The following is a 57,671-nucleotide window of genomic DNA, read 5'->3' as shown; positions in this document are numbered from 1 at the left end:
GGGAAATATTCTGGCCGCTAATTGCCGGGGCAAGTTGCGCACTTATTGCCGAAGAAACGAAATACGACCCGCTGCTGATGGCGCATTTTATCCAGCGTCACCAGGTTACTGTGGCACAGTTTGTGCCTACGGCGTTACGCATTATCGTTGATGCGGAGGTGGTGGGGAATTGCCGAACATTGAGGCATATCTTCTCTGGTGGTGAAGCGCTGCCGCAAAGTTTGGTGGACGATCTGGACCGACAGTTCGCCGGTCAAATTCATAATCTCTATGGGCCGACGGAAGCGACTATTTTTGCTTGTCACTGGCTTTGTCGCTCTGGAGAGAGTGAAAGTATGGTACCCATTGGTAAGCCGATCCCTCATGCCTGCGTCTACGTGCTGGATGAATGGCTTAACCCCGTTCCGAGCGGCGTCTGCGGCGAGCTCTATTTAGGTGGGGATATTCTGGCTAAGGGATATCTGCACGCTCAGGCACTGACCAATGAGCGCTTTGTGAATAATCCTTTTGCCGATGAGCAAGGCAATAAAATGTATCGCACTGGTGATTGGGTCAAGCAGCGTGATGATGGTGTATTGGCATTTATCGGCCGGGTTGATGACCAGATAAAATTACGTGGACATCGAATTGAATTGGCTGAGATTGAAACCCATCTTCAGGCATTGCCTCAGATATCACATGCCGCCGTAATTGTCGAAACGCATCCGGACAAAAACACGCCAATATTATCTGCGTTTTATGTTACTCGCCACCAGCAACCGGCCAATGTTCAAGAGATAAAAAACTGTCTGGCAAAGTCATTACCTTTCTTTATGTTGCCATCCAGATTTACTCCCCTGGAGAAAATGCCTGTTCATCCTAATGGTAAAGTCGACAAGTCGAATCTTCATTCCTATGAAAATAAAGGCGATAAAAACATGGGCGAAATTAAAGCCAAAATGAATACAGAAGTAGAAGCGGAAATAATCTCAGTTTGGAGGTCTGTACTGAATAACAAAGAGCTGTCGCCGAAGGACAATTTCTTCGATGCTGGAGGAAACTCATTGTTGATGTCGAAAGTCCATCGAGAAATAAAAGATAAATTTGCTGCACCTGTTTCAATTATGGATTTATTCCAATTTCCGACAGTACAAATGCTGAGCCAACGTATTGTTGATAAGCATGCTGAAATTTTAGGTAAAAAGAAGTAATTCATTTTAATTACGCTACACATGGTGAGGTAAGAAGATGAACAATCAAGCAACGACCCGTGATAAGGATATCGCCATTGTGGGGATGTCTGCACGTTTCCCTGGCGCAGAAGATACCGCAATGTTTTGGCAGAACCTGCTGGATGGAGTCGAAACGATCAGCACGTTTACCGAAGAGGAACTGCGGGCCAGCGGAATTGAAGAGGAAATGATCGCCTCGCCAAATTATATTCGCCGAAGAGGTATTTTGGGCAACGCTGAGTTTTTTGACGCTAATTTCTTTGATATCACCCCACGCGATGCGGAAATCATGGATCCGCAGCACCGTGTTTTCCTGGAATGCAGTTGGCACGCCTTTGAGGATGCTGGCTATGTGCCTGCTACCTATCCCGGAAAAGTGGGTGTATTTGGCGGCACGGGTACCGCGTGGCACCTGAACAAAGTCAATGCGCATCCTGAGGTGCAAAAATACGTTAGCGGTGCCTCGGTTGTGACTAATAACGACAAGGACTATGTAACAACGCGAGTCTCCTACAAGCTGAATTTGAAAGGCCCCAGCGTCAATGTGCAAACCGCTTGTTCTACTGCGATGGTTGCCGTGGTTATGGGGATCAACAGTTTACTGAATGGCGAAAGCGACCTGATTGTTGCCGGCGGCGTTTCACTTGATACCCCTGAACGGCGCGGATATCAGTACATGCAGGGAGGGATGGAGTCAGCTGATGGCCGCTGCTATGCCTTTGACTCCCGGGCTAATGGCACCGTATTTAGTCGTGGGGCGGGGGTGGTGATATTGAAGCGTTTGAATGACGCGCTGCGCGATGGCGATCATATCTACGCGGTACTCAAAGGTGGAGCGATTAATAATGACGGTAATCTGAAAGCGGGCTATACCGCCCCGAGTATTGAGGGTCAGATTGCGGTAGCCAGACAGGCGTTCGCCAATGCGCAGGTCAGTCCGGAAACTATCAGCTTTGTTGAAGCACATGGTACCGCCACCGCGTTGGGGGATCCTATTGAGTTTACTTCGCTGAGCCAAACGTTCAAAGAATTCACCGATAAAACGCAGTATTGCCGTATCGGGTCGGTAAAGACCAATATTGGGCATACGGATGCCGCCTCCGGAATGGCCAGCCTAATCAAGGCGTCATTGGCATTGGAAAATGGGGAACTCCCTGCGTCACTGCATTATCTCTCGCCAAACCCCAACATCGAATTTGAAACCAGCCCGTTTGTAATGAATACCGAATTGAGTCAGTTGGAGACTTCGAGCACACCGCATCGCGCTTTGGTGAATTCGTTTGGTGTGGGGGGAACCAATGCCTGCGTTATTTTGGAGGCTCCGCCGCAAAGGGATGTTGCCGATCGGCACGATGGTCTGATTATGCTGCCTTTTTCGGCTAAGAGCCGAACTGCGTTAGTAGCCATGAAGCAACGCATGCATGATTACCTTATTGAACATAAGGACGCCAACCTGGCCGATGTCGCTTACACCTTACAGGTGGGTCGCCAGCAGTTCGGTCATAGCGCGGTTTTGGTGGGGAAGGGTAGGGAAAGATTACTGGAGAAACTGAACCAGCCGTCAGCCATTATTTCATCCGCAGGTAAAGGCCGTAAGGCCGTGGTTTTCATGTTCCCGGGCCAGGGCAACCAGTACATCAATATGGCACGCGATCTGTATACCTCCTACCCAGTGTTTAGAGAAGTGATGGATCACTGTTGTCGTTATCTGGATCCTATTTTGGGCGTGAATCTGCAATCGATTATTTTCCTGGGGGAAGAGGGTTTAAGAAAATCGCGCATCAATGAAACGCAGTTTACCCAGCCCGCGTTGTTTATTGTGGAATACAGCTTGGCGCAGTTGTGGATGTCGTGGGGGATTAAACCTGATGCGATGATAGGCCATAGCGTCGGTGAATATGTTGCAGCCTGTATTGCTGGCGTGTTCTCGCTGGAAGATGCATTGAGAGCGGTGGCGCTGCGAGGAAAACTGGTCCAGGCATTGCCTGCAGGAGCCATGTTGGCAGTGTTGATGGACGAAGAGTCGTTACGCAAGAGATTGCAGGGCGGCAAATTGGAAATCGCTGCGGTGAATTATCCGGGTCTGTGTGTGGTTGCAGGGGAGTTGGATGAGATCGAAATATTCCAGCAGCAACTGGAAGACAACAATATTTTCTGCAAGCATCTGGATACTTCGCACGGCTTCCATTCATACATGATGGAGCCCGTATTGCCTGCCTTCAAAGAAGTCATTGACGGCATTGCATTGCACGCCCCGCAAATCCCATTCGTATCAACGGTGAGTGGCGATTGGATGTCCGATACGCTGGCTATGGACAGCGATTATTGGGTTAAACATGTGCGCAATCCAGTGCTGTTCTCTCATGCATTCAAAACGTTGATGTCTGAAGAACACCAGGATTATATCTTCCTGGAGGTTGGCCCTGGCCGTTCCCTGGAGTCTGCCGCCAAGCAGCATTTCAAAGCCGATGAAGGAGCACTGATCTACTCCTCGTTACCTACCGCAAAAGATGTTGATTTAACAGATGAGTATTTGCTCACGACTTTAGGAAGTTTATGGGCCAGCGGTGTTGAAATCTCGTGGACCAGCTTCTACAACGGGGAACATCGCCGTAGGTTGCCATTACCTGGCTATCCCTTCGAGCGTAAAGAGTTCAAATTGCCGGCGCTTCCACGCGGCCACGAAGGAGCTGCGTCGCAGGATGCCAAGTCTCTCAACGCCCGTAAACGTAAAAAAGCTGAAATTGGCGAATGGTTTTACATGCCCTCCTGGAAGCGCACCATTCCGGCTAAGTTTATGCCAGGAAAGCCTGTCGATCCGGACACGGAATGTTGGCTACTGTTCGTTGATGCCATGGTGATCGCCGAACATATCCAAAAGCAGTTAGTGGCGGGTGGGCATAAAGTGCTGGCAGTCTGGCGCGGGACTCATTATCAGGAGGATCTGGCCAATGACTGCTATGTGATTGATCCCGGCAAGAGCGAAGATTATGTCCGCCTGTTAAAAAGCGTCAAAAACCGTGAGTTACGCCCAACACGCATCGTCAATTTGTGGAATTTGTCCGCCGATAATGTGGAACCACAGTTTATTGGTTGTCGCCGTGCGTTGCAGGTCAATGCCTTTTACAGTCCTCTTTACTTACAGCAGGCTTTAGTGAGTGAGAACCTTCTGGACAACCTGCATCTCCTGTTCGTGACAAATAACATTTTCAACGTGACAGAAGAACAGCTGTATTCACCGCAAAAAGCGCTGGTGGTTGGGCCGGCCCGCGTATTTTATCACGAGTATCCGGAAGTTCAGTGCCATGTGGTTGATATGGATTTGTTTGGTTACGCCGCCCCTCAAGATATCGCTCAGCAACTGATTGCCGAAAGCCATATTGATACACACGGCAATCTGGTGGCCTATCGCGGTCGTAACCGCTGGGAAGAAGATTATCAGGCCGTTCAACTGAAGCAAGACGATACGGGTATACCTGCAGAGGTGAAAGATGACGGTGTCTATCTGATTACCGGTGGTTTGGGGGGGCTGGGCATGTTGGTTGCTGGCTACTTGTCCGAGATCGGTAATGCCACCTTGATCTTGACATACCGTTCCGAGCTGCCTTCTCGTGCTGAGTGGCAGTCCTGGATGCGACAACATCCGGTGGACGATCCGATTAGTGAGAAGATCGCCGGGATCCTGCGCCTGGAGGAGCGTGGTAATACCGTGCACCTTGCTCAGGTTGATGTGTGCGATCATGCAGGTATGCGCGATATGCTTTCTGCTTTTGATCGCATTGATGGCGTATTCCATACCGCAGGGATTGCCGGCGGCGGGATTATTCCGTTAAAAAGTGACGTGGATTGCGCCGCCGTGTTGGATCCTAAAGTGATCGGCAGCCTGGCCCTGGACGACCTGCTTAAAGACAAACAACCTGATTTCTTCATTTTGTTCTCCTCTATTACCTCTATCGTTGGCGATGAGGCGCGTATTGATTACTGCTCGGGCAATGCGTTCATGGACGCTTTCGCTCACTACCGCAACCAGCAACGCTCAGGTCGTACCGTTTCCCTCAATTGGGGGAAATGGGGCGATATTGGTATGGCAGTACGCTGGAGCAAACAGTTGTTAGAGAAGAAAAATAGCAGTAAATCCACGGTATTTGAGGAGGTTGTCGGCAATCTGTTAACGCTGGTCGGTCGTGAAGGAATGAAAGAGATCTACCAGGTTAATCTGGAGGTGCAAAAAGACTGGGTGATTGATGAGCACCGCTTGACGCATCAGCCGTCATTGGTGGGGGCGACCATACTCTCGATGCTGCATGAGTGGATGAACCATTTCAAACCACAAGAGAAGTTGCAGGTTAAGAACCTGTTGCTGACGAAACCGGTCATTTATCACAACGCTTGGCCGCGCATGATGAACCTGCTGGTTACGGCGGAAGGCAATGGCTACAAATTTAGCCTGCGAAGCCGGGGGGCGTTGGATCTTGACTGGCAGGAACACGCATTGGGCACGGTGGGGCAGAAGAGTACCGAGTCTGGAGGCTCACCGGTATCGATCAATGCAATCCGTGAACGCTGCACCACGGAATTGGCTTACGAGCCGCTGGAGCGTGAACTTGGCAATGCCAATACTGGCGATATTTTTCTGTCGTTAAGCCTGCGTTGGGATAATCACCAAGGTATCTTGCGGGGGGAAAATGAATGGCTGATGCACAAGGTCATGAGCCCCGAATTCTTCGACGACTTTGTGCGTTATCCGTACCATCCGGCCTTGATTGACGCCACGGCGATCCGTTGCCTGACTTACATCACCAAAGAGAATTTCCTGCCAATCAGCTACGGCAAGATAACCTACCATGCACCGCTGAGTGCGGATTGTTATGCCCATATCAAGCTCAAGCGTCCTTATCACGACAACGATAGCGCCATTACGATGGATATTGTCTTCCTGTCACACGCCGGTATGCCCCTACTGACGCTGGAAAACTACACGCTGATCAAAATGACCCAAGATAACCAGGTGGTTGAGCATACCGATAAGGAGGCAACACCTGCGGTAAAAGTGAATCTGGCTGACAAGGACATTCTGTTCTATGAGGGGCTTGATGCGCTGAAACGGCAACTTTCGCACCTGGAGTTTGAACAACTGGTGATTGTAACCAGTGATATTGGGCAACTGATCTACGAGTCAATCCCTGCGCAAGAGGAAGCCGCACTGGAAGAGGTGAATGAGAGGGCATCCGATGGCCATATCAGGCCCGCTTTGTCGGTGGAATATGTGGCACCGGAAAACGACATTGAGAAAGAAATCGCCAAGGTCTGGCAATCGATTCTCGGCATTTCGGGGATTGGCGTAAATGACAATTTCACCGAACTCGGCGGCAATTCCCTGCTGGCGGTTCAGGTGGTGTCGACGGTATCGGGTGTTTTCGAAATCGATATTCGCGTCGATTTGTTCTATCAGGATCAAACTGTTAAAGGGCTGTCGAAACTGATACTTGCTGAACTAGAGGTGCTACTGCAGGGCGAGTAGCCCGGCCGCCCCCAGGCATGAGTCTGGGGGCTACCACGTGGGCAAACATGTTTAATCAGACAAGAGCGGGATTCGATGATGACTAAAATTAGTACCATCATGCTCAAATCATTGAGCCTGGATGAGTTGAAAAAAATTGCCAGAGAGAGAAAAACTCAGGGTGCAGTTGCATCTGGCAAAATCATCAAGAAAAACAGTGAGCCTGCCAGAACCCACTTTCCAGTAACCGGTGCCCAAAAAAGCATATGGGTGCTTGATCAATATCTTGATGATGCCAAGGCATACAACAATCCGTATGCCATCACTTGTCGGGTTGAACACGATATCGACACGGAGGTGGCTAAAAAAACGCTGGCCTATTTGACGCAGAAGCACAGCATTCTGCGTACGACATTCAACGTGGTAGCCGGTGAGCTATGCCAATGCGTGGGTGATGAACTCCTGTTCAATTTTCATTATGACGATATCACGCCCCTTCCTGAAGACGAAAGGGACGGATGGGTAGAGAGAGTTGCGCGTGAGGAAGGTCGCCAGCACTTTGAATTAGCCCGTGGGCCGCTTTCATGTTGGCGCATAATTAAAACCAATCACCATGAATATGTTTTATTACTGACATTCCATCACATTATTTCTGATGGCTGGACGGTGAATTTATTCTTCAAAGAATTTATGGAGATATATTTCCTTGTGCTTAATGGCGATACGCCGCAGACCGAAGGTTTCCTGCAGTTTTCTGACTATGCGCTGGCAGAGCAGCAGTGGTATTCCAGCTCAGATTATCAACAGGGGCTGGCACATTGGGTCACTAAGCTCGATGGCGTGCAAGGCGTACTAGAGATCGCGACCGATCGCCCACGGCCACTAAAAATGAGCACTGCCGGCAGTATGACCGGGCAGTATCTCGACTATGGTTTCGGTCAGCGCTTGCAGACGTGCGCAGCGCAGCTGGGCGCTACGCCATTCCACGTGATCCTGGCGGCGTATACGCTGCTATTGCATAAGTACAGTGGTCAACAACAGCTTGTTATCGGCGTGCCTTTTGCTAACCGTAGCCAACCTGAGACGCAGAAAATGATGGGGTTATTTATGAATACTCTGCCGCTGCGTTTTAAGGTAAGTCCGGAATCAACCCTGCAGGACGTAGTCAATAGTACCCGTGAAGAGAGTGGGCAGGCTCAGGTTTATCAGGCGATCCCGCTCAATGATATTCTCGATAAAATAGCCTATGTACGAAATCCGCAGGTAAATCCGCTTTTTCAGGCGGCTCTCACCTATCAGGTATTTCCCCATTTCCACAACAATACGCCGTTCACTTATAAGCCACTAAAAGTTGATTACGGTGTGTCGAAACTGGATCTGAATCTGTGGGTAGAAGAAGACCAAGGCGGTTTGCTGTTTACCATGAACTACAATCCTGACTTGTTTAATCACAGCACGATAAAGCGCATGTTGAGCGATCTGTGCACCTTGCTGGAAACATGTATCGAACAGCCCAAGTTAAGGGTGCAGGATTTGTCATTGGTGAGTCGAACTGAGCGTCTGCGATTGTTAAGCGGATGTCGGAACGTCCCCCGTGTCGCACCCATGTCGGTGCATGCCCAATTTGAACGTCAGGTTGATCACGTCCCAGAATCACTGGCCGTGTGTTGTGCTGGTCGTACGCTGAGCTATCGGCAACTCAACGAACAGGCAAATCGTATAGCGCACTATTTGCTGGCACATGGCCTGTTGCCGGAGCAGCCTGTCGCGCTGTTCATGGACAGAAGCGAACGTAGCGTAATAGCCCTGTTGGCAGTGCTGAAAGCTGGCGGATGCTATGTTCCTATCGATATTGCTCTGCCAGCGGAGCAGGTTGATTTTATTTTGCAGGATGCTGCGGTGCGCTTTGTATTGGTGGACGTGGAATCGCCCACTCTCACAGTGCCTGCTATCCCTTTGGAGCAGGCACTCGGTACACTGTCGTGCCACAATCCACTTCTGCCGAAAGCGTCGACGGAGGCACCTGCCTATATCATTTACACCTCAGGCAGTAGCGGAAAACCTAAAGGCGTCAGGGTCAATCATAACCACCTGAGTCATTACTGCCAGGCAATCACCCCGGTTCTCGACCAACCGACTGGGGCGCGATATGGCATGTTCTCTTCTTTCACCACCGATCTGGCGCACACCATGTTGTTCCCGGCGCTGATAAACCAGGGGCAACTTGAGGTGATTGATACCCAGAAACTCAACGATCCTCAGGCTTTATTTTCCAGTTTGGCTGCGCAACCGCTAGATTGCATGAAAATAACGCCGACGCATCTGGCTGCGTTATTAACGTCACCGCAGGCTGACGCATTACTGCCGCGCAATCTGCTGGTTCTGGGGGGAGAGAAGGCGCCAGTGTCGTTGATTAAGCACATCCGTCAATTGCGGCCTGCCTGTCGGGTGGTCAATCACTATGGCCCAACTGAATGTACCGTCGGAGTCATGACCTATAGTCTTTCCGACAACGTCGACTGGGAGAAAAACGATTATTTACCTGTGGGCCGACCGCTGGCGGATAGCCACGTGTTGGTATTGGATCCCCACCAACAGCTAGTGCCCGTCGGCTTACCTGGTGAGATTTATCTGGGTGGTGCGCACGTGGCCGCCGGTTACGTGGGTCTCGAGGAGCAGAATCGGCTCCATTTTATTCCCCACCCTTTCTTGGTCGGTGAGCGTGTTTACCGTACCGGTGATAAGGGACGTTGGTTGCCGGATGGCAATCTTGAGTTTCTAGGCCGTCTTGATCGCCAAGTGAAAGTGCGCGGTTACCGTGTGGAGTTGGGCGAAATAGAGCACGTGTTGCGGCAGCAGCCTGCTGTCGAGCAAGCTGCAGTTAAGCAATGGCCGCTAAACCATGGGGAGACGCGGTTGGTGGCTTATTGCTGTGGCGTAGAAGAGGAACGACGTGCGGAGCTGTTGGCGGCTTTGCAACAGAAACTCCCTCACTATATGCAGCCGGATCAATGGATATGGGCGGAAAATCTGCCGCTGACGGCCAGTGGCAAAATTGATTATGCGGCTCTGCCGTTTGCCCATGTCGACACGTCTCAACAGGCTCGGGAACCGGAAGGTGAGGTCGAACACCGCCTGCACGGCATTTATTGCCGTGTGCTGCAACGCGAGCGGATGGATACGCGAGATGACTTTTTTAATCTGGGGGGCAACTCGGTCACGGCATTGAAGTTAATTATTGAGATAAACCAGCATTTTGGCACCTCGCTATCCTTGGGGGTACTGTTTGAACATAGCAGTATCCGGCAACTTGCGGCCTTGTTGACACGGGAGAAGCCCCGCGCATTATCACCGCTGGTGATGCTAAATCAGGGTCTTGAGGAGTGTAAACCTACCCTTTTGATGATTCATCCGGCTGGTGGAAACATCTTGTGTTATTACCCGCTGGCTCGCGAGCTGGGAGCTGAGTATCCGGTGTTCGGCTTGCAGGTAGCGAGTTTCAGCCAAGATGAAACCTATAACCATGATATCAAAGAGTTAGCTGCATTTTATTTGCAACAGGCGCAGGAGGTCGTTCAACGACAGAATCTGGTGATTGGCGGCTGGTCTTTGGGGGCGACCATTGCCTTCGAAATGGCTCAGCAATTGCAGCGGGCAAGCGGGCGGACACCAACGGTATTGGTATTGGATCAACCGGCGCCTTTGGCGAAGAATGACCGGGCGGCGCAGTTGGATGAATACGAACGGCTGGCCTATTTTGCCCGTAAGGTAGAACGTTTTACCGGGGTTTCACTCGCTATTACCGGCCCAGCATTGGCTGCGATGTCCGAAAAACAGCGTTCTGCGCTATTCCTGCAGGAGTTCAAGCGTGCAAATTTGGTACCCGACAATATTAGCAACGCACATTTCCAACATTTTCTGACGATCCTGCAGGCCCATATTTCCGCTACGGACGGCTACCAGGGAACGGATTACGCCGGCAACATTGTGGTCGTAGAGGCCGAGGAGATTCTACCCGATCGCCTTCTGCAAGCTGCCCCGGGGCAGAGTTGGGCCCGCCTGGCTAAAGGGGGTTTGACGGTAATAAGCGCGTCAGGTAACCACATTTCGATGATGAATGCGCCGCAAATCAACCCTACGGCCAGCCAATTGCGTAAGGTGCTGTTATGAGTCCCGCAGTGCTGACAACGGAGGCCCCGGTTATGAAAGTCGGCGTGTCCCGACGTGAATGGTGCGCCATCATCGGCGGTTTGATCGGGGGATTTATGGCTATCCTGGATATTCAAATCGCCAATTCGTCAATGAAAGTGATTCAGGGGGCGCTTTCTGCCACGCTGAATGACAGTTCGTGGCTAATGACCTCTTATTTTACAGCAGAGATTGTGGCTATTCCGCTTTGCGGTTGGCTCTGTCAGGCGTTGGGAACGGGGCGCTATGCTTTGTGGTGTATTGCCGGTTTTCTGGGGGCATCCTTACTCTGTTCTGCCGCTTGGAATCTGAGCTCCATGATCGTATTCCGGGCCCTGCAAGGATTCAGTGGAGGGGCGTTGATCCCCATTTCATTCCGGCTGATTATTGAGATCCTTCCGTTGGAAAAGCGGCCTTTGGGCATGTCGTTATTCAGCATTATCGGCACTTTTGCGCCGGCGGTGGGGCCAGCCCTGGGGGGCTGGTTGACCGATAACTTTTCCTGGCACGCCATATTTTATATCAATGCAGTACCCGCGTTGCTGTCATGGGTACTGATCCAGTACGCTTTAAAACACCCCATCATTAACTGGAACATCATCCGTCACGGGGACTTTGTAGGCATTGTTTCCGTCATGCTGTGTTTGGGGGCGCTGGAGGTCATTCTCGAAAAGGGAGGAGAGGAAAACTGGCTACAGTCCAACATGATCTGTGTGCTGGCAGTCACCTCTGGCATTAGCTTTATTATATTCATGTATTCCCAACTCACTCATCCTCATCCGCTTATTAATCTCAGGTTGTTTCGCGATTATAATTTCTCGTGCTCCATCGTAATTTTCGCCATGCTGGGTGTGGCAATCTACGGCACTTTGTTCCTGGTGCCGTATTACCTGACGATGGTACATGATTACAATGCGTCGGAAATTGGCACGGTGGTAATCTGGATGGGTTTCCCGCAGTTGGTCATCCTGCCGTTTATTCCCCTGTTAATTCAACGTTTCAACCCGAAATATCTGATCTGCATCGGGTTCATCGGATTAGCCATTAGCGCTTTTATGGATTGTTCGATGGATGGCAATTTTGCCGGGCCGCAGATGGCGTGGTCCATGTTGATCCGCGCATTAGGGCAGCCCTTTATCATGGTACCGCTCTCCCTGCTGGCTACCCGTAATGTCCAGCAACAGGACAGTGCCTCCTCAGCGGTGCTGATCAATATTTTCCGCAGTCTTGGTGGCTCTTGTGGCACCGCTATTCTAAGTACGTTTTTCATTACGCGCATTTATACGCATGTTGATGTCATCAAGACCTCGCTGGTTTCAGGCAGTGGTGCATTTGCGGAGTACCTTACCAATATCAAAAGCCTGCTTATCCAACGCGGTCTGGCTTTTGACGCCATCAGCGTCAAAAGCACCGCTTTTGCGGTGCTTGGTAAAAGGATCGCTCGCCAGTCGGAGATCATGGCATTCAACGATCTGTTTTTGATCATGGGGGGAATGATGTTGGCAACGGCATTACTGGTTTTGTTCTCTTCTCGTGATTTTCGCTTGCATGTGAAAAAAGAGGGGGGTCAATGAGACAACAACCGATGACTGTCTGGCATTACCTGTTATCGCGCGATGCGCGTATCACCATTATTACCCCAATCGTGCTTTATAACCTCGCGTTCTGGTGGGGGGGCGCAGGCATTGCGTTATTGGTGACGGCTCTGTATTCCGGCGTCGTTGAGCTGCTGAACAAACGCGGTGGTTCTTTGTCGGTTATTGCCTTAATTCTGGTGTCGGGATTCAGCCACTACCTCTATTTGCATGGCTACGCCCCGTTTGCCATCAAGAAAGAAAATGTCTTCCTCGCGGTGAGCGGTGCGCTTTCTGTAGTGGGGGTATTTGGCTTCTACTCTTTGGTGGGGCGACCAATGATTCGTACGTTGGCAGAGCAAGCGATGCCGATGTTGAAAAGCATTCCTGCTTACGGTACTCCACAGTATGCCAAGGTTTGGCATGAGGTTTCATTGGCATGGATCCTGGTTTTCCTGCTGAAAGCCGTCGGGGTGTATGTGCTTTCACAACGGCAGGATGTTCCCGTTGATACGATTATTTTTATGGGCGGCTGGCCGCTGACCTTACTGATGGTGTTGTTCAGTTTTTATTGGCCCAAATACCGTTGGACATCGCACCTGCGAGCCAAAGGCCGCTAAACCCAGTTTATCGGCCGCTACGGTCGCCGGTTCTGATAATAATTTCATATGCAGTTTAGATGGGGAACGACATGACTCAGTTTGAGAATATATCGATCGTATTGAATAGCCATCCTGACGGGGCTGTGATGCTGGAAAATTTCAGGGTCGAAGCCGACACCGTGGGTGAATTGCGTCCAGGTGAGTTTTTGGTTGAAAATAAGTGGTTATCTATAGACCCTTATACTCGACCACGACTTAATAAAAGTACCGGCTATGTTAGCCCGATCAAGTTAGGGGAGGTGATCCAGGGGGAAACTATTGGTGAGATTATCGCTTCCCGCAATCCTCTGTTTAGCATTGGCGATCGCGTATTTACCTACTCAGGTTGGCAAAAATACTATGTTGGAGATGCACAAAATTTCATCGCCCACCGTTTGCCACCTACCTCACTACCATCTTCCATTTTTCTCAGCGTGGTGGGCACACCTGGCCGCTCGGCCTACTTTGGTTTGAACAAAATAGCAAAACCCAAGCCGGGTGAAACGCTGGTGGTTTCTGCCGCCTCGGGTTCGGTGGGTTCAGTGGTCGGGCAACTCGGTAAATTGGCTGGTTGTCGTGTTGTAGGGTTGGCTGGAAGCGACGAGAAATGCCGCTATGTGGTTGATGAGTTGGGTTTTGATGCTTGCCTGAACTACAAGACCGCCGATCTTAACCGAGATCTTCGTGCCGCTTGCCCACGGGGGATTGATATCTATTTTGAGAACGTTGGCGGACGCATTTCATTGTTTGTGGCCAAACTGCTGAATGAAGGTGCCAGGGTGCCTATTTGTGGCAATGCGGCCAATTATAATTTAGGGACTGATGTTGATGCATCCAGCCCTGCGGCTTTTTTCTCATCTCTGCCTGATGCGCCATTAAACCGTTTCTTCCTGGTAACCGAATGGTTTAAGGATTACCCCGAATCGGATGTTTATCTCTTGAATGCGGTCGAGAAAGGTCAGTTAAAATACCGAGAGACGGTAGCCGATGGGCTAGATAATGCCCCTCAGGCATTTATTGATTTACTCAACGGAAAACATCTGGGTAAGCAATTGGTACGGATGTGATAACGAGAAAGGTTAATGTTGCACGCAAGATGACCCATTTTTAAACCTGAATGGTGTTTATACGCCATTCAGCTTATTGGAATCAGCTATGAAACACGCTAGGAAAATAGCTCTATCACTTGTCCTGATATTGGTGTTGGCCGGTTTTCTCTATTGGTTTCTCTATTGGCGTTATTTTCAGACCACCGACAATGCCTATATACAAACTGACATTACCAATATCAGCGCTCGTATCAGTGCGGTGGTGGTTAATTCAAATATTCAGGACAACCATAGGGTGAAAAAAGGGGATTTGCTGGCGCAGTTGGACGACAGGGAATTTGTGGTCTCCATGCAAAAAGCAGCGGCGACGTTGGCGCAAAGTCAGGCGGCATTAACCAATGCTCAAGCCAGTTACCAAATGCAAAAAAGCGCGATTGAAGAGTACCGCAGTAACGTGAGTTCTGCTGCAGCCAGTCTGCAGTACACCCGCCAACAGTATCTTCGTTTCCAAATCCTGGAGAAAAAACACTATGTTTCACAAGGAGATATGGATAATGCGACATCAAGTTACAAGGTTGCTGAAGCGAAATACAACCAGGCGCAAGCCAGTCTAAGAACACAAAGCGACAAACTCAGCGTGCAACAAAGCGAGATTGAACAGAGCAGGGCTAACGTGGAACAGGCTCAAGCAAATCTGGATCAGGCAAAACTAACGTTAAGCTATACGCGGATAATCGCGCCAATCGACGGCGTAATCAGTAACCGTAGTCTGCAGGTCGGCATGATGGTGCAGGCGGGGCAAGCCATTGCCAGCATCGTGTCCGGAAAAACCCCGTGGATAAGTGCCAACTTCAAGGAAACCCAGAAGGCGCGTATGCATAAAGGTTTACCGGTTGAGGTGTCTATCGATGCCTATCCGGGGAAAACCTTTTATGGCAAGGTCGATAGTATTTCCCCCGCCACTGGGGCGACCTTCGCTTTATTACCGCCAGATAATGCCACAGGAAACTTCACCAAGATTGTGCAGCGCGTACCCGTAAAAATTGTTTTTGACCATCCTGAGCAGATCGACAGTGGCTTGTCGGCCTCTGTGACGGTTGATACCCGAGGTTAGTGTCCCTTAAAGCAAAACCATCACCGGCGAAGGGGAAGCGTGCACTAAGAAAAAGGGCCATATGCCTGGCATATGGCCCTTTCGGTTGTAGTGCGGCAAGCTTCTCGCCGCTCTGGCGCGCTATTAACGCATGGTGACAAACTCTTCTGCAGCGGTCGGGTGGATCGCGACGGTGTTGTCGAAGTCTTTTTTGGTGGCGCCCATCTTGATGGCGACGGCGAAGCCCTGCAGGATCTCGTCCATGCCGAAGCCAATGCCGTGCAGGCCAACAATCTTCTCTTCCTTACCCACGCACACCAGCTTCATGCGGCACGGCTGGCGGTGCTGCGTTACGGCGCTGTACATGGCGGTGAAGGAAGATTTATACACTTTCACGCTGTCCGCACCGAATTTCTCGATTGCTTCCGGTTCGGTCAGGCCGATAGTGCCGATCGGCGGGTGGCTGAACACCACGGTGGCGATGTTGCTGTAATCCAGGTGTTCTTCCGGCTTGTTGTTAAACAAACGCTCGGACAGACGGCGGCCTGCGGCCACGGCAACCGGGGTCAGTTCAACGGCACCGGTGTTGTCGCCCACCGCGTAAATGCCTTTTACGTTGGTGTTCTGGTATTTATCGACGTCGATGTAGCCTTTTTCGTTGGTTTTCACCCCGGTCACGGCCAGGTTCAGGTTATCGGTCGCCGGTTCACGGCCGATCGCCCACACCAGGCTGTCGACGGTGAATTCTTTGCCGTTTTCCAACTGCAATGTCAGGCTGCCGTCGGCGTTTTTAACGATGGCCTTCGGCACCGATTCGGTGTGCAGGCTTGGCCCTTCGGTGTTCATCACTTCCACCAGGGTTTCGACAATCATCGGATCGAAGCTGCGCAGCGGCGCGTGTTTACGCACGAACAGGTGCGTCTCGGCACCCAGCGCGTTCATCACACCGGCGATTTCCACCGCGATATAGCCCGCGCCCACGACCGCAACGCGTTTTGGCATCGCGTCCAGCTCGAAGAAACCGTCGGAGTCGATGCCGTATTCTGCGCCCGGAATGTCTGGGTGGCTTGGGCGTCCGCCAGTGGCGATCAGAATATGATCGGCGGTGATTTTCTCACCGTTGACTTCCACCGTGTTAGCGTCGATAAAACGCGCAAAGCCTTTGATCACGTCGACTTTGTTTTTGCCCAGCACGTTGTCGTAGGAATTATGGATGCGGTCGATATAGGCGGTGCGGTTAGCCACCAGCTTTTTCCAGTCAAACGCATTGACGGTGGTATCGAAACCGTAATCCGGGCCGTACATATGAATGGCCTCGGCGATTTGCGCCGCATGCCACATAACTTTTTTCGGTACACAACCCACGTTGACGCAGGTGCCGCCCAGTTCTTTGGCTTCAATCAGTGCGCATTTCTGGCCATACATGGCTGCCCGGTTGATCGATGCGATGCCGCCGCTGCCGCCGCCAATTGCTAGATAATCGTAATGTTTGGTCATCTGGGATTTCCATGAATTGTGTGAATCGAAGAGCGTAAGAGTTTAACGCCTGATGCAGGTTTGTCGCAAAGGTTGCGTCGATGGTTGCGATAGGTGGGGTATACCCGTCATCTTTCAAGTTGCAGCGTTGTTATCTGCACTCGCTCACCCCAGTTACTTACTTAAGTAAGCGCCTGGGGATGAGCGAGTTGGCCGCCTAGCTGCAACTTGAAAGCTATAGGGTATAAAGGCGCGGCAGGCCGCGCCCCGGAAGCTTATTCCGGCACCACCCAGTTCACCAAATGGTGACCATGGCCCGACGGCACCAATATTTTGTGCAGCCATGGCAGCACGTTTTTCATTTGTTGTTCCAGCTTCCACGGCGGGTTAATCACGATCATGCCGGAGGCAGTCATGCCGCGCTGGTCGCTGTCGGGTTTTACCGCCAGTTCGATCTGCAGAATATTACGGATGCCGGTGGCTTCCAGCTCTTTGAGCATACGTTTGATCTGCTGGCGCATCACCACCGGATACCACAGCGCGTAGGTGCCGGTGGCAAAGCGCTTGTAGCCTTCCTGCAGGCCTTTGATCACGTCCTGATAATCGGTCTTCATCTCGTACGGCGGGTCCATCAGGATCAGCCCACGGCGTGACAGTGGCGGCAACTGGGATTTCAACTGTTGGTAGCCATCGGCGCGTTGCACCTTGGCGCGTTCGTCCTTCTGAAATTCGCTGCGCAGCAGTGGGAAGTCGCTCGGGTGCAGCTCGGTCAGGTGGATTTTATCCTGCGGGCGCAGCAGCTGGCGGGCAATCAGCGGAGAGCCAGGGTAGTAGCGCAGCTTTTCGGTACGGTTAAAATGGTGCACTACACCCATGTAGGCCGCCAGTTCTTCCGGCAGATCGTCACGTTGCCACAGCAGACCTATGCCTTCCAGGTATTCCCCGGTGCGCTCGGCGTGCTCACCGCTCAGCTGATAGCGCCCTGCGCCGGAATGGGTATCCAGGTACAGGAAAGGTTTGTCTTTTTCTTTCAGCGATTCAATGATCAGGCTCTGAACGGTGTGCTTGAGCACGTCGGCGTGGTTGCCGGCGTGGAAACTGTGGCGGTAACTTAACATGGCTTGTGGTAATTCCTTGTGCTCCCGACGGAGCGTGCTGAACAGAATAAAGGCTTATATTCTGCACAGTATAAACTGTCTGGGCGGGAAAAACCGGAATGCGTTACCGCAGACCCTCTATCAAGGAGCAGGACAATGACCGAGTCGGCTATTCTGGCTAAGTATCCCGGCGCATCGCGCTGGCAATTCGGCGACAGTCCGGCGCTGGCGGACGAGCTGTTGCAACGGGTGCTCGACGGCGACAAAACCGCAACCTGTGGTTCCTATGTCGCCTATCAACAAGAGAAATCACCGATGGTCGGGGATTATAACGTGATCCTTAATGGCCGGGGTGAACCCGCCTGTGTCATCAGAACGCTTTCACTGAAGCTGACTCGTTACTGTGATGTCACCGCCGAGATGGCCGCGCTGGAAGGCGAGGGGGATAAGAGCCTGGCCTTCTGGCGTGAGGGACATCAGGCGTTTTTTACCCGAGAAGGCACTTTTTCGCCGCAAATGTGGCTGGTATTTGAAGAGTTTGACCTGGTCGATGTCCTCTAGTTACGCAGCTGATGACTCCAGGGCGGCAACCACCTGCTCGCGCAGCCAGCTATGGGCCGGATCCAGGTGCGAACGTTCATGCCAGACCATCACCATGTCATAGCCGGGTAGTTCCAGCGGCACCGGGCAGGTGCGCAGGTCGCCCAGTAGCTGGCCCAGCATGCGCGAAGGCAGCATGGCGACCATATCGGATTTTGCCAGCAGCGCGGGAATGAATAGGAAGTGCGGCAGCGACATCACTACCCGCCGTGCCAACCCCTGCGCCTCCAGCAGCGTGTCGGTCAGGGTACGAAAACCGCCCCCGTCCTGTGAAACCATAACAAACTCCAACTGGCAGAACTGCTCGAGCGTAGGCGGGGTCTGCAATAACGGATGGTCATGGCGGCCCACCAGCAGGTAGTTCTCGTGGAACAACTGGCGATGTCGCAGCTCGGCGGGGGCCTCTTCACGGGCCAGAAAACCCAGGTCGATCACGCCGTCGGCCAGATCGCGACTCATATTTTTGGGTGACGCTTCACGGATCGCCAGACGGGAATTGGGTGCCGCCAGCCGTAGTTTGGGCAGCATCGGCAGCAAAATGGCATATTCGGCTGCGTCGGCGGCGGCCAGTTGCCAGGTCATTTCGGCCAGTCGCGGATCAAACGGCTGTTCCGGTGCCACCAAACGGCCGAGATCGGCCAGCGTCTGGCGCAGTGGCGTCAGCAGGCCGAGTGCGCGTGCCGTGGGCAACATGCCGCGTGAGCCGGGCAATAGCAGGGGATCGTGGTAAATCTCACGCAGTTTGGCGAGCTGAATACTCACCGAGGGTTGGCTCAGGTTAAGGCGTGCGGCCGCCCGGGTGACGCTGCGCTCAGTGAGCAGCACTTCCAGTGTGACCAACAAATTGAGATCGACCCGTTTTAAATTGTTGATAACTATTCCTCGAATTAAATCTATCAATTTCAACTATAGCGTTAATCCTCTTACCGTGGAACGGACGTCGGAAAAGCCGACGAAACTGCTACGGATAAGGACGAAACGATGAAACTGAGCGAGTACGTTGACTACGATGCACTGGGGTTGGCCGAACTGGTAAAGAGCGGAGAAGTCAGTGCGCAGGAGCTGCAACAGACGGCGCAGGCCGCGGTTGAGGCGGTGAACCCGGCGATTAACGCAGTGGTGGAACATTGGACGCAGCCGCTATCGGAGGGGGATGGCCCACTGTCTGGCGTGCCTTTCCTGATTAAGGATATCGCCATCAGCATGGCCGGTAAGCTCTCGGAACTGGGCAGCCGGTTGGCGCAGGGCAATATTGCCACTACAGACAGTTATCTGATGAGCAATATTCGGCGAGCAGGGCTGGTCACCTTCGGTCGTACTACCACGCCGGAAATGGCGTTCAGCACCACCACCGAAGCGGTGCTTTACGGCGCGACGCGCAATCCCTGGAACCCGGATTTCAGCGCCGGCGGTTCCAGCGGCGGAGCTGGTGCGGCGGTGGCCGCCGGGATCGTGCCTGTCGCTCATGCCACTGACGCCGCCGGTTCGATCCGTGTGCCCGCTTCGTCGAATGGCTTGTTCGGTCTCAAACCGACGCGTGGCCGGGTATCACATGGCCCGGCGATGGACGAAGTGTTCAACGGTTTTGGCGTTCAACTGGGGCTGAGCCGTTCGGTACGTGACAGTGCGGCCTTGCTGGATGCCCTGCAGCATCCACATCCCGGCGAACCCTATTACACCGCGCCTCCGGCACAGAGTTGGCTGTCACAGGTCACGTCAGAACCCGGCCGACTGCGCATCGGTATGATGACTCAGGCGTGGAACGGCGGCAAAACCGATCCGCAAATCGCTCAGGCCACGGCCGACACTGGCGTGCTGCTGAGTGAGTTGGGCCATCAGGTTAGCGAAGTGGATATGGCGATCGGCGTCAGTTGGCAGGAGCTGGTGTTCGCCAATGCGCAAATCTGGTGTGCCAATCTGGTCGGTTGGCTAGATGGTTTGAGTCAGGCGACCGGGCGGCCGATTTCAACCGAAACGCTGGAGCCGGAAACGCTGGCCTGTTACCGCTACGGTTTGGCTGCCAGGGCGGTGGATATGGTCGCTGCGCTTGAGGTGCGTAATCGGGTGACTCGCGGCGTCGCGGCTTATTTTCAGCAGTATGACCTGCTGCTGACCCCAACTCTGCCCGACTTGCCCTGGCGGATTGGCCGTTACGGCACAGGAGCGGCGGAGATGAGCGGCCTGGAGTGGACGGCGCATTTATTCGATCACTCGCCGTTTACGCCGGTATTTAACGTGGCGGGCGTGCCGGCGATGTCGGTGCCGTTGGCGCATGATGCGCAGCATAACCTGCCGATTGGCATGCAATTTATCGCCGGTTTTGGCCGTGAAGATTTGCTGCTGCAACTGGCCGGCCAACTGGAGCGGGCGGCGCCCTGGCAGCAGCGACGTCCTGCGATTTGGGCGGGAAATGCACGGCCGTAGCAGTCAAAAGGCAAAATATCGGCTATGTTGCTAAAAGGTTTTTTGCGGCGGGCCGTCGGCTCGTCGCTGGATTCAGGAGGCGTGATGAGCTGCATATTTTGTGAAATGGTGGCAGGCCGGGTGCCGTGCCATAAAATTTGGGAGGACGACGGCCACATGGCGTTCCTGTCCATCTATCCGAATACCGAGGGTTTCAGCGTGGTGATCCCCAAGGCGCACTACGAGAGTTACGCTTTTGCCGTAGCGGACGACGTGCTGAGCGAACTGATGCTGGCGACCAAACGGGTGGCGCAGTTGCTCGACCGGGCGTTTGACGATGTGGGCCGCTGCGGCATGGTGTTCGAAGGCTTTGGCGTCGATCACCTGCACGCCAAACTGATCCCGATGCACGGCACCGCGGCACTGGAACAATGGCAGCCGATTGAGTCGAAATCGACGAAGTTCTTCGACCGCTACGAAGGTTACCTGTCTTCCCACGATGCTGCACGTGCCGACGACGATCGTCTGGCCGCCCTAGCGGCGCAGATCCGCCAGAGTGCGGTTTAAGGTACTATCCATCAACACCGGCCATTGATTTTCCTGCGCCGGTTTCCGCCATTCGGCAGAAAATTTCGTGCACTGCTAGTGCAACCCGCTGTGGGTTGGATCCAGATACGATTGTTCATGCCAAACCCTCACCCTGTCTGCCAATAGTTTTTGTTAACGAGATCTCCTTTAGGGTTGTTTGTTTTTGCATCAACCGATATATCGGTGTATCGTTGCTTTGCATCGAGGGTTACAGACAGTGAAGTCACTTAGTCGTTTGTTTTAATAGGTTTTTAATTCCTGTGCCGACTTTGGAGTATGCCAATGGACAAAATAAAACAGGTCAATCTCTATCGAGCCGTATCACCTTTATCTCGCCCTATCGCGGATTCCACTCATTACATCAATGAAATTTCCTTTGTGGTTGCCGAAGTGGTGCTGGCCAGTGGCATCACTGGCGAAGGGTATTTGCTTTCTTTCCACTATTCGCCCGAGGCTATTGCCGGAGCAATGAAAGATCTCCAACAGTTTGCCGTGGGTTATCACTGTTGGCAGACCGGTAAATTCCTGCGGGACGTGGCGGCAGAGCACGAATACTTTGGCCACAACGGTTTGCAGAAGTGGGCGGCGGCAACGCTCAATGTCGCGATGTGGGACGCATGGGGTAAGACCCTGCAACAGCCGATCTGGAAGATGTTGGGCAACACCGTCGATCGCGTGCCGGTGTATGGCAGTGGCGGTTGGTTGTCATACAGCGAGGCCGAACTGCTGGAAGAAGTGCTGGAATACCAGGCGCGTGGCTTGCAGGCCGTGAAGATAAAAGTGGGTTCGCCGGAGGTAGAGCAAGACATCATGCGTTTGCGCAAAGTGCGGGAAGCGGTTGGCCCCGGGATGAAAATCATGATGGATGCCAATCAGGGGATGACCCTGCCGGATGCGCTGAAGTTATCGACGCAGGCGGCAGAAATTGGCATCCACTGGTTCGAAGAACCCTTGGTGCATACCGATTTTGACGGCTATCAGCAGTTGCGCCAGAAAACCGGCATCGCACTGGCAATGGGCGAGCGGGAATATGACATGGAACCGCTCAAGGCCTTGATCGCCCGTAATGCGCTGGATTTATGGCAGCCGGATCTGATCCGCATCGGCGGTGTTGAACCCTGGCGTGAGTCGGCGATGCTGGCACATGCCCATCACCTGCCGGTATTACCGCATTACTACAAGGATTATGACGTGCCGCTGCTGTGCACTATCCCCAACCCTTACGGTGCGGAATCTTTCGACTGGATCGACAGCATTATCGATAACCCGATGACCATTGACGGCGGCTACGCTTTTCCGCGCTCGGGTGCAGGCTGGGGCTTTAATTTCAACCCGGCATCTCTGACAGAAATCAAATAGGGACAGGGCGATGAAACAGGACGTTTTAACTCAGTATTTTTCATTACAGGGCCGGACCGGCATTGTTACCGGCGCATCATCCGGTATTGGGCGCGGCATTGCTCATTTGCTGGCAGATGCCGGGGCACGGGTATTCAACTTCAGTCTGGAAGCCACGCAGACTACCGGCATTGATTATGCGTTGAACCCCGGAGTGGTTGATATACAAGTGGATATTACCGATCGCGAACAATTACAGGCCGCAGTCGATAGGGTCGCGGCTGATGGGGCGATCGACTTCCTCATTAACAACGCAGGCATTACCAAGCGTGTGCGCGCCGAACAGGTTGATGAAGCCTGGTGGCGGAAAATTCACCAGATTAACGTTGATGCCGTATTCTTCTTGTCGCAACTTTGTTTCCCGCATTTGACCCGCTCGGCGTATATCGGCCGTATCGTCAATATTTCCTCAATGGCGGCACACCTGGGTTTTAGCGAGGTGGTGCCCTATTGCTCGACCAAGGCAGCGGTCACTGGCATGACCCGTGGGTTGGCTGTGGAATGGGCGCAGGAAAACATCCGCGTCAATTCGGTGGCGCCGGGTTGGATCCAGACCAATATGACGCAGGTGGTCGCCGATCCGCAGCGGCTGGAACGTATTATTAACCGGATGCCGCTGCACCGTTACGGCCATCCGCGTGAAGAACTGGGCGCCATGGTGTGGTTTTTGGTCAGTGAGGCCTCGCGTTACATCACCGGGCAGGATTTTGCCGTGGACGGGGGAGCGCTGAGCTATGGCTTCTGAAATGAAGGTATTAGTGTGCATTAAACCGGGTCAATTGAGCCAACAGCGGCGGCCAATACCGCTGCCGGGGACTGGAGAAGTCCTGCTGAAAATGTGCGCTTTGGGAGTCTGCGGTTCGGATATTCACGCTTTCCACGGACGCCAACCGATGATGCAGTACCCGGCGGTGTTGGGGCATGAAATCAGCGCCGAAGTGGTGGCCTGCGGGCAAGATGCCGCGCTGTATCAACCCGGTCAACAGGTGGTGGTGATCCCCTATCGTCATTGTGGGCGGTGTGCGGCCTGTCGGCGTGGACGCACCACTTGCTGCACTTCTTTGTCGGTGATGGGAATTCATCGAACCGGAGCGATGCAGGAATATGTGACAGTGGCTGAAGATGCTCTGCTGGCGGTCACGGGGATCCCTCATCTTCAGGCAGCGTTAATTGAGCCTTATGCCATTGCTGCCCATGCGGTACGGCGCAGTGGGGTGACCCACGGAGTGAGCCTGTTGGTGGTGGGGGCGGGAGCTATCGGATTAGGCATTGCGGATATCGGGCGTAGCCTGGGGGCCGAAGTGATAGTGGCAGAAGCCGATCCGCAGCGTCAGGCATTTGCTGGCGAGCAATATGGTTTTACCGACGTATTGAACCCATTAGATGCCGATTTTGAGCAACAATTGCGGGTGTTGACCCACGGCGATGGCCCACAGGTGATTATTGATGCGACGGGCAACCCGGCTTCCATGAACAGTCAGGTAGAACGGATCGCCGCAGGCGGGACGTTGGTGTTTGTCGGCCTGCATACCGGTGAAGTGAGCTTCAATGACCTGGCTTTCCATAAAAGGGAATTGGAACTGCTCGGTAGCCGTGCAGCGGATCGCGAAGACTTCATCAAGGTAATCACTTTACTGCAGCAGGGAAAAATCAGCCCGGAAAAACTGTGCACCCGGGAAATACCTTTCTCTGAATTAGATCAATATCAATTTGAACAACTCAATCAGCCAGGCAATGTGAAGTCGGTCATTCTATTTTAAGCATCCGCAGTCGGTTACCTGAATAATTGAACTGGAGATTATTATTATGAAAGGACAACTTAAGCGCTGGGTCATATTGACCTGCGCATTATTTTCTTTACTTGTTTTCAGCGCGGAATCAATTTCAGCAAAATATACTATACGGGTTTCTTATGAAAATAACCCGGGTGAGCCTTTTGATCTGGCGGTAAGAAAGTGGGCTGAACTCTTTAAAGAAAAAACTAACGGCCAAGGTGAACTTATTTTGTTCCCCAGCTCTTCATTAGGATCAAAAAAAGACGTGATGGAGCAAATCAAGCTGGGGAGTGCGATGATCACCCTGGCAGATGGGGCCTTTTTTGCCGACTATATACCCGACTTCGGCATTATGATGGGGCCGTATCTGGGGCGCGATTACAACGATATTTTCACCTTGACCAAAACGCCCTGGTTTACCGACCTGTCACGCCAACTGGACGACAAGGGGTTTCATATCCTGGCGGCTAACTGGCTGTACGGTATCCGCCAGATGGTGGTGAACAAACCCATCCATACCCCGGCGGACCTGAAAGGTGTAAAAATCCGCGTCGCCAACAGCCGTATCTTTATTGAAGCCATCAAGGCGATGGGGGCAACCCCAACCCCCATGCCATTGGGCGAAGTGTATACCGCGTTGACTACCGGAGTGATCGACGGTGCGGAAAACCCAATCCCGGTACTGTACGGCCAAAAGCTTTTTGAGCCGGCCAGGTACCTGATCATGACCGGGCATATTGATAATGTCACCCAACTGATCATTGGTCAGAAATATTACAGCCAACTTCCTGATGAGATTAAAAAAGCGTTAACGCTATCCTGTGAGGAAGCCGGTAATTATATGACCAGGTTAATTATCCAGGCTGATAAGCAAGATCGGGAAAAAATGAAAGCGGCGGGCGTGACGGTGATTGAGGTTGACCGTGAATTATTCCGGCAGGCGTCAAAGTCGGCCTATCAGAAATTCCCGGAATGGACGCCGGGATTATATGACAAGCTTCAGGGCTATTTAGAATAATTGACTGCCATTTTTCAACAACTTCCGCTGCATCGCACCGGGGGAGTGATAATCATGATCCGAAAGTTATTGGTTAATCTTGACGATATTCTCGCCTGCCTGGTGTTGACTGCGATTGTGGCGGTAACGGTACTGGCGGTAGTGATGCGTTACCTGGTGCATGCGCCGTTGCCCTGGGTGGAAGAGCTGCAATTAGCGCTCTATCTGTGGGCCATCATGCTGGGGGCGGTCAGCGCAATGAAGCGGCGCAAGCATGTCGGCATTGATGTTTTTGTCAATCTGTTGCCCGCAAGTGCCCGCCGGCTGGTGCTTTATTGGAACGATGCCTTGAGCATAGTTGTCTTGCTGTCGTTTGCCTGGCTTGGTTTGATGCTGGCGGAAGGTGCGGGAGAAAAGATCACCCCGATCCTCGGTATTCGTTACCGCTGGATCGATATGGCGATCCCGGTGGGGTCATTGCTGATGGTGCTGCAATTGGTCGTCAACCTATGTTACCGCGACAAACGCATGGGAGAATCATCATGACGGTAGCGATCTCCTGCATTATTTTACTGCTGGGTTTTATCAGCAGATTACCGATATTTATCAGTGTGATCCTGGCGGTATTGAGTTGGTTTTTCCTCGCGGGCGATCCCTCGCCGCTCATTGCAGCACAAAGGATCGTCGGAGCCAGTGAGAACACCACGCTGCTTGCGATTCCCTTCTTTATCTTGCTGGGCAATTTGTTGAATTACACCGGTATTACCCGAAGAATGCTGACGCTGGCGGAATTACTGACGCGCAAATTCTACGGCGGACTGGCGCAGGCCAATGTGCTACTCAGTACCTTGATGGGCGGCCTTTCGGCCTCCAGTTTGGCGGACTGCGCCATGCTGTGCAAAATGCTGGTGCCGGAAATGACGCGCAAAGGCTACAGCAAGGCTTTCGCTACGGTGGTGACGGCGGCGGGGTCGTTGATCACGCCAATCATCCCGCCGGGTATTGCCCTGATTATTTACGGCTATGTGGCGGATGTGTCGATCGGCAAAATGTTTCTGGCGGGTATCGTGCCGGGAATATTGTGCTGTGCGGCGCTGATGCTGACTATTCGCCATCTTTCCCGGCGGCGCAATTACCAGGCCAGTAATACCGATGCACCGAACTGTCGCGAGCTTGGGCAAGCGCTGTGGCAGGCGATGCCGGCGCTTGTTCTGGTGCTGGTGATTATCGGCGGGATCCGCATCGGTGCTTTCACACCGACCGAAGCGGGGGCGATTGCGGTGGTGTTTGCCATTGGCATCGGCCTGTTTTTCACCCGTGAAATGAAGGTGGCCGATATCGGTGAGGCCCTGTTGGATACGGCCGCTTCTACGGCGGGTATTATGCTCATTATCATGGCCTGCTCAGCATTCGCCTGGATATTGAGTTGGGAACGAACTGCCCAGACGGTCGCGGAGATGATTACGTCACTGTCGGATAACCCGCTGTTGTTCCTGTTGGCGCTCAACCTGTTTTTACTGGTCCTGGGGATGTTTATTGAAGGTAATGCGGCAATTATCGTGTTGGTACCGCTGCTGATGCCAACGGTGAAGGCTCTGGGGATCGATCCGATCCAATTTGGCATTCTGATCATTCTTAACCTGGCGATTGGCAGCCTGACACCGCCGATGGGCACCATTATGTTTATTGCCAATTCGATTACCGGTACCCAGGTTTCTGCCTTTATCAAAGAGGTCTGGCCGCTGTTACTGGCATTGCTGACGGTATTGCTGTTGGTGACGCTGGTACCGGCGATTTCGACCTTTTTACCTGGGCTATAGCTTTGTAAACAGTGGGAGAATACTATTTCAGAAATACCACTTATGAGATCCGTTATGAGTCGGCTGCTGTTGGATCGGGAAAAACCCGTCAAGATGCAAATTTACCATTGGCTGAAAGAACGCATTATTTATGGTGAGTTTGCGCCGGGAATGATTCTGGAAAAAAACGAACTCGCGCATCAATTGAATGTATCGCCCACGCCATTGCGAGAGGCTTTGATTTTGTTGAAGCATGACAACTTCATCGATATGGTGCCGAACCTGCATACACGGGTAAAACTGATAGAAGTCAAACGGGTAGAAGAGAACGCTTTTATCCGTGCGGCACTGGAAGGCGCGGTCGTCGAGCAATTGGCATTAAGCGGTATCAGTAAAACGGTGGAAAAAGCCTGCCAAAAACTGATCGATAGCCAGCTTGGCGCTTTTGACAAGCAGGACTACGCCAGCGTGTTTCGTTTTGATCTGGAGTTCCACCACCGGTTGGTCGACCAGCTGGCGCTGGATTCGCTGTGGGATAATCTGTATGCCAATCGCGCCCATCTGGATCGCGCTCGCCAGTGTTCACCGGTGAATGTGGCAGGTATTCGCCGCTCCATAGAACAACATCAGCAACTGCTGCAGTTGATCGTCAGTGGGCAGGTGCAACCCGCGCGGGAACTGATTAAAGCCCATGTTTGGTCAGTGTTTGATGATTTGAAACAGATCGCACCGGAATACCTGAGCCGCGATCATTGATTTTCCTGCCGCTTGGCTCCATGTTAGATATTCATACGCATTTTAAGGCCTGCCCGCTGCGGCGGGCCCCAACGCTAATCAGGACTGCCCTATGACAAATCCGTTGCTGACCCCGTTTTCCCTGCCACCGTTTTCCGCCATTCGCCCAGAAGATATCGTGCCTGCGGTGCAATCCGCCTTGGCCGATTGCCGCGCTGCGGTAGAGCGCGTTGTCGCGCAGCCGGGACCGTTCACCTGGGATAATCTGTGTCAGCCGCTGGCTGAATCTGACGATCGCCTGTCGCGCATCTGGTCGCCGGTGGGGCATTTGAACTCGGTAAAAAACAGCCCGGAACTGCGTGCCGCCTATGAGCAGGCGCTGCCGTTGCTGTCTGAGTACGGCACCTGGGTTGGGCAACACGAAGGCTTGTATCAGGCGTACCGCAGCCTGAAAGAAGGCGAAGCCTTCAATCAACTGACTGCACCACAGCGCAAGTCGGTAGAAAATGCGCTGCGTGATTTTGAACTGTCGGGCATCGGCCTGTCGCCGGAAAAACAGCGTCGCTATGGTGAAATCGTCGCGCGTCTGTCCGAGCTGGGTTCTACCTACAGCAACAACGTGCTCGACGCCACCATGGGCTGGAGCAAGCTGATTACCGATCAAACCGAGCTGAGCGGCCTGCCGGAAAGCGCGTTGGCCCAGGCTCAGGCGATGGCGCAGGCCAAAGAGCAGGACGGCTGGCTGCTGACGCTGGATATGCCGAGCTATCTGCCGGTACTGACCTACGGCGACAACCGCGCACTGCGTGAAGAGATGTATCGCGCCTTCGCTACCCGCGCTTCCGATCAGGGGCCGAATGCCGGTAAGTGGGACAACAGTGAAGTGATGGCGGAAACGCTGGCGCTGCGCCATGAACTGGCCCAACTGCTGGGCTTTGACAGCTACGCCGACAAATCGCTGGCGACCAAAATGGCGGAAAACCCGGAGCAGGTGCTCGGTTTCCTCAGCGATCTGGCCAAACGCGCCCGTCCGCAGGCTGAGCAGGAGCTGGCGCAGCTGCGCGCCTTCGCCAAACAGCATTACGGCGTAGATGAACTGGAAGCCTGGGACATTACTTACTACGGCGAAAAACAGAAACAACACCTGTTCTCGATCAGCGACGAGCAACTGCGCCCGTACTTCCCGGAACAGCGGGTGGTGGAAGGTCTGTTCGAAGTGGTTAAACGCATTTACGGCATCACTGCCAAAGAGCGCAAGGATGTGGATACCTGGCATCCAGAGGTGCGCTTCTTTGATCTGTTCGACGCCAACGGCGAGCTGCGCGGCAGCTTCTACCTTGACCTGTATGCGCGTGAAAACAAACGCGGCGGGGCGTGGATGGACGACTGCGTCGGCAGCCTGCGCAAGGCCAACGGCGAGCTGCAAAAACCGGTCGCCTACCTGACCTGTAACTTTAACCGTCCGTTGGGCGACAAGCCGGCGCTGTTCACCCATAACGAAGTGACCACCTTGTTCCACGAGTTCGGCCACGGTCTGCACCATATGCTGACCCAGATCGACACCGCCGGCGTTTCCGGCATCAGCGGTGTGCCATGGGATGCGGTCGAACTGCCAAGCCAGTTTATGGAAAACTGGTGCTGGGAGCCGGAAGCGCTGGCGTTTATTTCCGGCCACTATCAGAGCGGTGAACCGCTGCCGAAAGAGATGCTCGACAAGCTGCTGGCCGCCAAAAATTACCAGGCGGCGTTGTTTATTCTGCGTCAGTTGGAATTCGGCCTGTTCGACTTCCGCATGCACGCCGAATACAGCCCGGACAAAGGCGCGCAGATCCTGCCAACCTTGGCGGAAGTGAAGAAAATGGTGGCGGTGGTACCTTCACCAAGCTGGGGCCGTTTCCCACATGCTTTCAGCCACATCTTTGCCGGCGGTTACGCGGCGGGTTACTACAGCTACCTGTGGGCGGAAGTGCTGTCGGCCGATGCCTATTCACGCTTTGAAGAAGAGGGGATTTTCAACGCCGAAACCGGTAAATCTTTCCTCGACAACATCCTGTCGCGCGGCGGTTCGGAAGAGCCGATGGAACTGTTCAAACGCTTCCGTGGCCGTGAGCCGCAGCTGGATGCTATGCTGCGCCATTACGGCATTAAAGGATAACCCCACCGGTGAGCGTGTGTTTATTGTGTGAAGAAGGCGCCGACCCCGGCGCCTTGTCTATTCTGGCGCAGCGCTGGCAGTTAACTTCGGACGACGAGGCGCTGATGGCGCTGGTATTGACGCCCGAAAGGCTGGAGCTGCGCAAGCGTGACGAACCCAAACTCGGGGCGATCTACGTTGATTTTGTCTCTGGCGCCATGGCGCATCGGCGCAAATTTGGCGGCGGGCGCGGTGAAGCGGTGGCGAAGGCGGTCGGCATCAAGGGCAGTTACCGGCCTGACGTGGTAGACGCCACTGCCGGCCTGGGGCGCGATGCCTTTGTGCTGGCCTCTCTGGGTTGCCGGGTGCGGATGCTGGAGCGTAATCCGGTGGTGGCGGCATTGCTGGATGACGGCCTGCAGCGCGGCTATCAGGATGCGGAGATCGGCCCATGGCTGCGCGAACGCATGACGCTGTTGCATGCCTCCAGCCTGACGGCGTTGGGGGATATTGATCCACGGCCGGAGGTGGTGTATCTCGACCCGATGTACCCGCACAAGCAGAAAAGTGCATTGGTGAAGAAAGAAATGCGGGTATTCCAGTCGCTGGTGGGCAGCGATGATGACGCAGATGGTCTGCTGGAACCGGCACGTCGTCTGGCGACCAAGCGCGTGGTGGTGAAACGCCCGGATTACGCCCCGCCGTTGGCTAACGTACAGGCGCATGCGGCGTCGACGACAAAAAGTCACCGTTTCGATATCTACATGCCCGTGTAAATATTTATGCCCGCGGGCATAGAGGGCGAAATAGGGAGGTATTCATTGATCCACCTCCCAATTTTATTTTTTACCTTGCAAAGATACTGGCAAGCTTGTGTTCCAGATCGCATGATTCCTTTTCGTTTCCCTTCCTATAATTAAATAAATAATGAAAAAGACACTCCTTGCTGTTTTGCTTTGCCTGGGTACCTCTGCGATGGCCTCTGAACCTGTCAATATCACCATTCTTGGCACTTCCGATCTGCACGGCACCTTTGTGCCCTGGGATTATTCTACCGACACCGCCAATCTGGCCGGCAGCCTGAGCCAAATTGCCACTCAGGTGCATCAGGTGCGCGCCCAGCAGCCGAACGTGATCCTGGTCGATGCCGGTGACACCATTCAGGGCAACTTTGTCGAGACCTTTAAAAACGACAAAACCAGCCCGATGATCCTCGGCTTTAACGCGCTGAACTATGACGTCTGGGTGATGGGTAATCACGAATTCGACTTCGGCCTCAAACCGCTTTCCACTTCACTCAATCAATTCAAAGGCACGGCATTGGCCGGCAACATTCTCTGGGACAGCGGTAAGCCCTACCTGCCGGCGTATAAAATCATTGAACGCCAGGGGGTGAAAATCGGCATTATCGGCATGGATACGCCGATGACTGCCGAATTCGCCAAAGGCACCGACCGGGTGAAAGGGCTGAACTTTACCAATCCGGTCGAGGCGGTGAAGCAGGTGATCCAGCAGATCCAGGGGCAAGTGGACGCCATCGTGCTGGTGGCACACATGGGGATCGACAACGAGAACCAGCGGCCGGGGACCGGCGTGGGCGATATTGCCAGGGCCAACCCGGAACTGGCGGCGATTGTCGCCGGGCATATGCACGTAAAAGTCGATAAAGAAGTGATTAACGGCGTGATCGTCACCGAACCGGACAAATATGGCCGCGCGCTGTCACGCATCGATCTGCAGTTTGAGCAGCACAACGGCAAGTACGTGCTGATCAACAAAGACAGTTACACCTACCCGATCAAAGGCATCGCCTCGGATAAAAAACTCGAAGAGATTTATCAGCCGTACCACAAGATTTTGCGCGCTAACGCCAACCGACCGATTGCCCAGCTCAGCGGCCAGGATCTGGTACCGCCGGATGCGGTGAAGGGCATTCCGCAGGTGCACGTGCAGGATACCGGTATCAGCAAGCTGTATCAGGAAGCCGGGCATTACTATGCACCGCAGGCGCAGGTGATCGCGTTGCAGATAGATAACGATCGCCCGAAGCTGAACGTCGGTACCATCACCGCCAAGGACATTGCCTTCAACTACCAATATGCCGGTGGCGAGATCACCGTTTATCAGCTCAGCGGCAAAGAATTGAAGAAGTATATGGAATGGTCGGCGGGCTACTTCAATCAGCTGCATGACGGTGACGTGACCTACAGTTTTAACCCGCAGCGCCGCGCGTCCAAATATTCCACCAATGATTTCTTCGATGGCGTGACCTACAAAATCGACCTGCGCCAACCGGCCGGGCAGCGCATCCGTGACCTGAAAATGGCCGACGGCACGCCGGTGACGGACAGCACGCCAATCCGTCTGGGAATGAACAGCTACCGCATGGGGCACCTGACGCAAAAAGGCGGCGCGCTGGAAGGCATGCAGTTCCCGGTGCTGTCTGACAGCAAGGTGGAATACGGTGAAGAGGCCGGTACCATCCGCAATCTGACCATTCGCTATCTGACCGAGGTGAAAAAGGGCCAGTATCAGGGGCAGGCGGTGCAGCGCTGGCAGTTGGTCGGGCTGGAAGGCTACGAACGTGAGCGCAAAATCGTCGAAAAACTGCTGAACGACGGCAAAATCAGCGTACCTACCAGCGAAGATGGGCGTTACGGCAACGTGGCGTCATTCAACGTGAAAGGGTTGCTGAGCGGCACACCGCAGGCCCGTCAGCAGCAACAGGCGGCGTTGAAGGCACAGTTGAGCGCCGCCAGCGATCCGCTGGTGAAAAAGCGTTTGAGTGACCAGTTGGTGATTATCGAGGCGATTAACAAAGCCTGAGGGTGATAACGGGCTCGGCATGTGTGTAGGGGCTCAGCATGCTGAGCCCTGTTACCTTAATGCCCCTGCAGTAAACGCTTGCCGACGTCACCGCCCGGGTGTACCGCCAGCAGCGTTTCCTTGTCGTAGCCACTGCGCTCCATCAGACAGGCGCAGGCGGCATCGAAAATCGCCAATACCAGCACGATAGAAGTCGTTGCCAGCATGTTCAGCGGATCTATCTCATTTTCAACCCCGGTGCGGACCGTTAACTGAGCCGCCTGAGCGATCGCCGAATCCGGGTTTTCCGTCACGCCAATCACGGTTACGCCCTTGGCCTGCAGCGTCGGCAGCAGGCGGGTCAACTCGTCGGAATTGCCGCCGCGTGAAATCAAGATCATCAGATCATCACCGCGCAGAAAACCCAGATCGCCGTGCGCCGCGTCGGTGGCGTTCAGGTAAATAGCCGGTCGCTCCACGCAGGCCAGCATATGGGCAATTTTTCGTGCCGCGATGCCGGAAGTGCCAACGCCGGTGACCACAATTTTACCCTGGCACTCCGCCAGCAGGGTCAACAGCCGTTGCCAGGTTTGTGGGTCGATGCGCTGGCCCAACTGCGCCAGCTCCCGGCTGTAAATTGCCCAGGCCTGTGTTGCCCGTTGCCATTCCTGCTGCATCAGGCGTCCTCCTGCATCAGTTGGCGGTATTTCATATGGTCGTTATACAGCTCATGGAACACGCGGTATTTACGATCGTAATAGCGTTTGATCTTGTTGGTCTGCGGCGTCACGGTTTTGCCGATGCGGCTCATGGCGCTCATCGCTTCCGGCAGGCTGTCGAATACCCCGGCCGCCACGGTGCCCATCATCGCGCCGCCCAACAGCATCGCCTCGCTCTCTTCCGGCAGCAGCATGGCACAGCCGGTGGCGTTGGCATGTTCCTGCACGAAAATCGGGTTCTTGGTGCCGCCGCCGCTGGCCATGATGGTGTCGATGCTGTAACCGCTTTGATTCATAGTTTCGATAATATGACGGGTACCGAGGGCGATGGCCTGGATGGTGGCCAGATAGTGCAACGCCATGTCTTCCGGGGTGCGTGACAGCTTCAGCCCGGTCAGGGTGCCGGTTAGCGTCGGATTGGCACGCGGCGAACGGTTGCCGTGGAAATACGGCAGCATATGAATGTCTTTGGTCAGATAGGCAATATCCTCCGGCTCGCCCGCCATCCGGCGCAGCAGGGCGTTCAGCACCTCATAGATGGTCTGCCCCTGGGTTTTTGCCTGCGCCAGCAGTTCCTGATAACAAGGATGTGACTGGATGATGTGGTCAATCAGCGCGCCGGTGGCGGACTGGCCGCCTTCGTTCAGCCAGTATTCCGGCAGAATGGCCGAGTAATAAGGCCCCCACACGCCGGGGATAAAACGTGCAGTGCGCGACATCGCCATATGCCCGGTCGAGGTGCCGCCGATCAGTGCGACGCGGCGATTAAAGTCTGCCACTTCACCGGAAGCCCCGGTAGCCCCCAGCGTGCCGAGAGTACCGGCGTGGGCATCAATGATCGACACGCTGACCGCGGTGCCGGCAATCAACCCCATCTCACTGGCGGCGCGCTGGGTCAGGCCGTGGCCCAGCGGTTCACCCATCATTTTGACGTCGCTGCCAATTTTGGCGGCATCGTGTTCCAGTACGTCTTCCAGCCCAATCTGTTTGAAATAGCTTTTGTCCCAGCGCTGTTCATGGCCGAGATAAGTCCATTTGCACACCGTCGAACACAGCGAACGGGTGGCGTCCTGAGTGGCGCGCCAGGTGAGGAAGTCCGGCAGATCAAACAGGTAACCGGCGTTGGCCCAGGTGGTCGGCATATGCTGCTTGAGCCACAGCATTTTAGGGGTCTGCATTTCCGGCGAGATGATGCCGCCGACGAAATCCAGCACCCGGTGTTTGGTGGCGTTAATACGCTCGGCCTGGGTGATGGCCCGGTGATCCATCCACACGATAATGTTCTGTTCGGTACGGCCGGAAGGGCTGATGGTCAGCGGCTTCCCCTCTTTGTCCAGCACCACCAGCGAGCAGGTAGCGTCGAAACCCAGCCCCTTGACCTGAATCGGGTTGATATCGGCCTGATTAACCGCATCGCGCACCGCGTTGCACACTGCCTGCCAGATATTGTCCGAGGACTGTTCAACAAAGTCTGCCTTTGGACGATACAGGTCGATAGCCCGGCTGGCCTGCCCGACCATATGGCCGTTGAGATCGAATACCCCAGCGCGCGCACTTCCGGTGCCTACATCTACGCCAATAAAATAGCTCGCCATTATTTTTCTCCTAGGCTTTTCGATTCTGTAACGCGATAAACAAGATCAACACCGCACCCCACAGGGCCATGGTCAGATAGCTGCTGACGCCCAGCAGGTTGAGGCCGCTTTCCAGCATTTGCAGCACAATCAGTGCCAGCACCAGGCCAAGCACCCGGCCAAATCCGCCGTCCGGGTTAATCCCACCCAGCACCGAGGCCAGAATGGTCACCAGCAAATAGGATTCGCCGTAGCCGGCCTTGGCCGAGTTGAACTTGGCCATCATCAGCAACGCCGCACCCCAGCCGAGCAGGGCGGACAGCACATACACCGCGATTTGCACCCGGGCGGTATTCACCCCGCTGAAACGGGTAGCCTGCTCGTTGGAGCCGATTAAATACAGGCTGCGCCCCAGCGTGGTGTGCTCCAGCAACAGCCACAGGCCCACGGCGACCAGCAGGAACAGCAGCAGCGCCACCGGAATGCCGAGCAGGCTGCCGTTGCCGAGATATTGAATCGCCGCCGGGAAGCCGGAGATCACCGCGCCGTTGGACAACAGAATATTCAGGCCGGTGATCAGCGTCATGGTGCCGAGAGAGGCAAGGATCGGCGAAACGCCGACCCAGGCGACCAGCACGCCGTTAAGTGCGCCAATGGCGACGGCGACCAGCAACCCGGCCAGCAGCGCCAGTACCAGAAACAGCGGTTGGTCCGGGTGGCTGACGATAATTGCCGCCATCACCAGCGAGCAGGCATTGGCCCCGGCGATAATCGACAGGTTGATACCGCCGGTGAGCATGGTAATGCCCATGCCGAGCGCCAGCATGCCGAGGATCGGTAACTGCGAGGCGATCGACTGGAAATTGCCGAGGCTGAAGAAGCGCGATCCAAGCAGCCCGGTGAACAGCAGCGCCACGACGATAATGATCGCGCTTTGCAGGCGGATGATCCGATCGCTTGGGATCAGACGGGTTAACTGGGTCATCTCATAGCTCCTTGGCCAGCTTGCGTTTTTCATTCCAGGCGGTGCTGCTGATGCTGATCAAAATGATCGCGCCGCTGAACACCTGGTGCCAATAGGCCGATACGCTGAGCAGCGTCAGACCGTTCTGCAGGAACGCCAGCAGCACCACGCCCAGCAGCGTACCGGTCAGCGAGCCGCGGCCGCCGGTCATGCTGGTGCCGCCCAGTACCACCGCCGCCAGCACCGTCAGTTCGAAGCCGAGCAGGGAGTTGGGCGCTACTGACTGGGTGATCTGCGCCTGCACCACGGCGGCGATGCCCGCCAGAATGCCCATGTAACCGTAAACGTAGAAGTGCAGTCGCAGCAGGTTCAACCCCAGACGCGATGCCGCATCGCGGTTGCCACCCATGGCGAAAATCTGCCGGCCAAGACGGGTGAAGTTCATCAGCACGCCGGTGACGATAATTACCGCCAGCAGGCACAATAGCGGCAGCGTCAGGCCGTAGTCGTAGCCGTCGGCGCCCTGGAATGAGAACCAACTGATGCCGTCCATAAACCAGTCGGGGAAACCGTACAGCCAGGTGCCGTTGGTGGCGTACACCAACAAGCCGTAGAACAGGTTCAGCGTGGCGATGGTGATGATGATTGCCGGTACTTTCAGCCAGTAGACCAGAAAACCGTTCACCAGCCCGAGCAGCAGACCGACGCCTATCGCCAGAGCGAACGCCAGCGGGAAACCGCCGCCGTGCTGGATCACCCAACTGGCCATCACGTACTGGGCGATAGCGGTGATCGCCGGGAACGAAATGTCGATGCCACCGGCAATCAGCACCACGAACAGGCCGCAGGCGAGAATGCCGAGAATGGCATAGCTGGTGGCGACGTCGGTCAGGTTGCCCAGCGTCAGAAACTCGCTGGTGCTAACGCTCAGGCTGATGGCCAGCAGCAACACCAGCAGGCCAAGGTAAAACTCGTGCCGCCCGGCCAGGCGGGCCAGTAATGACTTATCCATTCACCACCTCGGCGATCTGTTGTTCGGTACTCTGGTGCGGCGAAAACTCGGCGATCAGCTCGCCCTTGCGCATCACCAACACCCGATGGCTGTTGTAATAGGCTTCCGGGATCTCGTCGCAGATCATCAACACCGCCATGCCGAGCGCCGCCAGATCTTTGGCGATCTGGTAGATCCCCTCTTTGTTGGCGATATCTACCCCGACGGTCGGCGAGTCGAGGATCAGGATCTTCGGCTGCGTGGCCACCCACTTGGCGATAGCGATGCGCTGCGCGTTGCCGCCGGACAGGGTTTTGACCGGTAGCGCGCTGTCGGAAACCTTAATGTTCAGATCGCGGATCAGCCGGTTAACCAACGCGGTCGCTTTGGCATGATCCAACAGCCCGAGCGGGGTATGCAGTTGATCAAATACCGTGACAATGGTGTTGTCGTAGATCGACTGCTCCATGATCAGCCCCTGCGTCAGACGATCTTCCGACACATAGCCGATGCCCTGGCGCACTGCTTCACGGTTGTTATGCAGCCGCACCGGTTGGCCGTCGATCCGAATTTCACCGCTGTCCGGGTGGGTCATGCCGAACAGGCTGAGGCACAGCTCGGTGCGGCCTGCGCCCAGCAAGCCGACGATCGAGACGATCTCGCCGCCGTGCAGTGAAAGATTGATATTCTGATATTTCCCGCGTCGATTGAGATTACGCACTTCGAGCAGCGGCGCACTCTCGGCGGCTGGCCGTGGGGGTAACTGGCTGTAGTGGAAGCGTTGGCCGGTCATCAGGAACGCCAGCTCATGGCTGTCGAGTTCACTTGCCGGGTAAGTACCGACCAGTTTGCCGTCGCGCATCACGCTGATACGGTCGGCGACTTCCATCACCTCGTCCAGCCGGTGGCTGACAAACACCACGCAGATGCCGGCCGCTTTCAGCTCGTTAACCACCCGCAGCAGGCCGTCGACCTCCTGACGCGTCAGCGAGGCGGTAGGTTCATCCATAATCACCAGCCGCGCTTCGGCAGCGATGGCGCGACAAATCGCCACCAATTGGCGATCGGCAATCGACAGTTTTTCAACTTTCTTGTCGGGATCGATATGCACGCCGACGCGCGCCATGGCAGCCAGCGCCGTCTGACGCATCACCCGTTTGCGCACCCAGAAATGACCGCCGGGCAGGTAGCGGTGAATGGCAATATTTTCCGCCACCGTCAGATTGGGGAATAACGACAGATCCTGATAAATCACCTGAATGCCGTAATAACCGGACAACTGCGGCGTCAGTGAATGAAAGAGTTTGCCTTCCAGCGAAATATTGGCGCCTTTTTCCGGCTGATAAACGCCGGAAATAATTTTAATTATGGTGCTTTTGCCACAGCCATTTTGTCCGGCCAGGCAGTGCACTTCGCCAATATTCAGCGTCAGGTTGATCTGGTCCAGTGCCAGCACGCCCGGAAATTTTTTACTGATATTTTCCAGGCTGATAAATGCGGTGGATGTGGTCATGACATTAACCTATGCAGGTTCTTATTATCGTCGGGCGCGATAGGCTGCGCGCCGACGTTATTTAATTACTTTCCCGGTGTGGAGCAATATTACTTAAGGTTAGAAGCCCAGCGATTTGGCATTATCTTTGGTAACTTCAAGAATTTTATTAAACCGAATCACTTTCTTATCCATATCGACGTCGGCCTTACCCAAACCTTCGATCGACAAGTCTTTGGTCACTTCTTTGCCCTGCAAGAGCTGATCGGCCACCGTCACCAGCGCGTAGCCGGCGTCTTTCGGATCCCACAGCAGCGCTTTCTTGATGTCGCCGCGCATCAGGTAAGGGGCGGCCTGCCCCGGCATGGCGATGCCGACCACGGCAATTTTGTCCTTGGCGCGTTTCTTGGCGACCGCCTGACCGGCACCAATCGGGCCGAGGGAGCCAAAACCGATAATGCCTTTCATCTGCGGGTAGGTTTTCATCAAATCCAGCGTGGTGGCGTAGGATTTATCAATGCTTTCGGCCACCGGCAGACGTGACGTCACTTCGAACATGTCCGGATATTTGACTTTCTGGTACTTGATGGCGGAATCCGCCCAGGCGTTGTGCAACGGCACGGTCAGCGAGCCAACGTAAATGGCGTAGCCCCCTTTGCCGCCCATGTCTTTTGCCAGTTCATCGACGTTGGCCTGTGCATACTTCTCGCTGTCGATGGTTTCGATGTCCCACTGACCAATCTGCTGGTCTGGCGATTCATGGGTCAGCACCACGATGCCTTTATCACGCGCCTTCTTCAGCACTGGCTCCAGCACCTTGGCGTCGTTCGGCACCACGATGATGGCGTTAACGTTCTTGGCGATCAGGTCTTCAATCACTTTGACCTGTGCCGCGGGATCTGGGGTCGCAGGCCCGGTCTGATAGGCATTAACGTCGAGCTTTTTCGCCGCTTCGTTGACGCCGACTTCCATACGGTTGAACCAGGGAATGCCGGTCACTTTAGCGACCACGGCAATTTCGTACTTTTCAGCAGCCAGAACAGGTGTTGTCGATAACATGCACGCAGAAACCACACATGCATTTAATAATGCGAGGTTAAATTTCATTTCGCTGTACCTTTTTTATCTGTAGGGGTGGTTGTTTTTCCACCTGAGCAGATTACAAAGGAAAGGAAGAGGGAGCGTAACGAGAGTAGAGAAATTGTGATCTGTGCACATTAAAGTAAAATTACGACAGTTTTAATGTTAATTAAATGTTGAATAATTCAGTGGTGGTAATTTTACCACCTAAAAACACCATCAAATTAACATAATAAATCATATTTATTAACGGTGTATAAACAATCAGAATGGGAGGACGAGGGTTTTCGGCGGAAAAAATGCCGGCTTGAGCGCCGGCATGGAAGCATTTGATCGATGTGTGAACAAGATCACCTTATGCGGCGGTTACAGCACGCCCTGTGCCAGCATGGCGTCGGCAACCTTGACGAATCCAGCGATATTGGCACCCTGTACGTAGTGGGTTTGCTTGCCCTCACCGCCGTATTCCACGCAGGCTTGATGAATATCCGCCATGATATGTTGTAAACGTACATCCACCTTTTCCGCTCGCCAGCCGATGCGCGCGGCATTCTGCGCCATCTCCAGCCCGGAGGTTGCCACCCCACCGGCGTTGGCGGCCTTGCCCGGCGCGAACAGCACGCCGGCATCCAGGAACGCATCGGTCGCCTGAATGGTGGTGGGCATATTGGCGCCTTCGGCCACGGCTTTGACCCCGTTGCGGATCAGCGTTTGTGCCGCTTCCAGATCCAGCTCGTTTTGGGTGGCGCACGGCAGGGCGATATCTACCGGGACGCTCCAGGGCTGCTGGCCGGCCAGATAGGTCAGGCCGCGTTCACGGGCATAGTCTTCTACCCGGCCATAACGCTGGTTCTTGATCTCTGCCAAATGGGCCAGCTTTTCGGTGGTGAAACCTGCCTCATCGACCAGCGTACCGCCGGAGTCAGAGACGGTGATCACCCGTGCATCCAGTTCCAGCGCCTTTTCAATGGTGTACTGCGCCACGTTACCTGACCCGGAAACCGCCACCCGCATGCCTTCAAAACCCAACCCGTGACGTTGCAGCATGGCATCGGTGAAGTACACCAGGCCATAGCCGGTGGCTTCGGGGCGGATCAGGCTGCCGCCGAATGACAGGCCCTTGCCGGTAAACACGCAGGCGGTGTTGTTGGACAGCTTCTTCATCATGCCGCTCATAAAGCCGACCTCACGGCCGCCAACGCCAATATCCCCGGCAGGCACGTCGGTGTCAGGCCCCAGATGGCGGTACAGCTCGGTCATCAGCGACTGGCAGAAACGCATGATCTCCGCCTGGCTTTTGCCTTTCGGATCAAAGTCCGAACCGCCTTTGCCGCCGCCCATTGGCAGCGTAGTCAGCGCATTTTTGAAGGTCTGCTCGAAGCCGAGGAATTTCAGAATCGACAAATTGACCGACGGATGAAAACGCATACCGCCTTTATAAGGCCCAATCGCGGAGTTGAACTGCACGCGCCAGGCGCGGTTAACCTGCACCTGGCCACGATCGTCGACCCAACTGACACGGAACTGGATGGTGCGTTCCGGTTCCACCAGGCGTTCCAGCAGGGCATATTCACGGTAGCGCGGGTTACGCTCGATAAACGGCCACAGCGAGGTGAAAACTTCTCTTACCGCCTGCAGAAACTCCGGCTGATGAGGATTATGCTGTTGTAGTGAGGACAAAAATGATTCTACCGATTCCATGGATAACTCCTTGTAGCATTGAATTTCCCCCACCATTTTTATAGCTATAGGTTTAGGTAAAGCGTGGGGAATGATGTTGTGTCTTTAGCGACTATATCATCGGAGGACGGTTGATTATCAAGCGATTAATGATGGCGGCAGAATGAAAAACGCCCGCAGTAGCGGGCGTTGGGGAATTTAGTTGGTGGGCGCTTACTTAGTCTTCAGCTTTTTCGTCTTCATCGCGCAGCGGTACGATCAGCATGTCGATGTGCACGGTATTGATCAACTGACGCGCGGAGGACATCAACTTGCTCCAGAAATCCTGGTGGTGGCCGCACAGAACCAGGTCCATATCGTACTTCTTGATGGCGTCGACCAGCACCTGCGCCAAATCGCCGCTGCCACTGAGGGTTTCGGTAATCGGATAGCCGGCATTTTGTGACAGCTCGGTCAGGGCATGGTGGGTTTCTTCCGAGATACGTTTTTGCATATCGCCGAGATTAACGTCGATCAGGCCGGTATACAGGTCGGAATAGTTAACATCTACGTGGATCAGGGAAACTTTGGCGTTGTACGGACGCGCCATAGATACGGCTTTCTCCACCAGGATTTTACTTTCCGGGGACAGGTCTACCGCGATCAGAATGTGTTTGTAAGCCATGAGAATACTCCTTCCATATAATGCCGATTAAAAGGTTAGCAGGCATTCAGCGTACCAGCCTGGCGCTTTAGGTTTCATTTTATCATTCAGTTAACGCAATGATATGTTGAGGCGATCACACTGCATCGCATCAAAAAATCTCTTTATTTCAACCCGGTCAGTTTTACACCCGCCAGCCGGAAAATCCTATCGCTCGTGGTGCTATTGGCGTGTTGACCGCTTGAAATATAAGCATTCTTAAACAGAGTATAGTCCCAAATGTCCCATCGGACAGGAGAAAAGGCCCGGTGGGCTATTCAGCGCGGTAATCAGTTATAACTAATGAGTCGCTGACAAATCGGCGGGATGCGGTAAATTTTATCTACTGCTCAGTCCAGTTTGCGTTTCATTAACCTACAATAATGAATATGGGCCTTATCATTACTCCACTGAGTGAAACCCTGCGTTGAGTCTTTGCGTGGCGAGGGTTTGCTTTCAGTGGCGGTGGGTTATGCGCGGCCTGTGCGGTGCCAAGGGGATCGGAGCGGTAGGCTCCCGCAGTCATGGGTAAAGAGGTAGGGCAGTTGGACCCGGCGGAGCGCCGTGGATTACAACGCCTTGAGGAGGCAATCATGATCAGTACCGTCGCGCTGTTTTGGGCTCTGTGTGTGGTGTGTGTGTTAAACATGGTGCGGTATTACTCTTCTCTGCGCGCGCTGTTGGTGGTTTTGCGCGGCTGTGACCCGCTGCTGTACCAATATGTTGACGGTGGTGGTTTCTTTACCGCCCATGGTCAGCCGAGCAAGCAGATACGGCTGGTGCGTTATATCTTCTCACAGCGCTATATCGAGCATCACGATCCGGAGTTTATCCGCCGCTGCGAACGGGTGCGCGGGCAGTTTATGCTGACTTCCGCCCTGTGCGGGCTGGTGGTGATCAGCCTGCTGGCGTTGATGATCTGGTATTAAGCCCGGCCTGTTTGCCCAGCAACAGATAAAGAAAAGGCGGCCACCAGGGCCGCCTTTCATATGGAGCAAACTGCTTAGATCACCTTAAGCGCCAACCAGTACAGCGAACCGGAAAGCAGAATCGAAATCGGCAGGGTTAACAACCAGGCCAACAGGATATTCTTCACGGTTTTGCTTTGTACGCCGCCGCCGTCCACGATCATGGTCCCGGCTACTGCCGAAGAAAGCACGTGGGTGGTGGAAACCGGCATACCGGTATAACTGGCGACACCAATCGACAAGGCTGCGGTCATCTGAGCCGACACGCCCTGAGCGTAGGTCATGCCCTTCTTACCGATTTTCTCGCCAATGGTGGTGGCTACGCGCTGCCAGCCGACCATGGTGCCGAGTGACAACGCCAGAGCAACCGCGACGATAATCCAGATCGGTGCATACTCAACGGTTTGCAGCAGATCCTGACGCAGGTTTTTCAGGAAACGTTGGTCCTGGCTTGAGGTTTCCGGCAGCTTGGCAATCTTGTCTGCGGTGTCTGTTACGCACATCAGCAGGCGGCGCAGGTGGCTGCGCTGATCTACCGACAGTTGATCGTAACTTTGCAGATTGTTCAGCAACCCGGAGGCAAGCCCAATTGCCGGCATGGCGCGGGCACTGTCACAGTGGAACTCGACGGGTTTATCCGGCGAGACGTCCTCATCCGGGCTTGGCACCAACGGAGTGAGAGCGACCACGTGCGACAGGGCATCGCTGTGCTGCTCATAATATTGCTGCAGGTGGGCCACGGCATCACGAGTACGGGTGATGTCATAACCGGTTGCATTCATATTGAGCACGAAGCCGGCCGGCGCAACGCCGATCAGCACCAGCATAATCAAGCCGATACCTTTCTGGCCGTCGTTGGCGCCGTGCGAGAAGCTAACGCCGATAGCCGACAGGATCAGAGCGATACGGGTCCAGAACGGCGGCTTGCGTTTGCCGTCGACCTTTTCACGTTCAGCAGGGGTCATGTGGATACGCTGGCGTTTCTTGGTGCCACTCCAATAGCGGCGCAAGGCAAACACCATCAACCCGGCGACCATCATGCCAACCAGTGGCGAGATGAGCAATGACAGGAAAATACCAATCATTTTCGGGACGTTAAGCGCATCCACCACCGAAGTGTGGGTCATCAGTGCGTTGGTCAAACCCACACCAATAATTGCGCCAATCAGCGTATGAGAACTGGAGGCCGGCAGACCGAAATACCAGGTGCCGAGGTTCCAGATGATAGCCGCCAGCAGCATGGAAAAGACCATGGCTAATCCGTGTGCTGAACTGACGTTCAACAACAGATCTGTTGGCAACAGGTGAACAATGGCGTAAGCAACACTCAAACCACCGAGCATCACGCCAAGAAAGTTGAACAAACCAGCCATCACGACCGCAAGTTGCGAGCGCATGGCACGGGTATAAATTACTGTAGCAACCGCATTGGCCGTATCATGAAAACCATTAATGGCTTCATAAAACAACACGAACAACAATGCGAGAATTAACATCAGGCCGGTATGGAAATCCAGGCCAGCGAACAAATGCAGCATAAGCGTTACGCCAGTTTGTGGACATGAACGCCGCGCATTATCCGTGACAACCGGGGCCGGGGAAAAGGAAAATATGACGTTTTTTTGATTTGGACATGACGAAATGATGGCGATGGCATGACAAAGATATGAAATATCAGCGCGTTATGCTGCCTGGTCCGTTGTAATATTTTCTTACTATGGCGTTGTCAGCGTCATGGCTTTACAATCTGCCGCCGTAAAGTTGCCGGTTACCGGTAGCGATTCGGCGTAATATGGCGGCCTTTTGTCGCGATTGTGGTTTTTATAGAGAGGCGCAGGTGGAACAGTTTGATGTCGTGGTAATAGGTGCGGGCGCAGCGGGTATGTTTTGCGCGGCGCAGGCAGGGCAACTCGGTCGCCGGGTGCTACTGCTCGACAACGGCAAAAAACCGGGCCGCAAAATCCTGATGTCCGGCGGCGGACGCTGTAACTTTACCAATATGTACACCGAACCGGCCGCTTACCTGTCGAATAACCCGCATTTTTGTAAATCTGCACTGGCGCGTTATACCCAGTGGGATTTTATCGATCTGATCAATCGCCACGGCATTGCCTATCACGAGAAAACGCTCGGGCAGCTGTTTTGCGACGACTCGGCGCAGCAGGTGGTCGAACTGTTGGTTAAAGAGTGCGAGCTGGGCCAGGTGACGACACGTCTGCGCAGCGAAGTGCTGGCGGTGGAAAAAACGGAAGAAGGCTTCGAACTGGCACTGAATGGCGAGAAAGTAAGTGCTCGCTCACTTGTGGTGGCCAGCGGCGGTCTGTCAATGCCGGGGCTGGGCGCTTCCCCGTTCGGCTACAAGCTGGCGGAGCAGTTTGGCCTGAAGGTTCTGCCGACGCGCGCCGCGCTGGTGCCTTTCACGCTGCATAAACCGCTGTTGGAACACCTGCAAACCCTGTCTGGCGTCTCTGTACCGGCGGTGATCACTGCCGAAAACGGTGTTAGCTTCCGTGAGAGCCTGCTTTTCACCCACCGTGGCCTGTCCGGCCCGGCGGTATTGCAGCTTTCCAGCTACTGGCAACCCGGTGAGTTTGTAAGCGTTAACTTACTTCCTGCGCTTGATCTGGCGGGCTTCCTCAATGAGCAACGTCAGGCACACCCCAACCAAAGCCTGAAAAACACCCTGGCGCTGCACCTGCCAAAGCGTCTGGTGGAATGTTTACAGACGCTGGGGCAATTGCCGGAAGTTACCTTGAAGCAGTTGAACCCGACACAGCAGGCTGCGCTGGTCGAAACATTGCAAAATTGGCGGGTACAGCCGAACGGCACCGAAGGCTACCGCACGGCGGAAGTGACGCTCGGCGGGGTCGACACCAAAGAGTTGTCCTCCAAAACCATGGAGGCCGCCAAGGTGCCGGGCCTGTACTTTATCGGCGAAGTGGTGGATGTGACAGGGTGGCTGGGGGGCTATAACTTCCAGTGGGCCTGGAGCTCGGCCTGGGCCTGCGCCCAGGCGCTGGCAGCAGAATACTGAGCCCGCTGCGGGCGCTATCTCCCGAGAGTCAGCCGCATGGCGGACGGCGTCAGGCCAAAATAGCGACGAAATTGGGTACTGAATTGCCCCGGCGAACTAAATCCGCATTGCAGCGCGATGGCGGTCAGCGTGAGCGTCGTTTGGGTCACTTGCTGCCTGGCCCGTTCCAGGCGTCGCGATAAGACGTATTGATAGGGCGGTAAACCAAAGTGTTGCCGGAAAGCACGCGAAAAATGAAAGATGCTCAGTTCGGCAATCTGCGCCATCGCCTGCAAGGTAATATTCTCCCCCAGACTGTCCTCGATATAACTGGCCAGCCGCTCGCGTACTGGCCGGGAAAGCGTTTCCCGGTGTAACCCATCAGGCGTTGCCGCGTGCTGATAACGCGCCGCTTCAGCCAGCATCGCCATCATCAGTGATGAAGCATGCAACTCGCTGTCACTTTCCTGCAGGCCAAGACACAGTTGTTTAAGTAGCGGATTACGCAGATTTGCTCCAGGTTCGATAATAAGGCCAGCCTTCCCTCCCGGCATGTGTTCAATCAGCCGCGGGGAAATGGAGATTGCCGTATAACTCAGGGTGCCTTCGGCATAGCTGATGGCGTCAAAATCGCATCCGGAGGGTATGATATCGGCAACCTGGCCTATCACTCGGGTTGCCGGCGTGCGTTTTTGGTCAAACCAGACATCCCCGTTGATGGTGGTGTTGCCATCGGCCGAATGGTAACCGTCATAGACGATTAACGTGTGTGCTGGACGAACCAGACGCGCCTGATGGGGGCCGCTGACTCGCACGCGATCGACCCGGCCATAGTCCCAGCAACATGAAGATAGCTGTAATTCTTTTTCGTCCGAATAGACTAATCCATCAGATCCCATGGTTAACCTTTTAATCAATGAAAGCCTGTTTCATATTATGAACAGGGCTCACTCAACAACGTTATACGGTGATTATGCACATATTCCCTGATGAGATAACCAATAACCCATGTCAATATGATATACCGCAAAAAAAGTGAATTGATACTGATGGAATAGATTACATGATGTAATTTCTTATTTTACCACTAGGGAGTTTACAACGTTTTTTTTAAAATATAGCTTTGCTGCTGTGAACTACAGGGAACGTATCTGAATTTTCTCGGTGTGGAGCGTCAGTCATGCCTGGAAACTTTTAGATAACTCTTCTTTTTCAATCATAGAGAGAGCGAATCATGCACCATCAAGATTTAAATCATGCTGCTGAGCTGATGAAAAAAATGTTGGACAATTTTGCTAATAATCCGGAAAAAATCATCGATCTGTTTTCCGAGGATGCTGTGGTTGAGTTTCCTTATGCACCGGGCGAAGCGTTAGGTTTCCCTAAGAAATTGACTGGGAAAGCGGCTATTTTAACCTATGCCAAAAGCTTAGGGCTATCCTTGCGCGATTACAAAATAAACCCCCTGAACGATTGGGGCCGCTACACCTTGAGCGGTACAAAAACCTATTTCTTCGAGTATACCGGGGATGCCATTACGGTGCCGGGGAACAAGCCTTATCATCAGGATATACACGCATTTGTAGAAATCACACATGGCAAAATTTCTCATTTTTGCGAGTATTGGGATCCGCTCTATGCCTTGATGGTATTTGACATGGTCACAATTAAATCGGCTTGATTATTTTACTACGAAATAATTTTGACGCGCTATGAAACAAAATAGCGCGTGATTAAGATAACGGCACCTTGCTTCGACTAGGGGGGCGAAACCGGCTGTAGCGTCACCACTAAAAAGTCCATCAGGCTGCGCAGCGCCAGCGACTTATGCCGCTGATGTGGATAGACCATAATAAAGGGCCGCGTGGTGCCGCCATATTCTGTCAGGACCTCCACCAGTTCACCGCTCGCCAGTAAGTCCGCTACGGTAAAGCGATAAGTTTGAAAGACGCCCATGCCATGTTTTGCCAGCGTTAACCCACCCAAAAAATCCCCGTTGCAGCTCACGTTGCCGCGCGTGGTGACATCTATCGATTTGTTATGGTGCTTAAGCGTCCACGGGGCGCTTTTGCCGGTGCTGGGTAGCTCAAACTGAATGCAGTTATGCTGGGCCAGATCTTCCGGGTACACGGGTTTACCCGCTCGTGCCAGGTAATCGGGTGCGGCAACCACCACCAATTCGGCATCCTCCAGCTTGCGGGCAATCAGGTTTGAGTCTGCAGGGTGGTAACCGCGAATGGCCAGATCGTATCCCCCATCAGTGAGGTCAACGTTAGCGTTATTGAGATTCAGCGCCAATTGAATTTTAGGATAGCGTTGGCTAAAGGCGGCCAGGACCGGCAACAGACGGTAGTGGGCGTAGGGGGTGGGAATGCTGATGCGCAGCAGCCCGGCTGGCTCTAACTGCTGGCCTTGTATCTGACGCTCCGCATTGTCGATTAATGCTATTGCCTCCCGACATTGCTCAGCAAAGTTTTTGCCTGCATCGGTCAGGTGAATATGCCGAGTGGAACGGACAAACAGCCGGACCCCTAACCGATCCTCCAGCCGGGCGATGGAACGGCTGACCGCTGCGGGGGTAATACCCGAAGAGACGGCGGCGGCCGAAAAACTGCCCACTTCTGCCACCAGACAAAATAGCTCCAGCGTGCCCAATTGGAGATCGTCAAATTTTCTCTGCAATCTATTACCCCATGTAATAAGCCCTGTGTTCTCCACCTTATTTATCATCCCGGCGTCGGGAAGTACAGTGGCTTTCTCTTAGGACGCTCGTGATATTTAACGGAGATAACTGATGACTATTTTGGGTTATGAAACTGGCGAGATCCTCGCCAAAGCGGCAATGACTTCCGATTTTGAATTAGTTGGCGATATTCCAAACCAGGTGCTGGTTGATCAGATGGAAATAGAACGTCGCAGCATGGATATTCGTCCTGGCATGAACCGTAAGTATTCACCGCTGGGTTACCATGCCGCCACGGGCGTTCAGACCAACGGCGGGCGATATCTGTTTGATACCTGGGAAAATGTTTGTGACTACGCGCGTTTTACCAGCGAAGAGCTGGAGTTCGAACCGGGCGTTAAATTCTGGGATCGCGATATTTTTGGCCCGGTGGATCGCCATATCTGGAAAGTGATCGGCGCCCACGACTTTACGCCATTAGCGACCACTCACCATGTGAATCGCTTTGAGCGCTGGACATTTAATGGCGACAACCCGGAGCTGCTGCTGACTCGCATCTGGCCAACCGTGCGTAAGCACGCCGCAAAGCATGGGCTGGCGGCGGTGTGGTTAATGTACCAGCCGGATGAAAAGCAAATAGCCATTTTGTCCGTTGCCGACAAGGTGGAAGGAGGCCAGCCGCTGGAGGTGGCGACACGTTCTATCGATCGTCTGGCGTTAATTCCGTCAGCAGAGCCACTGCTGCCGTTAGAGCTGAACGTGCAGAAAGTATTTGAACGCACTACGCCGATCCTGACGATGTGGTTACCGCTGTCGCGGCATTTGCATGGCGCGCCTTCGGCTTACCCAATGTCACCTCCTTTCTGTCAACCGCAGGTTGCACCGCAGCGCGTATAGCAGAGTTATTCGCGTAATTTGGATTTAACCGGGGCCGCATAAAGTCAGCGGCCCATTTCATTATTTATATTTCAGGGATGATATTCCGCGATAAATCGCTTAATAAGTTCGGTTTCTTGAGTAAGGAAATACTATGTTTGCAGAAAAAACGATATTGATCACTGGCGCTTCCTCCGGTTTGGGAAAAGCGATGGCCGAACACTTTTTGGCTAAAGGCGCCAATATTGTTATTAATGGCCTGACCGCGTCGAAGTTAGACAAATTTCTTGCAGAACACCTTGCCGATAAAGATCGCATTGCGTTGGTTGCCGGGGATATTGGCCTGAAAGCCACCAGTGATCGTATGGCCCAGGCCGCGCTGGATAAATTCGGCTCCGTGGATGTGCTGATAAACAATGCGGGAATTTTTGTCCCTAAGCCTTTTCTCGCCGAGACCGAAGAAAATCTGGATCGCTATTACGCCAGTGGCGTCAAGGGGCCGTTCTTTGCGTCGCAGGCGGTGATCCCGACCATGATCAAGCAGGGCGGCGGTTCCATTATCAATATCGGTTCAATGTGGGTAGAGCACCCGTTGGAAGCGACGCCAAGTTCTGCTTCACAGGTGGCGAAAGGGGGCATGCATACCCTGACTCGTCATTTGGCGATCGAATTTGCCAAAGACAATATCCGGGTTAACACTATCGCACCGGGCGTCATTGAAACCCCGTTGTACGACGACCTGATGGATAAAGAGGCGTTCCGCGCGCTGGCTAACCTGCATCCACTACGCAAACTGGGCAAAATATCCGACATTGTCGCCTGGGCGGATATGCTGGCCGGTGAAGGCAGCCGCTTCGTGACTGGGCAAACCCTGTTTATCGACGGTGGTATCACCGCAGGTAACCATGTGGTTTAAGTTTTGAATATTTCGCTAGTATAAAAATAATTGCGGCCACTGCCTTCCCCGGCAGTGGCCACGTGCGTTATATATCAGTTGTAAGATTTAAATGAATCGGTAAGTGAAAAAGTATTTTCACGTGTGATCAAACTGAAAAAATTACAATCATTACTCCCCTTGCTGCATTGATGACTCATTGCTTAATGATTAAAAAATTATATGGATTTAGATATGGCGTTGAAAATATGTGATCTCCGTGTTTTTATTTTATGGGTATTGGATTGATTTTAAGTACTTTGCGGGTTAAAAATAATTTGAATTGAAAATGTATGAAATAAAAATAGGGATAACATGGCAAGTCGAAAATCCTGGATGCCGTCCGCTGTCGGTTCTTGTATATTTAATCTATGGATTGTCAATCAATCATCGTTGCAGATTACCCAGTTTTGTGGGGATGTCTTTGATATCATTGTCGCGGTTCTTTCTTTTTTCGGGTTTTATACCCTGTCGATGAATGTATTTGCTTTGTACTTTTGGCATAAGGGGGAAGAGTTCAAGTAACCGCTATCAATTACCGTTTCTTTTTAATATAACTCGGAAAGGGAGAGTGACATGGCAAGCAGAAAATCCTGTAGGCCGCTAGCTGCGGCTGCCAGTTTTTTTAATCTATGGTTAATCAATAAGTCATCATTGCAGATTGTCCAGCCCTGTGGGCAGCTGATTGACGTTATTGTCGCAGTTCTTTCTTTTGTCGGGTTTTATACCCTGTGGATGAGTATCTTCGCTTTATACTATTGGTGTAATGGTAAAGAGTTTAAATAACGGCCACCACTTGGCGCCTCGTTTTCGTCATAACTTCGTCTGCGATATTGCCTGTGCAAAATTTGGGGTAGTCAAACCTCCCGTGAGCCGTTAAGCCTTGTGCGTCGACAGCAGGATGCTGGTCTCGGTGCCGGCAATACCGGCAATACGGCGGATGCGGCCCAAAATTTTATCGAAACTCTCCAGGCTGTCGGTACGGATCTCCACCAGAATATCCCACTTGCCGTTGGTGGTGTGCAGGGTGAAGACCGAAGGCTCGCCACGCAGTTGCTGCAACACGCTGGGTGCCTTGGTGCCTTCTACCGCCACACACATCCAGGCGCGGATGCGGTTATGCTCCACGCCCGGTTTGATGCGGATGGTATAGCCGGTAATGATCCCCTGTGCTTCCAGCGCCTCAATTCTTTTTTGTACAGTAGCGCGTGAAACCCGCACCTTGCTGGCGATCTCGGTGATGGAGGCACGGGCGTTTTCGCGCAGCAGCGCGAGGATCTGGCGATCGGTATCATTCATGTTGGCAATGTGTCACTGAGTTGTGGCGATTTGTAAAAATATAGAGCAATTTAATCATTTTTCACACTGACTGGTTTCAAATTGATTATCCATAATGGTGTCGCGCCAGCCCCTGGCTAATCCTGAACCCGGTGAAAAATAACATGCAAACCACCCAATCCGTTTTTATGATCAGGCCGTCTGGCTTTACCGCTAATCCGGAAACCCGGCACAGCAATTTTTTCCAGAAAATCACCGGGGAACATGAGGATCACAAGGCTGGGGCCGTCATTGCCTTTAACGGCTACGTCGATGCATTACGGCAGGCCGGTGTCGACGTCAGGGTGATGGATGAGATTGAAGGGCAGGAAACGCCGGACGCGTTATTTCCCAATAACTGGATTGCCCTGTTGGGGGACGGCACCCTGTTCACCTTTCCGATGGAAGCCGTCAACCGACGACGGGAACGCCGACAGGACATTATCGCGCAGCTTGCCAATGACTTTGTGGTTGAACGATGTGTCGATCTTTCAGTCCACGAACTGGCCGGGCGCTTTCTGGAAGGTACCGGCTCGCTGATCCTGGATCGTCAACACCAGCTGGCTTACTGCTGCCAGTCGTCCCGCAGCTCGCCGGAGGTAGGTGGCGAATTTGAGCGCCATTCGGGTTATCAGATTGTCTGGTTTGACGCCGTAGATGCTAATAATCAGCCGATCTATCACACCAATGTGATGATGAGCGTCGGAGTGCAATACGCCATTATTTGCCTTGAAAGCATCCGCAACGAGGCGCAAAAAAGCAGGTTGATCGCCACGCTGGAACGCAGCGGAAAAACCATTATTGACGTCAGTTTCGCTCAGATGGAAGCTTTCGCCTGCAACGTATTGGAACTGCGAGCCGGGGACGGCAGCCCGGTCTATGCCATGTCGACCCGCGCCTGGGCCAGTTTCACCCCGCAGCAGCAGGCGCTGATCGGCGATTATGCCCGGCTGGCGCTAGGATCGATCGACATTATTGAAGATCTTGGCGGTGGTGGCGCACGCTGCATGCTGGCGGAGATCTTCCTGCAAAAGAAACCGCTGTCAGTTTAATCCCATCTGATTTAACAGCATTTTGTTCAGCTCGGTGCTTTTATGCACGTTCAGTTTGCGCATCGCCGAGCGTTTATGGGCGCTGATGGTCTTCTGGCTGCGGTGCAGCATACCGGCGATGGTGCAGGCGGACATCCCGGTGCTCATCAGTTTCAGCACCTTCTTTTCGCAACTGCTCAGGGCGGCGATGCGGCACTGCCGGCATTTCCAGATGCCGCTGGCGTGCAGTGCCACCCAGGGCTGCTGGCAAAACTGTTCCAGCGCCATCTGCAACTTGTTGCGGACAGTCGCGGTGGCGTCACGGCGGTTAATACTGAACAACGCCGGATGGGCGTGCGAATAACGGGTGTCGCGATCGTCGAGAATCAACACGGTCATTTGCCGATGACGCGGCGTCTGGTGCGGACTTTGATAGCAACGTGCGCAGCCGCAAGCATCTTCCAGAGTACGAAACACGATCTCTATCGGCTCCATATTTTGCAGATCGACCTGATATCTACGGCTGCTGGTGTTCAGATCATGCAGATACTCTTCCAGCAGCAGCCGTAAGCCGAATTGATAAAAGTTATCGCTGCCCAGTAGGGTGAACCGAATATTAAGCATGATTACTCCTCAAAACGCATATCGTGCGGGAACAGTCGACGAGCCTGATGTTGCAGTTCGGCGGCCCGCTGGGGCTGTTGCAGTAAGCGGCTGACCGCTATCAGGTTGATGTAGATATTGGCGTCCGGCCGCACGCGGATTTCGTTTTCTGCCCACTGCCGGTAGCTCAACAGCGTGGCGGTATCGCGGGTTTGCGGATATTGCAGCAGCCGCTGCAACTGGACGTCGTAGTCATAACGTACCTGCCAGGGCGTCGGTGTTATCACCCGGCTCATGGGGCCAAACTGCCGCAGGCCGCTCTTCTCCACTGCGGTAACGATCAGTGCGCTGTGCAGGCCGTTGAACAGATAGGGCAGGATCAGTAAGGCAGCGGCACCGATAAGCAGACGCAGTGTCTGTTGCGACCTGCGAGGTAACCGCCAGCGGCGGCGTACGTCACCCGCGCGCAAGATTGCCAGCAGCAGCACGGCGTGGGCGGCGGAAAGATAAAGTGGGTACTCCACCATCATATGCAACAAGATTGGCAGCGCAGCCATCCAGGGGGCAGGGCGCAGTGGCAGTACTCGAGTGCGTTGCAGCAAACACCATAATCCCCAACCGACCATGACAATGCCGCTCAGGCCGAGCAGGCCACCTTCGATGCCCCACAGCAAAATTTCGTTGTGTGGGTGGCTGATGGCGACGCTTTCCATTCCACTGCTATGGGTGGTGTAGAAATGATGCAGGAAATCGTGCTGAAAATGGCCGTAACCCCAGCCAAACCACGGGCGTTCGGCGATCATGCGCAGTGCTTCTTGCCAGTAAGTCAACCGGTAGAAAATCGGTTCTGTCACTGTGACCGCCCGTGTGGCACCGTTGAGCAGCACCAACAGTACCCCGGCGGCTACCCCGGCTAGCAGTAGCAACAGGGAGAAGGTGGCGCGGCGGCGATTAAGGCGATATAGCATCCACAGTTGCAGTGGTGACAGCAGCAGGGCAGCCAGCAGCCCGACGCGCGAAGCAATAACCACCAGCAACAGCGGTGCCAGTACCAACATGGTGGCGCTCAACCATTGCAGGCTACGCGACAAGGGGCGACGACTGCTGAGCAAATACAGCGCCAGCGCCAGACCGGTCGCCATAAAGCTGGCCATCAGGTTCCACTGCTGGAAGATGCCGTAAGGGCGGTTTTTCAGGCTGTTATAGCCGATCCAGTTACCCGGCTGCAGCAGGCTGTATTGCACCAGGCCGAACAGGGCTTCGATCACCGTTGCCGCCAATAACAGAGTCAGCAGCCTGCGCCGCTCTTGGCGGCTGAGCGGGATCTGCAGCAGTGCGAAGTAGGCCATGATGCCCAGTACCAGACCTATCAGGCGCGGTAGGGCTTCGCTTAGCCAGGGTTGTTGCGCCCACAGCAGCGGCAAAAATAAAATCAGGCCCCCCAGCGCCAGCCGGTTAAAAAAGCCGGAGACCGCCAGCGGCGGTCGGCAAAACAGCAGGGTGCCGAGGATCGTCAGGGCGATAAATATCCCACCAACCAGATTCCACGGCAGATAAAAACCGCTGCCGCCGCGATTGGGCCAGTAAATATGCATGGCAATCAGGCAATAAAACGCCGCCAGCCCGAATAACCAGGCTGTTTTGGATTTGGATATCATCACTTCTTCCTGCAGATGCCGGGCTTATTGATAGGCCAGCACGAAATTGGCCACCGAGCTGAACTCACCCTCGGTAATGGTTTTATTCTGTATCGCGCTGGGGTGGCCCTGCACATAGGCGGTAAAGTTCAGAATGTTGGCGCCATCCTGCAATGCCACCGCGCTGGTGGCCTGGTTCAAATCAATATCGGCCCCCTTGCTGTCAAACAGGGCGATAGCGGCGCCGTTGGTGCCGTTATTGATCGCCAGTTTGCCCGGCAGTTCACTGTCTTCGGTACCGCTGAAGGTAACGTTGACGGATTTGAATACCGACGTTTTACAGTCGGTTAGCTTGATGTTGAACGGCACCGGGTTGCTATGCCCATAGCGGTACAGGGTTTTGACGATCACCGTGTCCATTTCCACCACCTGATCGGCCGATTGCGGCTCAATATTGCACGGCCGGCTCACCACGGTGCCGTGGAACTGCAGCGGAGACCCGACCAACTCGGTATCCGCCAGAGTCGGCAATGTTGTAAACCAAAAGGGCGTGCAACTGAGCATCGCTAAAGCGCGTAAACGCATCGTCTGTTTCTCCCTGAATTACTCGAAGGCCGCCACAATGGTGGCCGAGGCGTTAAATTCCCCTTCTGCGATTTCCTTGCTACCGTTGGCCAAGGGGGCGGCAACCAGGTTCCAACTGCCGCCGTTACCGATATTCGGCACCGGGTAAAACTCATTCGGGATAACCAACTGGCCGTTATGTTTGATCTCGATGCCGAGATCGGTTTTATCGGTCTTAAACGCGTTATTGGTGAAGGGCGCCGGGGTGCCGGAGACCGCCAGTTTGATATTCAGCGTGCCGTCCTCAAAGCTGCCGCCTTCACACTGGAAGCGCACCGGAATGCTTTGCGGATAACTTTTGCCGTCCAGGTTGCTGCCGCTGATTTCACCGAACTCAACGTTGATCAACTGCCCTTCGTTCACCACGCATTTATCCGGTACGTAGAGGATGGCGGACTGAATAAATACCTGCGCCATAGGGTTGGGGCCGAAACCGCCGTCGGTCGACCCTAAGCGGCCATACATCTCGATGATTTGGCGGTCATTAATCTGTACGCCGTTGATGATTTTTTTGCGCACCCGGAAAGTGATCTTGCCTTTAGATCCGCTGCCGTAGTTATTGACCTGCAAATAGGGTGGCCGACAGGAATGTTGGCTTAACAGGTTGGACTCGTTATAAAACGGCACCGTGATATAGGCGTTTTTATTACCGGCGATCCAAACCTCGGCTTTTAAATCCAGGAAATCATTAAGTTTTAAATAACCGTTACCGTATTCGGAAGGCGGTAACGCCGAATCCGATTTATAAAAGTGCGGGCTGGTAGGAATTGGCGTATCGCAATAGACTTTGCCGGTATAGGTACCGCCGAGATCATAGAGAAACTGCTTGGTAAAGCCGACGGTATTGGTAATGTTGCTTTCATTCAGGTCGATATAAAACTGCTTCGGGCCACCATCCGGGGTTACATAACCGTTGGCCCAGACGGCAGGGGCTGACAGCAGCAACGCCAGTGGCAAGCAGTGGCTCAGGTAGGTTTTTTTCATCGTGTTTGTGAACCTCACAGGTAAATCACCTGAATATGTGCCACGCCGGAAAAACCGGCCGCCATTACCGCCCGCTGGGTGGATTCCACGCTGGCACTGAACCACAGCGTATTGCTGCCGGGTTGCAGAATGTAAGGCCGACTCTGTTGGTTGAGCGCCAGCGCACGGCCTTGTTGATCCTTCAACCGCAGGCCGATGCCCTGTACGCCGCCGTTAAGTTTCAGCAGCTCCGGGTTGTTGACATCGCTGTCGCCGAGAAACACCAGCGTGGCAGCCTGCTCACCCTGTAAATAAAGCTGCGCGGCATCGCCATTGCGCTGCCCTGCCGGGTTATCCGCCAGCGCTTTGGCACCCAGCAGGCAGTTGCGGAAAGAGAGGCGAAAGCGCACCGGCGTGCTTTGGTCGCCGGCATTCTGGAAGTCACGCGCGTTAACATCACCCAGATCAATCGCCTGATCCTGGCTGTCCGGCGTCAGGCTGCAGGGGGAACTGAGCAGGCCGCCATGAAAGCTGACGGTGCCGGTGGTGCCTTGGATCACGCCCAGTGGCGTCGCCGCCGTTGCGCTGCCGGTGAACAGCAACGCGCCGAGCAGCAGGGGCCGCAGGCGGCCGCCGGTGAATTCAGCCATGCGCTATCTCCTTATTTTTTGCTATCGGGCACGGCGTTGCAGACGCTGCCGTTGCAGGCGAAGCGCAGCTCCGGATGGCCGCCGTAGTCATTGATGTAGCTGACGACAAAGCCGTTGAGGCCAGTGT

General features: G+C 54.0%; 48 protein-coding genes (2 of these 48 cut by a window edge). 27 read left to right on the top strand and 21 right to left on the bottom strand.

What is annotated here, in order from left to right; all coding sequences use genetic code 11:
* The 7 genes from SERS4_RS0124380 to SERS4_RS0124350 form a co-directional block, all read left to right on the top strand.
* A protein-coding gene (locus tag SERS4_RS0124380; RefSeq protein ID WP_017894374.1) for an amino acid adenylation domain-containing protein crosses the window boundary here: on the top strand, positions 1-1,190 show its 3' portion. The gene continues 610 nt to the left of window position 1, outside the view; the window shows 1,190 of its 1,800 coding nt (coding positions 611-1,800); its start codon lies beyond the left edge, outside the window; its stop codon occupies positions 1,188-1,190.
* A 37-nt stretch (positions 1,191-1,227) separates the two neighbouring features.
* Positions 1,228-6,732 (top strand): type I polyketide synthase, encoded by a 5,505-nt coding sequence (locus SERS4_RS0124375; RefSeq protein ID WP_017894373.1) that lies wholly within the window; start codon positions 1,228-1,230, stop codon positions 6,730-6,732.
* 75 nt (positions 6,733-6,807) lie between these two features.
* Positions 6,808-10,881, top strand: a complete 4,074-nt coding sequence (locus tag SERS4_RS0124370) for a non-ribosomal peptide synthetase (protein WP_037410596.1) — start codon at positions 6,808-6,810, stop codon at positions 10,879-10,881.
* Positions 10,882-10,913: 32 nt separating this feature from the next.
* Entirely contained in the window at positions 10,914-12,473 is a 1,560-nt protein-coding gene (locus SERS4_RS0124365) for an MDR family MFS transporter (RefSeq protein WP_017894371.1), read from the top strand.
* A complete protein-coding gene (locus SERS4_RS0124360) occupies positions 12,470-13,093 on the top strand; it encodes a hypothetical protein (RefSeq protein WP_017894370.1) in 624 nt (207 codons plus the stop codon). Before SERS4_RS0124365 ends, SERS4_RS0124360 begins: the two co-directional genes overlap by 4 nt.
* Before the next feature lie 71 nt (positions 13,094-13,164).
* Positions 13,165-14,181, top strand: coding sequence for an NADP-dependent oxidoreductase (locus SERS4_RS0124355; protein WP_017894369.1), 1,017 nt, complete (start codon positions 13,165-13,167; stop codon positions 14,179-14,181).
* Positions 14,182-14,269: 88 nt separating this feature from the next.
* Positions 14,270-15,277: an HlyD family secretion protein gene (locus SERS4_RS0124350; RefSeq protein ID WP_051071218.1), complete on the top strand. Its 1,008-nt coding sequence runs from the start codon at positions 14,270-14,272 to the stop codon at positions 15,275-15,277.
* A gap of 123 nt (positions 15,278-15,400) precedes the next feature.
* On the opposite strand, the gene gorA is transcribed toward SERS4_RS0124350, so the two are convergent.
* Positions 15,401-16,753, bottom strand: a complete 1,353-nt coding sequence (gene gorA / locus SERS4_RS0124345) for a glutathione-disulfide reductase (protein ID WP_017894367.1) — start codon at positions 16,751-16,753, stop codon at positions 15,401-15,403.
* 254 nt (positions 16,754-17,007) lie between these two features.
* Positions 17,008-17,850, bottom strand: a complete 843-nt coding sequence (locus tag SERS4_RS0124340) for a 23S rRNA (adenine(2030)-N(6))-methyltransferase RlmJ (protein ID WP_012147387.1) — start codon at positions 17,848-17,850, stop codon at positions 17,008-17,010.
* Positions 17,851-17,985: 135 nt separating this feature from the next.
* Here SERS4_RS0124340 and SERS4_RS0124335 point away from each other — a divergent pair, with 135 nt between their 5' ends.
* Positions 17,986-18,390, top strand: coding sequence for an ASCH domain-containing protein (locus tag SERS4_RS0124335; RefSeq protein WP_017894366.1), 405 nt, complete (start codon positions 17,986-17,988; stop codon positions 18,388-18,390).
* Here the strand turns inward: SERS4_RS0124335 and SERS4_RS0124330 are convergent, their stop codons facing one another.
* The gene (locus SERS4_RS0124330) at positions 18,391-19,302 is read right to left on the bottom strand and encodes a LysR family transcriptional regulator (protein ID WP_026142578.1); all 912 of its coding nucleotides are present in this window, start codon (positions 19,300-19,302) and stop codon (positions 18,391-18,393) included. It abuts the gene before it with no gap.
* Between the two features lie 108 nt (positions 19,303-19,410).
* Here SERS4_RS0124330 and SERS4_RS0124325 point away from each other — a divergent pair, with 108 nt between their 5' ends.
* From SERS4_RS0124325 to SERS4_RS0124270, 12 genes are all read left to right on the top strand, one after another.
* Complete coding sequence (locus SERS4_RS0124325; protein WP_017894364.1) at positions 19,411-20,853, top strand: amidase; 1,443 nt, start codon at positions 19,411-19,413, stop codon at positions 20,851-20,853.
* Between the two features lie 84 nt (positions 20,854-20,937).
* The gene (locus SERS4_RS0124320; protein WP_012147383.1) at positions 20,938-21,399 is read left to right on the top strand and encodes an HIT family protein; all 462 of its coding nucleotides are present in this window, start codon (positions 20,938-20,940) and stop codon (positions 21,397-21,399) included.
* 303 nt (positions 21,400-21,702) lie between these two features.
* Positions 21,703-22,779, top strand: coding sequence for a mandelate racemase/muconate lactonizing enzyme family protein (locus SERS4_RS0124315; protein WP_017894363.1), 1,077 nt, complete (start codon positions 21,703-21,705; stop codon positions 22,777-22,779).
* Between the two features lie 10 nt (positions 22,780-22,789).
* Positions 22,790-23,563: an SDR family NAD(P)-dependent oxidoreductase gene (locus SERS4_RS0124310; RefSeq protein ID WP_017894362.1), complete on the top strand. Its 774-nt coding sequence runs from the start codon at positions 22,790-22,792 to the stop codon at positions 23,561-23,563.
* Entirely contained in the window at positions 23,553-24,578 is a 1,026-nt protein-coding gene (locus SERS4_RS0124305; protein ID WP_017894361.1) for a zinc-binding alcohol dehydrogenase family protein, read from the top strand. The genes SERS4_RS0124310 and SERS4_RS0124305 overlap by 11 nt, the downstream gene beginning before the upstream one ends.
* Positions 24,579-24,624: 46 nt before the next feature.
* Positions 24,625-25,611 (top strand): C4-dicarboxylate TRAP transporter substrate-binding protein, encoded by a 987-nt coding sequence (locus SERS4_RS0124300; protein WP_017894360.1) that lies wholly within the window; start codon positions 24,625-24,627, stop codon positions 25,609-25,611.
* A gap of 54 nt (positions 25,612-25,665) precedes the next feature.
* Positions 25,666-26,136, top strand: a complete 471-nt coding sequence (locus tag SERS4_RS0124295; protein WP_017894359.1) for a TRAP transporter small permease — start codon at positions 25,666-25,668, stop codon at positions 26,134-26,136.
* Positions 26,133-27,410 carry a TRAP transporter large permease gene (locus tag SERS4_RS0124290; protein WP_017894358.1) on the top strand — a complete coding sequence of 426 codons (1,278 nt, stop codon included), beginning with the start codon at positions 26,133-26,135 and terminating at the stop codon, positions 27,408-27,410. The genes SERS4_RS0124295 and SERS4_RS0124290 overlap by 4 nt, the downstream gene beginning before the upstream one ends.
* A gap of 42 nt (positions 27,411-27,452) precedes the next feature.
* Positions 27,453-28,145: a GntR family transcriptional regulator gene (locus tag SERS4_RS0124285; protein WP_037410592.1), complete on the top strand. Its 693-nt coding sequence runs from the start codon at positions 27,453-27,455 to the stop codon at positions 28,143-28,145.
* A 91-nt stretch (positions 28,146-28,236) separates the two neighbouring features.
* Positions 28,237-30,279, top strand: coding sequence for an oligopeptidase A (gene prlC, locus SERS4_RS0124280; RefSeq protein WP_017894356.1), 2,043 nt, complete (start codon positions 28,237-28,239; stop codon positions 30,277-30,279).
* Positions 30,280-30,287: 8 nt separating this feature from the next.
* Positions 30,288-31,034: a 16S rRNA (guanine(1516)-N(2))-methyltransferase RsmJ gene (rsmJ, locus tag SERS4_RS0124275; RefSeq protein ID WP_017894355.1), complete on the top strand. Its 747-nt coding sequence runs from the start codon at positions 30,288-30,290 to the stop codon at positions 31,032-31,034.
* A 151-nt stretch (positions 31,035-31,185) separates the two neighbouring features.
* Entirely contained in the window at positions 31,186-33,084 is a 1,899-nt protein-coding gene (locus tag SERS4_RS0124270; protein ID WP_026142576.1) for a bifunctional UDP-sugar hydrolase/5'-nucleotidase, read from the top strand.
* Positions 33,085-33,140: 56 nt separating this feature from the next.
* Here SERS4_RS0124270 and SERS4_RS0124265 read toward each other — a convergent pair whose 3' ends face one another.
* From SERS4_RS0124265 to uspA, 8 genes are all read right to left on the bottom strand, one after another.
* The gene (locus SERS4_RS0124265; protein ID WP_017894353.1) at positions 33,141-33,740 is read right to left on the bottom strand and encodes an SIS domain-containing protein; all 600 of its coding nucleotides are present in this window, start codon (positions 33,738-33,740) and stop codon (positions 33,141-33,143) included.
* Entirely contained in the window at positions 33,740-35,377 is a 1,638-nt protein-coding gene (locus tag SERS4_RS0124260) for an FGGY-family carbohydrate kinase (RefSeq protein WP_012147371.1), read from the bottom strand. The genes SERS4_RS0124265 and SERS4_RS0124260 overlap by 1 nt, the downstream gene beginning before the upstream one ends.
* Positions 35,378-35,387: 10 nt before the next feature.
* Complete coding sequence (locus SERS4_RS0124255; RefSeq protein ID WP_017894352.1) at positions 35,388-36,341, bottom strand: ABC transporter permease; 954 nt, start codon at positions 36,339-36,341, stop codon at positions 35,388-35,390.
* Position 36,342: 1 nt separating this feature from the next.
* Positions 36,343-37,332 carry an ABC transporter permease gene (locus SERS4_RS0124250; protein WP_017894351.1) on the bottom strand — a complete coding sequence of 330 codons (990 nt, stop codon included), beginning with the start codon at positions 37,330-37,332 and terminating at the stop codon, positions 36,343-36,345.
* Positions 37,325-38,824 carry a sugar ABC transporter ATP-binding protein gene (locus tag SERS4_RS0124245; protein ID WP_017894350.1) on the bottom strand — a complete coding sequence of 500 codons (1,500 nt, stop codon included), beginning with the start codon at positions 38,822-38,824 and terminating at the stop codon, positions 37,325-37,327. The genes SERS4_RS0124250 and SERS4_RS0124245 overlap by 8 nt, the downstream gene beginning before the upstream one ends.
* Before the next feature lie 99 nt (positions 38,825-38,923).
* Positions 38,924-39,910, bottom strand: coding sequence for an autoinducer 2 ABC transporter substrate-binding protein (locus SERS4_RS0124240; protein ID WP_017894349.1), 987 nt, complete (start codon positions 39,908-39,910; stop codon positions 38,924-38,926).
* Positions 39,911-40,249: 339 nt separating this feature from the next.
* Entirely contained in the window at positions 40,250-41,584 is a 1,335-nt protein-coding gene (gene gdhA, locus SERS4_RS0124235) for an NADP-specific glutamate dehydrogenase (protein ID WP_012147366.1), read from the bottom strand.
* Positions 41,585-41,780: 196 nt separating this feature from the next.
* The gene (gene uspA, locus SERS4_RS0124230; RefSeq protein WP_012147365.1) at positions 41,781-42,227 is read right to left on the bottom strand and encodes a universal stress protein UspA; all 447 of its coding nucleotides are present in this window, start codon (positions 42,225-42,227) and stop codon (positions 41,781-41,783) included.
* Positions 42,228-42,838: 611 nt separating this feature from the next.
* Here uspA and uspB point away from each other — a divergent pair.
* Positions 42,839-43,174 (top strand): universal stress protein UspB, encoded by a 336-nt coding sequence (uspB, locus tag SERS4_RS0124225; RefSeq protein WP_026142575.1) that lies wholly within the window; start codon positions 42,839-42,841, stop codon positions 43,172-43,174.
* Between the two features lie 74 nt (positions 43,175-43,248).
* Here uspB and pitA read toward each other — a convergent pair whose 3' ends face one another.
* Positions 43,249-44,751 (bottom strand): inorganic phosphate transporter PitA, encoded by a 1,503-nt coding sequence (pitA, locus tag SERS4_RS0124220; RefSeq protein WP_012147363.1) that lies wholly within the window; start codon positions 44,749-44,751, stop codon positions 43,249-43,251.
* Positions 44,752-45,050: 299 nt separating this feature from the next.
* On the opposite strand from pitA, the gene SERS4_RS0124215 reads away from it, so the two are divergent.
* A complete protein-coding gene (locus tag SERS4_RS0124215; protein ID WP_026142574.1) occupies positions 45,051-46,247 on the top strand; it encodes an NAD(P)/FAD-dependent oxidoreductase in 1,197 nt (398 codons plus the stop codon).
* Positions 46,248-46,261: 14 nt separating this feature from the next.
* On the opposite strand, the gene SERS4_RS0124210 is transcribed toward SERS4_RS0124215, so the two are convergent.
* Positions 46,262-47,125, bottom strand: a complete 864-nt coding sequence (locus SERS4_RS0124210; RefSeq protein WP_026142573.1) for a helix-turn-helix domain-containing protein — start codon at positions 47,123-47,125, stop codon at positions 46,262-46,264.
* Positions 47,126-47,460: 335 nt separating this feature from the next.
* On the opposite strand from SERS4_RS0124210, the gene SERS4_RS0124205 reads away from it, so the two are divergent.
* Positions 47,461-47,907 (top strand): nuclear transport factor 2 family protein, encoded by a 447-nt coding sequence (locus SERS4_RS0124205; protein WP_017894345.1) that lies wholly within the window; start codon positions 47,461-47,463, stop codon positions 47,905-47,907.
* A 77-nt stretch (positions 47,908-47,984) separates the two neighbouring features.
* Here SERS4_RS0124205 and SERS4_RS0124200 read toward each other — a convergent pair whose 3' ends face one another.
* On the bottom strand, positions 47,985-48,908 hold the full coding sequence (locus SERS4_RS0124200; RefSeq protein WP_017894344.1) for a LysR family transcriptional regulator: 924 nt from the start codon (positions 48,906-48,908) through the stop codon (positions 47,985-47,987).
* Between the two features lie 112 nt (positions 48,909-49,020).
* Between SERS4_RS0124200 and SERS4_RS0124195 the strand changes: the two genes are divergently transcribed.
* The 3 genes from SERS4_RS0124195 to SERS4_RS27200 all read left to right on the top strand — a co-directional run bounded on the left by SERS4_RS0124195 (position 49,021) and on the right by SERS4_RS27200 (position 51,505).
* Positions 49,021-49,806: a hypothetical protein gene (locus SERS4_RS0124195; protein ID WP_017894343.1), complete on the top strand. Its 786-nt coding sequence runs from the start codon at positions 49,021-49,023 to the stop codon at positions 49,804-49,806.
* Positions 49,807-49,939: 133 nt separating this feature from the next.
* Positions 49,940-50,701 (top strand): SDR family NAD(P)-dependent oxidoreductase, encoded by a 762-nt coding sequence (locus tag SERS4_RS0124190; protein ID WP_017894342.1) that lies wholly within the window; start codon positions 49,940-49,942, stop codon positions 50,699-50,701.
* A gap of 594 nt (positions 50,702-51,295) precedes the next feature.
* A complete protein-coding gene (locus SERS4_RS27200; protein WP_017894340.1) occupies positions 51,296-51,505 on the top strand; it encodes a hypothetical protein in 210 nt (69 codons plus the stop codon).
* Between the two features lie 90 nt (positions 51,506-51,595).
* On the opposite strand, the gene SERS4_RS0124175 is transcribed toward SERS4_RS27200, so the two are convergent.
* Positions 51,596-52,018, bottom strand: a complete 423-nt coding sequence (locus tag SERS4_RS0124175) for an Lrp/AsnC family transcriptional regulator (protein ID WP_017894339.1) — start codon at positions 52,016-52,018, stop codon at positions 51,596-51,598.
* A gap of 143 nt (positions 52,019-52,161) precedes the next feature.
* On the opposite strand from SERS4_RS0124175, the gene ctlX reads away from it, so the two are divergent.
* Positions 52,162-53,088: a citrulline utilization hydrolase CtlX gene (gene ctlX, locus SERS4_RS0124170; RefSeq protein ID WP_017894338.1), complete on the top strand. Its 927-nt coding sequence runs from the start codon at positions 52,162-52,164 to the stop codon at positions 53,086-53,088.
* Here the strand turns inward: ctlX and SERS4_RS0124165 are convergent.
* The 6 genes in view from SERS4_RS0124165 to SERS4_RS0124140 are tightly spaced (at most 24 nt apart) and all read right to left on the bottom strand, a layout consistent with a single transcriptional unit that may run on beyond the window.
* Entirely contained in the window at positions 53,080-53,691 is a 612-nt protein-coding gene (locus tag SERS4_RS0124165) for a LuxR family transcriptional regulator (protein ID WP_017894337.1), read from the bottom strand. The two genes, ctlX and SERS4_RS0124165, sit on opposite strands and share 9 nt — an antisense overlap.
* Positions 53,692-53,693: 2 nt before the next feature.
* Positions 53,694-55,328, bottom strand: a complete 1,635-nt coding sequence (locus SERS4_RS0124160) for a PglL family O-oligosaccharyltransferase (protein WP_017894336.1) — start codon at positions 55,326-55,328, stop codon at positions 53,694-53,696.
* Positions 55,329-55,352: 24 nt separating this feature from the next.
* On the bottom strand, positions 55,353-55,892 hold the full coding sequence (locus SERS4_RS0124155) for a fimbrial protein (protein WP_012147351.1): 540 nt from the start codon (positions 55,890-55,892) through the stop codon (positions 55,353-55,355).
* An 18-nt stretch (positions 55,893-55,910) separates the two neighbouring features.
* Complete coding sequence (locus SERS4_RS0124150) at positions 55,911-56,915, bottom strand: fimbrial protein (RefSeq protein ID WP_012147350.1); 1,005 nt, start codon at positions 56,913-56,915, stop codon at positions 55,911-55,913.
* A 14-nt stretch (positions 56,916-56,929) separates the two neighbouring features.
* The gene (locus SERS4_RS0124145) at positions 56,930-57,544 is read right to left on the bottom strand and encodes a fimbrial protein (RefSeq protein WP_017894335.1); all 615 of its coding nucleotides are present in this window, start codon (positions 57,542-57,544) and stop codon (positions 56,930-56,932) included.
* 11 nt (positions 57,545-57,555) lie between these two features.
* Positions 57,556-57,671: the 3' portion of a molecular chaperone gene (locus SERS4_RS0124140; RefSeq protein WP_172641839.1), read on the bottom strand. 610 nt of this gene lie beyond the right edge of the window; only the last 116 of its 726 coding nucleotides appear in the window; the start codon falls outside the window, past its right edge; it ends in the stop codon at positions 57,556-57,558.

Origin of the sequence: Serratia sp. S4 (genome assembly GCF_000347995.1) — a bacterium.
Taxonomy (GTDB): domain Bacteria; phylum Pseudomonadota; class Gammaproteobacteria; order Enterobacterales; family Enterobacteriaceae; genus Serratia; species Serratia quinivorans.
This window is presented reverse-complemented; position numbering and strand designations above follow the sequence as displayed.

Coding starts and splice junctions, on each gene's coding strand:
- SERS4_RS0124375 (WP_017894373.1), top strand. CDS start 1,228: ATGAACAATCAAGCAACGACCCGTGATAAGGATATCGCCATTGTGGGG.
- SERS4_RS0124370 (WP_037410596.1), top strand. CDS start 6,808: ATGATGACTAAAATTAGTACCATCATGCTCAAATCATTGAGCCTGGAT.
- SERS4_RS0124365 (WP_017894371.1), top strand. CDS start 10,914: ATGAAAGTCGGCGTGTCCCGACGTGAATGGTGCGCCATCATCGGCGGT.
- SERS4_RS0124360 (WP_017894370.1), top strand. CDS start 12,470: ATGAGACAACAACCGATGACTGTCTGGCATTACCTGTTATCGCGCGAT.
- SERS4_RS0124355 (WP_017894369.1), top strand. CDS start 13,165: ATGACTCAGTTTGAGAATATATCGATCGTATTGAATAGCCATCCTGAC.
- SERS4_RS0124350 (WP_051071218.1), top strand. CDS start 14,270: ATGAAACACGCTAGGAAAATAGCTCTATCACTTGTCCTGATATTGGTG.
- gorA (WP_017894367.1), bottom strand. CDS start 16,753: ATGACCAAACATTACGATTATCTAGCAATTGGCGGCGGCAGCGGCGGC.
- SERS4_RS0124340 (WP_012147387.1), bottom strand. CDS start 17,850: ATGTTAAGTTACCGCCACAGTTTCCACGCCGGCAACCACGCCGACGTG.
- SERS4_RS0124335 (WP_017894366.1), top strand. CDS start 17,986: ATGACCGAGTCGGCTATTCTGGCTAAGTATCCCGGCGCATCGCGCTGG.
- SERS4_RS0124325 (WP_017894364.1), top strand. CDS start 19,411: ATGAAACTGAGCGAGTACGTTGACTACGATGCACTGGGGTTGGCCGAA.
- SERS4_RS0124320 (WP_012147383.1), top strand. CDS start 20,938: ATGAGCTGCATATTTTGTGAAATGGTGGCAGGCCGGGTGCCGTGCCAT.
- SERS4_RS0124315 (WP_017894363.1), top strand. CDS start 21,703: ATGGACAAAATAAAACAGGTCAATCTCTATCGAGCCGTATCACCTTTA.
- SERS4_RS0124310 (WP_017894362.1), top strand. CDS start 22,790: ATGAAACAGGACGTTTTAACTCAGTATTTTTCATTACAGGGCCGGACC.
- SERS4_RS0124305 (WP_017894361.1), top strand. CDS start 23,553: ATGGCTTCTGAAATGAAGGTATTAGTGTGCATTAAACCGGGTCAATTG.
- SERS4_RS0124300 (WP_017894360.1), top strand. CDS start 24,625: ATGAAAGGACAACTTAAGCGCTGGGTCATATTGACCTGCGCATTATTT.
- SERS4_RS0124295 (WP_017894359.1), top strand. CDS start 25,666: ATGATCCGAAAGTTATTGGTTAATCTTGACGATATTCTCGCCTGCCTG.
- SERS4_RS0124290 (WP_017894358.1), top strand. CDS start 26,133: ATGACGGTAGCGATCTCCTGCATTATTTTACTGCTGGGTTTTATCAGC.
- SERS4_RS0124285 (WP_037410592.1), top strand. CDS start 27,453: ATGAGATCCGTTATGAGTCGGCTGCTGTTGGATCGGGAAAAACCCGTC.
- prlC (WP_017894356.1), top strand. CDS start 28,237: ATGACAAATCCGTTGCTGACCCCGTTTTCCCTGCCACCGTTTTCCGCC.
- SERS4_RS0124270 (WP_026142576.1), top strand. CDS start 31,186: ATGAAAAAGACACTCCTTGCTGTTTTGCTTTGCCTGGGTACCTCTGCG.
- SERS4_RS0124265 (WP_017894353.1), bottom strand. CDS start 33,740: ATGCAGCAGGAATGGCAACGGGCAACACAGGCCTGGGCAATTTACAGC.
- SERS4_RS0124260 (WP_012147371.1), bottom strand. CDS start 35,377: ATGGCGAGCTATTTTATTGGCGTAGATGTAGGCACCGGAAGTGCGCGC.
- SERS4_RS0124255 (WP_017894352.1), bottom strand. CDS start 36,341: ATGACCCAGTTAACCCGTCTGATCCCAAGCGATCGGATCATCCGCCTG.
- SERS4_RS0124250 (WP_017894351.1), bottom strand. CDS start 37,332: ATGGATAAGTCATTACTGGCCCGCCTGGCCGGGCGGCACGAGTTTTAC.
- SERS4_RS0124245 (WP_017894350.1), bottom strand. CDS start 38,824: ATGACCACATCCACCGCATTTATCAGCCTGGAAAATATCAGTAAAAAA.
- SERS4_RS0124240 (WP_017894349.1), bottom strand. CDS start 39,910: ATGAAATTTAACCTCGCATTATTAAATGCATGTGTGGTTTCTGCGTGC.
- gdhA (WP_012147366.1), bottom strand. CDS start 41,584: ATGGAATCGGTAGAATCATTTTTGTCCTCACTACAACAGCATAATCCT.
- uspA (WP_012147365.1), bottom strand. CDS start 42,227: ATGGCTTACAAACACATTCTGATCGCGGTAGACCTGTCCCCGGAAAGT.
- uspB (WP_026142575.1), top strand. CDS start 42,839: ATGATCAGTACCGTCGCGCTGTTTTGGGCTCTGTGTGTGGTGTGTGTG.
- pitA (WP_012147363.1), bottom strand. CDS start 44,751: ATGCTGCATTTGTTCGCTGGCCTGGATTTCCATACCGGCCTGATGTTA.
- SERS4_RS0124210 (WP_026142573.1), bottom strand. CDS start 47,125: ATGGGATCTGATGGATTAGTCTATTCGGACGAAAAAGAATTACAGCTA.
- SERS4_RS0124205 (WP_017894345.1), top strand. CDS start 47,461: ATGCACCATCAAGATTTAAATCATGCTGCTGAGCTGATGAAAAAAATG.
- SERS4_RS0124195 (WP_017894343.1), top strand. CDS start 49,021: ATGACTATTTTGGGTTATGAAACTGGCGAGATCCTCGCCAAAGCGGCA.
- SERS4_RS0124190 (WP_017894342.1), top strand. CDS start 49,940: ATGTTTGCAGAAAAAACGATATTGATCACTGGCGCTTCCTCCGGTTTG.
- SERS4_RS27200 (WP_017894340.1), top strand. CDS start 51,296: ATGGCAAGCAGAAAATCCTGTAGGCCGCTAGCTGCGGCTGCCAGTTTT.
- SERS4_RS0124175 (WP_017894339.1), bottom strand. CDS start 52,018: ATGAATGATACCGATCGCCAGATCCTCGCGCTGCTGCGCGAAAACGCC.
- ctlX (WP_017894338.1), top strand. CDS start 52,162: ATGCAAACCACCCAATCCGTTTTTATGATCAGGCCGTCTGGCTTTACC.
- SERS4_RS0124165 (WP_017894337.1), bottom strand. CDS start 53,691: ATGCTTAATATTCGGTTCACCCTACTGGGCAGCGATAACTTTTATCAA.
- SERS4_RS0124160 (WP_017894336.1), bottom strand. CDS start 55,328: ATGATATCCAAATCCAAAACAGCCTGGTTATTCGGGCTGGCGGCGTTT.
- SERS4_RS0124155 (WP_012147351.1), bottom strand. CDS start 55,892: ATGCGTTTACGCGCTTTAGCGATGCTCAGTTGCACGCCCTTTTGGTTT.
- SERS4_RS0124150 (WP_012147350.1), bottom strand. CDS start 56,915: ATGAAAAAAACCTACCTGAGCCACTGCTTGCCACTGGCGTTGCTGCTG.
- SERS4_RS0124145 (WP_017894335.1), bottom strand. CDS start 57,544: ATGGCTGAATTCACCGGCGGCCGCCTGCGGCCCCTGCTGCTCGGCGCG.